Genomic DNA, 40852 nt, shown 5'->3' with positions numbered 1-40852 from the left:
AGTTGTCAAAGATGGTTTATTTAAAATATTGGTTTTGTAATCGTTTCCACTTTTTTTGCCACTGATATAAATTAAAAGCGCTACTAAGATTATAACAGCAACACTAACGAGGGGGCTCTTGATTATTTGTTTGACTTGCATTTGAATTTTGATTTGATGATGTGGAAGGATAAATTGCATTTGATGCAGCACCTGAAGATAAATATCCTGCTACACTACTCCAATAACCAGGTAAGAGATTAAGACCCGCTCTTACTGTAGAATTGCCTCCAGGTCTTAAACTTGCAGCAGAATATGGTATGCTCAGTTTCCCACCAATCGAACCAGTAACACCACTTAAAACGGTACCTGTTACTATATCAGTTCCACCTGATAAATGATAGCCCGTATTATCTCTAAAGGACAAGGAACCCGCAAATGATGCGGTCCATGGATTTCCAAAAGCTGCACTTGCACCTACATTGTACCAATTTACAGGGCCATCTGTATTAACCGTTTTTTGAGCTAATAAGTCAACGGTACCACCAACTAGTGCCTTTGTTAAACCAACACGTGTGAAAGGATTATTGATAGCCCATAATGAACCCCCCGTATATGCAGCCACAGGTAACGCTGTGCCAACTAACGCGGCACCGAAAGTAACTTTGCCAATATTATCAGCCATTTGCCAATTACCTTTCTGCTCTTTTATAATATCAGTTTCAAATCGCTGCCACCTGCCTACATCTTTCGCTGGCAGTTTAATTTTAGGGTCTTCATTATACCACGAGTAATCATTCGCTGTTGAAGAAATACCATCTACTGTTTCAACCCATTGATGATGAGTAACCCAATATTTAGCGCCTGTCTTATCTTTAACCAACTGCTGTTCTGCCCTGGTTAAGACAGTCTTTCCTTTCTCAGTTACATGTGACGCTGCATAAACGTTCACGCTTCCAGGCACAACTTCCCAATCACTTTGATTCCCGGCAGGCTCTAATCCATCCAAGTCTATATTTTTTATTGGGCTGTTACCCGCAAATTGATAAGGCGTGTACCAAGGATACTTTTGGGTGATTGGGTCAATGCTTAAAAACCTCACGGTCCTTGCATCGTATATTCTTGCACCGTAATCATAATCTTCGCTTGTAATATTTGGATCTTTTTCCTTACCATTAAACCCATACCTGTAAGACAAAGAACTTGTGGCCGTATATGTCCTCATTGGCATTTGCATACCGCCGGAATGCTATTCAAATAGCTTATGTAATCATAAACAATATAGGATTTTAAATCGAATTGTTTAGCCTTAAACTAAAAAGCCTGCGCAAGAAAAATAAAATGTCGCAGCTTGACCTGGAAGTGGCTACCGGAATCAATCACAGCGATATTAGCCGCATAGAAAACGGTAAGCTAAACATAGAGTTCTTTACGATGGTTAAACTGGCTGCCGCACTTAAAGCTGAACTTGTTGACTTCTTTAAATAAGTTGCTGTATAGAATAAAAACATCTACCCAACAACAATTGAGCTCTATGAACGCATGCTTAAGAAAAAATGAACCCATTGAGAACTGATGAAGGAATGTAATAGCCGTTGGCAACGAATATTAACGGCGATGAACCATACTAAAAACAATACGGTTATAAATAAAAGCCGAAAGCTATTTACGCTAACGGCCCTTTAACTCAATCAAAAGCGTTTTTAGATTTTAAAAAATCATTTAACTTTATTAATTCTTCTTCTTCAAAACCGTTACGGCTATCAATGGTATAAATTCTCCTTTTATTTTCTAAAACATCTAATACAAAATAGCCTGGGCTTCGAAAAGAAGCCTTTTTTAAGAGTTTAAATTCGACTTTATTTCTTTCGATAACGATTTCTTCTTTTGAAAAAAAATGATACTTTATAATCTTTACATTCAAAGCATCAATGCTGATACTTTGAGTAAAATTTTCAGAAATTAAAATTGCTTCTATAACTAAAAAAATAATTAGGGTCCCAAAGAAAAAAGAAGGATTTATCATCTGTATTATTAAAAAACCAACCACTATCCATAAACTAGATTTGATTAAAGACTTATAATAATCTTTTTTACTTTTTATTTCTATCACAACGCTAATTTAATAATTATCAGACGAGCCAGCACCACCAGATGTACCCTTTGCATAACCAGAAAACTTTAAACTTTGCCCTTCATTAATTTTATTAATATCTTTTATTCCATTGTCCTTAGCTATTGTTTCGACAGTAGTATGAAATTTATCAGCAATACTTGTAAGATTATCACCTTGTTGAACCGTATAAGAGAAAGCATAACTTAAGGATTGTTTCAGCTTTCCACCACTGGCATCATTGGCCAGATTAAACGACTCTAACACGAACCCTTTAGTGTCGCTAATTTGATCCAACAGAGCAATTGTGTTGGCTATAGTCGGAGTGTTATTAAGGGTTTTGGCTGCATCAATTATACCCAAACCACTATTAACTAATCCATTAAGCGAGCCTGCAGTAGATAAAGTAGGTGTAAACTGTCCAAGTGCATCAATAAAAGGTGCATATTTAGATCCTGTGCCATAAGCTATTAATCCAGGAATTGAACCTGAATTTTGTAATACATCATTTGTCTTTTTTGAAAAGAGAGCATCCATCATTTGTGCAGTTCCTATTGACATCTCTCCAAAAGAAAATTGCAATGCCACGACACCTCCGACCGCTGCGCCTGCCCCATCTGTCGCACTTATATAACTTACAGAAGCAAGCGCCCCAATTGTTCCAGTAGTAAAATTCCATGCGCCCCCTATGAATTTTCCGGTTCTTGATTCCGAAAATGCTTGTGCAGATTTACTAAACTGCTGAGACATCATTTGACCAGCAGTTCTTGCCTTAACGGGTGTAAGTATCGGAAAAAATGTCAACCCTTTATTTGTACTCGTTTTTTCTTCCAACCCATCTAAATCAATCGCCCAAATCGGCTTGTTGCCTGCAAACTGATAAGGTGTATACCAAGGGTAAGATTGGAATAACGGGTCAACACTCAAAAACCTGCCTGTCCTCGGATCATAAATCCTGAACCCATAATCATACTGGTTGCCTTCACCTTTAACCTCGTTGTCTTTTTCTTTCCCATTGAATCCGTACCTATAAGACAAAGAACTTGAAGCAGTATATGCCCTCATCGGCATTTGCATACCGCCGGGATAGTAGTCATTGGCCGATTCTATATACGCCTTGCAAAAACTTACCGTAACATTATCCGAACTAACCTGTATCTTCTTGTCGCTGATAACAGCCAGCACATTACCCAGATGGTTGGTAAGCTCATAATGCTTCTGCCCTCTTGTAAATGTAGCAAAATATCCCACTTCACCAAGTGTTGGTAAATCTTCCAGGGCTGGCGGAGTAACCGTCATATCCTTGTTGGGTGTAAACGTGCCCAGCCTGCTGCTGCCATATATGTCTGCCTCCGTCCAGGTAAGATGTCCGCTGTTCACCGATGCATCACCCGCTGTATATATGCTTAAGATATTGCCGCTGGCATCCCTTACATACCAGGTCTCAACATCTCCTACTGTCTTGCTTACCCGGTTGCCGGCAGCATCATACTTATAGGTTATTGTGGTGCCATCAGTTTTATTGATTGTTTTTATCTTTCCATACACCGTCCATTCAATGCTGCTTATGCCTTCTTTTACATCTGCAGTAAGGTTACCGATAGCATCGTAGCTGTAATTGTTGGCGCTTTGGTTATCAATATCGGTAGTGTAGGCATTCACGCCAATTTTATCCTTTATGTAATTCAGTTGGTTGGTGCCTGCATTGTATTTGTAGCTCAGGCTGTCCATCACCGTGGCACTTACCAGGTTCACATTCTTGCTGCCATAACGCCGGTACCTGGTAATATTACCGTTGGCATCATAAGCGGCATCTTCACCAAAATCATCCACCGCTACCGGCGCCCATATATTGCTTACATTGGTAAACCCGATGCTGCTCTTAAAGGCCCGCATCTGCACCAGCCGGTTAAGCTGGTCGTATTGATAGGCATACAATACAGGCTTAATGTTGGTACCGTTTACAGGCACATCATTAAAGTTCGTGCTCATGGCAGCTATGTTGCCATTGTACAACGGAGAGAAAGAGGCATTCAGCGGGTCGGCATTGGCAAACGGCTGCAACAGGGCGCTTCGCTTGATGGCGCTGTAATCAGACTGGCCATAATAGTATAATGCCAAACCAAACACATCCCGGCCAATCATGGCATTGGGTGCATATTCCGCCGCACGGCCGTCAGCGCCGATATCGAACTTGGTGCCCGGTGAGGTGGAGTTGACACCTTTCAGCCAGCCCTGCAACGTATAAGCGTAATCCATACCCTGCACCTGCTGCTCACCAACTACCATCCTTGCCAGCGGCCCGTGGGCATAATAGTTATAAAAAGCATCATTTTCCCAGGTAATGCTGTCGGTGCTGGTCTCTGCATTGGTGAGCTTATTGGCAAAATCGTACGTGTAGCGGTGATAGAATACATCCGGCTGGCCTTTCTGATAAGCAATGGAATTGACCTTGCCGCTGATGAGGTCATAATTATAAATTACCTTCTTAAAGTACCGGTTACCATTATTAAATGTAAAGTCCTGCACCAGTGTATCCACGTTGCCCATTATATCATAAGAATAATAGGTGGTGAAAAGAACATTACACATGCGCCAGCGCCGCTATGATGATAAGGCCCGGCACGCCAAGCTTTTTTCTTATAGCCTTTAGCCCGTTGAGCTTATGCTTCTTTACTGTATGGATGGAGATGTTCAGCGCTGCCGCCACGGCTTTGCTGTCCAGCCCTTCTGTAAACAAGAGCTGCATTACACGTCTTTGCTCCTTTGGCAGTTGCTGCAACGCCGCATATACTTCCCGCAATATCTCTGCGCGTATTATCTCATTTTGTATGCAACCTTCGCTTTCGTTTTGGGTGAAGTAAGCAAAGGCATATTGCCTGGCCGTGTTGCGTTTTTGCTGCTGCAAATAATTTAAGCAGGCATTTTTTACGGCTATGTACAATACGGCCTTGATGTTTTTATACTTACTGAAGTCGGGTTGTTTGTGCCACAGCTTTATAAACACTTCTTCGGTTATATCGGCGGCGGCTTCTTCATTGTTTACCAAACGCCCGGCAAACAGGCAAAGGGGTGGGTAGTATTGGTAAAACACTTCTTTTACACTGCTATGATTTAGCGGCTTATTCATAGGGCAGCGCTGTTTGTTGGCTTAATGTTTTTACCAGCTTTACCAGTTCTGTATTTTGCTGTATCAAAAGCTCGTTCTGCGTTTGCAGGGCTGTAAGGGTGGCGGTAAGCTGTGCGGTGCTGTTACCATCTTCTGCCTGTTTAAATACAATTACAGGCGTGCCTGCTGCCAGCAGGTGCTCTGCGCTTACGTTGTATAATGCTGCTAATTTTTGGGCATGTTCTGCGGTGAGCTTTAACGGGCTGGCCTCCAGCCTCGCATACGTGGCCTGGCTTATGCCCAGCACATCCTCCGCCACAAACGCCTGCGTATAATCATTTAACTCCCGCAATATCTTTAATGTGCCCGTTGCCATAATGGTGCATGAGTTTCTAAATTACCCTGCACCTTTGTTTAAGCAGCACGGCTTACCTTTGTATTGCACAAGCAAACCGCTTGTATTTTACAAGTTTAAAATATTGTAACATTGTACTTATGGCAGCAGCAAATAAAATACACGAAGGCCACAACGTGAAACGCATAAGGGAGATACTTGGCATTAAACAGGATGCATTGGCTATAGACCTGGAGATTACACAACAGGCCGTTTCCCTCCTTGAACAGAAAGAAACGATTGATGCACCTACGCTGGATAAAGTGGCTAAAGCACTCGGCGTTACAGCTGATGCTATCCGCAACTTTAATGAAGAAGCTACTTTTAATATTATCTCCAACAACTATCATGACCATTCTTCTTCAGTTAACTACCAGTTTAATTCCATTGAAAAAATCGTTGAACTCTACCAGCAAAAAATGGAACTCTATGAACGCATGCTAAAAGAAAAAAATGAACTTATTGATAAGCTAATGCAAAACAAATAAACACTTATATCATAATTCATCAATGAAAAAAACTTCAATTTTTTTTTCTGTTATTATATCCATTGCAATTACTTTTTTATTAATAAATTTTTTTACCCCTAAACCCGACATTGTAAAAAAGATAAAGGAATTAAAACAACAAACACAACCAAGCTTAGATACATTTCTAAATGGTATAAATAAAGAAACCAGTTTTTACGACAGCATTGAAAATTTAATACAAAAAGGAAGATTAATTGAAGCTGAAAATGTTTTAAACCAATTAGTTCCAAGATATCCCAATAACACACACTTACATGCTCTTAAAGGAATGTTCTATGATGCAAAAGGGCAATATGACAGCGCACTTATTGAATATAACTTTGCAGTTATAAAAAACAAAAATCCATATGTGCTTAATAAAAGAGCTATCACTTTTTTAAAATTAAATCATTTTGATGAAGCAATTGAAGACTTCAGAACAGCATATGCCATGAACATAGATTATAGTTTACCGTTAGCGCAAACATTTGAAAAAATTAATAAAAATGATAGCGCCATTAAATATTACAAACTATACTTAGAACAATATCCAAATGCAAAATCTATTCAGCAAAAAATAGCATCTATGCAATCTCATTGACTAATTCCCTGAACCAGCTACAGGTTTCTTTTCCGATTGTGAAGCTGAGTTATTAGTCTTACCATAGTTAGGGTCATAGATAGGATTTGGTTTGGGTATTGATTTAATAACCTGACCACTAACATCTCTCATTATGATTTGTCCATCATAAGGCATCCTCCTTTTTGATACTGTGTTATAGATTTGTCTTCCTATATTACTTATATCTTTATTATTAAGATTGCTAACCCCAGATAAAACAACATTTATTATATCTGAAATAAATTCATCCGTCAGATATTTTTGAGGTACTAACCCCTCATTTAACGCTGTTTGAACATCGTATGTTGCTTGCTTTAAAATTTCAATATGTTTCTTTGCTAAATTGATGTCATCATTAACTAAATAATTAGCTGAAATATTTGAGCCAACAATAATTGCATCTATTGCAATTGATGCCAATGCCAATCCTCTTGATCCAGCAGGAGTAGCGCTGCTAACTGTTCTGTCCTTATATCTTTTATCCGGTAATCCTGTACTTTTAGCAGTTGGGTTTTGTACCTGAGTCTGCCCAGGCTGAAAATCTGGTTCCGGCGCCCCCGGCGAGTTATCTGTTGCATTGTAGTCTGCTTCGCTATTGGGAGTATATTTTTGCAAATTAATACTACCTATCTCAGTACTTATTCCTATTCCTTTATGTCCAAATTGATCATAAGACCAATTATTGGGATCTGAATTTGCTTGTTTGAAGGCGTTTTGAGTAATATTATGCATGTTTTCAATTTTTAAAAAAACTCCTCCACGCATTACTTCTATTCTAGCTTCATTAAAATATAAATATTCTAACCCATCTAAGTCAACACCTGATACAGGGTTATTCATTGCAAAAGGATATGGGCTCCATGCAGGATAATGTTTTGTCAATGGATCAATACTCAAAAACCTTACGGCTCTTGGGTCATATATTCTAAATCCATAGTCATACTGATTACCCTCTCCTTTAACCTCGTTATCTTTTTCCTTCCCATTAAACCCATACCTGTAAGACAAAGAACTTGTGGCCGTATATGTCCTCATTGGCATTTGCATGCCGCCCGAATGCTATTCAAAGAACTTGTTTTGCTTATCTAAAATACAGAAAACAAGCGTATGTTTTGCCTGTTAACCATCAATTTAATCCGATTGAAAAAATAGTAGAGCTCTATCGGCAGAAGATTGAACTTTACGAACGTATGCTGAAAGAAAAAAATGAACTCATTGACAAGCTCATGAAGGAAAGAAAATAAAAAGCCGCTGATGGTTTCAATGACCTTAAAAACTGGCGCAATTTATCAGATTAATTTTTTTTCTTTTGCTGTTTTAACTAATTCATCATACATCTTTGATATGTCTTCCCATTTGCCTGTCAAGTCATTAGCAATATAATATCCACCTTTAAACCAATATTTTTCTCCTTCGCTAATCGTTCTGTTGCAGTAAACAGCAATTTCAAAAAGACATATTGCAATTTCAATAGAAAGTATATCTTGCCTTAGCACCTTATTTTGATATAAATCAGATTTTTTATAGGCTAATAAACGATCATGTAAAGTATCAATCAATATATTAATTTCCATTTGAATTAATTTTTTCAAAGGTGGCAATTCTTTAATTCAGGACTAGCTGCCCCCCACCTTGAACAGGGCTATTTCCATCACGCCAATATTTTGCATCTTCTATATGGGTACTTACTAATGTCTGACTTCTTTTTGTAACAGTTACTTTATATACATCTGTGTATTCAGAAGATAATAAACCTACTTGCTCCGGTGTAATATCTAAAGATTTTACATAATAAGCACCCGCTTCTGTGCCGGGTATTCGGTACTGGTAATATGTTGTATTCACATCAGCAGCCTGTGTAAATACTTGTTTTTCAAAATTTACATTTTCAACATGTATTCCCCAATTGGAAGCTAATTGTTTTCTTGCGCTAATTATATCCCCACTAAACGTTGCAGCACTTGCTGCAGAGCTTGATAATGTATGAGTAAGTACTATAGATGGTATTATTTCATAGTTCTTTAAATCAGTAGCTGCATCAGCAAAATCACTTAATTGTTGTTTAAATGGAGTTCTTGTATGATACCTAAACACATCATTTGTACTCTCCATAAAATCATGAACTGGGTCAGGCGCGCTGCTTTGTTCTTTATATCCACCAGCAATGTAATTATTTATGCCTTTACCACCCTCCATTAAAGCACCTAAAGTACCATTCCATATAAAGGCCAAAGTGTTGTGTGCTGCATTATTAGCGCCTGCTAAAACGTTTGGCGTGTTTAATACGGGTTTATAATTGATTGTGTATTGTGTGTTATCTTTTTTAAACCATTCCAATCCATCTAAATCTATCCCATCTATTGGCCTGTTTGAAGCAAATTGATAAGGCGTTAATTCAGGATACTTTGGAGCAAGTGGATCAACACTCAAAAACCTTACAGCTCTTGGATCATAAATTCTCATTCCATAATCATACTGATTACCCTCACCTTTAACCTCGTTGTCTTTTTCTTTTCCATTAAATCCATACCTGTAAGACAAAGAACTTGTAGCGATATATGTCCTCATTGGCATTGCCATACCGCCAGGGTAATAGTCGTTTGCTGATTCTATATACGCTTTGCAGAAGCTTACCGTAACATTATCCGAGCTCACCTGTATCTTCTTATCACTTATAACAGCCAGCACATTGCCCAAATGGTTCGTAAGCTCATAATGCTTCTGCCCTCTTGTAAATGTAGCAAAATATCCCACTTCACCAAGTGTTGGTAAATCTTCCTTCGCCGGTGGCGTAACCGTCATGTCCTTGTTGGGAGTGTATGTGCCTAACCGGCTGCTGCCATATATGTCCGCCTCCGACCACGTAAGATGTCCGCTGTTTACCGATGCATCACCCGCTGTATATATGCTTAAGATATTGCCACTGGCATCCCTTACATACCAGCTTTCAATGTTACCAACCGTTTTACTTACCCTGTTGCCCGCAGCATCATACTTATAGGTTATCGTGGTGCCATCAGTTTTATTGATTGTCTTAATCTTTCCATACACCGTCCATTCAATGCTGCTTATCCCTTCTTTTACATCAGCAGTAAGGTTACCAATAGCATCGTAGCTGTAATTGTTGGCGCTCTGGTTATCAATATCGGTTGTATAGGCATTCACGCCAATTTTATCTTTTATGTAATTCAGCTGGTTGGTGCCTGCAAAAAGCCGCTAATTTAAGCACGGCTTTAAACTACTTTACATATTGCAATACCCAATTTAAACTATCTGGAAAAGGAACATTATAATCTTTGAAGTCTTCAGGTAAAATTAATATCATATTATAGTTTGGATTGACAGAACTAAAGATTATCGGGAATTGTTTATTAATAATAAAATGTTGCAAGGAGACTATATCACCAAAACTGGTTTTAGAATGTATTTCACCATTATTGGCAGAAAAATAAAATTGCACTTCATATCCAACGCGGCTTTTAAATTCAACATTTGTAACAGTGCCTGTTGTTAGCTCTGGTTTGTTTAAAACCTTTTCCCGATAATCATCTTCACTATTCCTACCATTTATATAAATTATGCTAAATACTAATACAACAATGAAAATACTAGTAAGAGGGTTTTTGATTATTGGTTTGATTTTCATTTGAATTTTGATTTGATGAAGTTGTAGAAGAAAAGGCATTTACAGCAGCACTAGAAGACACATTACCTCCTATATTAGACCAATAACTTGGAAGAAGATTGACACTGCCTCTAACTGAAAGATTACCGATTGATCTATATGTGGCATCGGCTGGATATGAAAGCCCAGCCTTTCCACCTATCGAACCTGCAATACCACCTAATATGGTAGTCGTTGCAATGGCCTCGGCACTTGACCAACTATACTTTCCATTGATACTTCTAGTTTTTAAAGAACCAACTGCAGAACCAATCCAAGGGTTTCCAAAAAGACTACTTGCTCCCACACTATACCAATTAATTGGGTTATCCGAATTAACAGTTTTTTGCCCAGCTATATCGCTTAAACCTCCAACTAATGCCTTTGTTAAACCAACACGTGTCAACGGATTATTTAAAGCCCATAATGAACCGCCAGTATATGCAGCCACTGGTAAAGCTGTGCCAACTAACGCAGCACCGAACGTGACTTTACCAATATTATCAGCCATCTGCCAATTACCCTTTTGCTCTTTTATAATATCAGTTTCAAATCGCTGCCACCTGCCTACATCTTTCCCTGGCAGTTTAATTTTAGGGTCTTCATTATACCACGAGTAATCATTCGCTGTTGAAGAAATACCATCTACTGTTTCAACCCATTGATGATGAGTAACCCAATATTTAGCGCCTGTCTTATCTTTAACCAACTGCTGTTCTGCTCTGGTTAAGACAGTCTTTCCTTTCTCAGTTACATGTGACGCTGTATAAACATTCACGCTTCCAGGCACAACTTCCCAATCACTTTGATTCCCGGCAGGCTCTAATCCATCCAAGTCTATATTTTTTATTGGGCTGTTACCCGCAAATTGATAAGGCGTGTACCAAGGATACTTTTTGGTGATTGGGTCAACACTTAAAAACCTCACCACCCTCGGGTCATAAATCCTAAAGCCATAATCATACTGGTTGCCTTCACCTTTTACCTCATTGTCTTTTTCCTTTCCGTTAAAACCATACCTGTAAGACAAAGAACTTGTAGCTGTGTAAGTCCTCATTGGCATTTGCATACCGCCAGGATAATAATCATTTGCTGATTCTATATAAGCTTTGCAAAAGCTTACCGTAACATTATCCGAGCTCACCTGTATCTTCTTATCACTTATAACAGCCAGCACATTACCCAGGTGGTTCGTAAGCTCATAATGCTTCTGCCCTCTTGTAAATGTAGCAAAATATCCTACTTCACCAAGCGTTGGTAAATCTTCTTTCGCAGGCGGAGTAACCGTCATATCCTTGTTCGGTGTATAAGTGCCCAGCCTGCTGCTGCCATATATGTCTGCCTCCGACCATGTAAGATGTCCGTTGTTTACCGATGCATCTCCCGCTGTGTATATGCTTAAGATATTGCCACTGGCATCCCTTACATACCAGCTTTCAACGTTACCAACCGTTTTACTCACCCTGTTGCCCGCAGCATCATACTTGTAGGTTATTGTGGTGCCATCAGTTTTATTGATTGTCTTAATCTTTCCATACACCGTCCATTCAATACTGCTTATGCCTTCTTTTACATCAGCAGTAAGGTTACCGATAGCATCGTAGCTGTAATTGTCAGCACTCTGGTTATCAATATCAGTTGTGTAGGCATTCACGCCAATTTTATCTTTTATGTAATTCAGCTGGTTGGTGCCTGCATTGTATTTGTAGCTGAGGCTATCCATTACCGTGGCGCTAACCAGGTTCACACTCTTGCTGCCATAGCGCCTGTACCTGGTAATGTTGCCATTGGCATCATAGGCAGCATCTTCCCCAAAATCATCCACCGCTACCGGTGACCATATATTGCTAACATTGGTAAACCCGATGCTGTTTTTAAAGGCCCGCATCTGCACCAGCCGGTTCAACTGGTCGTATTGATAAGCATAGAGTAAAGGCTTGATGTTGGTGCCGTTTACAGGCACATCATTAAAGTTGGTGCTCATGGCAGCTATGTTGCCATTGTACAACGGAGAGAAAGAGGCATTCAGCGGGTCGGCATTGGCAAACGGCTGTTCGAGGTTGGTGCGTTTAATGGCGCTGTAATCAGACTGTCCATAATAGTATAACGCCAAACCAAACACATCCCGGCCTATCATGGCATTGGGTGCATATTCCGCTGCACGTCCGTCAGCGCCAATGTCAAACTTGGTGCCCGGCGAGGTGGAGTTAATGCCTTTCAGCCAGCCCTGCAACGTATAGGCATAATCCATACCCTGTACCTGCTGCTCACCAACTACCATCCTGGCAAGCGGCCCGTGTGCATAATAGTTATAAAACGCATCATTCTCCCAGGTAATGCTATCGTCACTGGTTTCTACATTGGTGAGCTTATTGGCAAAATCGTATGTGTAACGATGATAGAATACGTCCGGCTGGTCTTTCTGGTAAATAATGGAATTCACCTTGCCGCTGATAAGATCATAATTATAGATAACCTTCTTAAAGAACCGGTTGCCATTGCCGAAGGTAAAATCCTGCACCAGCGTATCCACGTTACCCATTATATCATAAGAATAATAGGTGGCTGCAGCATTCTTAAGCTGGGTTTGTTTGGTTGCCGTTTCATATACCGCTGAATAAGCCACCCTGTTGCGCAGGTTCTTCGCATTTAATACGGTGCCTTCAATAGGTGCATAAAGCAGGTCATATACCGTTTGGGTGATCTGTTCCCTTGTGTTTTTGGCATTATTCAGCCAGGTAGTCAACTGGGCCGGTTTTTTACTAACCGTCCTGTTCATGGTGGCCGATGATGTTAACTGGCCGGTTTCAGTAATACGTCCTATGGCGTCATAGCTGGTATAACTATAATTGTTGGCGGTGGCCTGTTTGGCATTCTTTGACAGGACCAGCCTTCCCAGCCGGTCATAGTAGAAGGATGAGGTACCGGCATCGGGTGTTTTTTGCATTACCACCTGGTTCAGCGAATTATAGCGGTAATTGGTAGCCAGCGTATATATGTGTGCCGGCGTAAGTGTGTCGCCTTCCGCTCTTTTTTGCTTCACCTGGTTTAAGAAGGTGACGCTCCTGTTTGGCACAACGGCATCAGGCGGGATGGTCTGCAGCAGGTTACCGGCCTGGTCGTAATAGTATAGCGTATAATGATACTCCTTAATGCTATGGCTTACGGTAAAGGTCTCATACTTATAGGCCTGCAAACATTTATTGCGGTAAGCGGTATCAAACACATTTTTCAAAGAATCTGTGTAGGCTATGTAGCGTTCGGTGGCGGTACTCACGGCAAAAAATTCATTATCGGAACAGTTATCAATTTCTTCAATCGTTGCCGGTGGATAAATCACCTCTTTACCACAAAGTTTCGGGCCGCTGGTTTGTGGGCAAACAGGCAGGAAAGCGCCGCACCTGCTAAAAGAAATATCCTGTATATCATCAAATGTATAGCTGGTACCCTTACGGCTATTATAGTAGGATGCAAAGCTGGTTTTGCAGTCAGGTTTCGGATTGGCAAGGCCTGCGTAAAATATTTTAAATGAATCCACAATGCTGTGCAGGCTGTCACAGAAGCCGGGCTGATCCGGAACACCGCAAACAAGCTGAGTTGAATCTGAGAAGGAAAAGACATTGGTAATTTCCAAACAATCTTCAGTTAATGTGCCTTCTGTCATCCTATCCGCCTGGGTAAAATTTCCTATATAAGCTTCGCTGTGCCCTGCCTGGATGGTGACTGTATCAAAATAGGTAATGGATGTACCTGAATAAGAACCACCTCCTGAAGGATTTAACAGCGTAGTCTTTTTTCTTTTAATCGGCACTTTTATCGTTGCCGGGACAGGTTCCCCGTTATGTACCAGGTAAGCATCGTACGTTTTTATGGAGCATTCATCAGGGTCAGAGCCAGTTTCTGTAAAATTGCGCTGTTCAAAATGAAAATCTGTTACCGGGTAGCAACCGGTTGAATCACCACCATTAGAAGTGGAATCACAAAGTGATGGTCCACATACAACAATATTCGAAAGACTGAACCCTGAAGGCAGGTAAGTAACGCAAATATCAGTATATCCAGTGTCTGCATAAATTCGTGCTGATTTTTTAAACTCGCCTGTAGTTGTTCCGGTTTTATAGTATACGCTTAAATAAACTATGCTGTCACCGGAGCAAATTTGTTTTCCGGCTTTAGGTTTAATTCTTATTTTCCTGGAAGTAGAGCTGCTTTGCCCGCTGCATGTTCCCAAGTCTATAAATTCATAATCTGAGGTTTCTGCTGTACAGGGTAGAGTTGTTTCACAAGAAGGCAGCGTTCCGCATACACCATACATGTTGTAGTCGTTAGCTGATCCTTCAAGGTCAAAATCCGAGCGTAAAACACATACCTTATCATTGGCAGGGCTGATATTAAACATGCCTTCACTTTTCAGGTCATGGTCCGAATACCTGTAAAACCAAAGTTCTACTGCAACACTTTGGGCCTCATAGCAAAATTTCTCGCCGCTTTTTGGCCTTATGACAAAGAGCATCCCTGAGCCTTGTGTGTTGTCGCCATATACACAATACCCCGAATCTTTCACAGAAAAACTAGTCGCAGTACCATTCCAGCATTCACCTGATTGAGGGGTATTGGGAATGGTGAACGAAGGAATTACATCCGTATTTATTTTATTAACATCAGGCAATTCCTGCTGTACAAGGTTTCCTACATTAATCGAACATTGCGCCATGAAGTCAAGATATTCAACTGTTGGCTTCCCAAGCCCCAGCCTGCTGTTCATATAATTGGTAAAGAGCGTGTTTATCTTGACCTGTGCTGTGTCATTTGCAGGTAATGCAGGAATTTTGCTGGGATATTTTTCTTTATATTGATTGTAAGCCACACTGAATTCCTCGCAACTTATACAAATATCCCCTTTATCACACTGAAGCGCAGCGGGCAATATTATCGGTTTGGACAAATAGTTACAGCTAAAACTGCCGTTGCACATGCTCCGGAGCGTGTCAAGAGCCCCTTGCGTTATATCATTATCTGTAGTGCGTTTTATATAGGCTGAAAAGGTTTCAGCGCCGCTTTTGAAAGCATTGTAGTCAGCATAAAGGCTGCTGATAGTTTCACATTCGCAATCTGAAGGCTTGCTCCATACCGGCTTTCGATAATATACCTGCTGCTGATTGTAAGGCTTGGGTTGCAATATCAGGTCAGCATTACAGTTGACGGTATTTGTAATACCATGTGCCTGGTTGTATGCCGTAAGTACCTCTTCAAAACTCTTGTATTCATATGAGCTGTCTGGCGAAATAGAACTTGAGCCATAAGGATGATCTACATCAGAACCCTTGGTACAAACAGCCACCAGTTTGGGTATGATCTCATCATAGGCTGCCTGGTTATATTCTACACAGGTTCTTAACTGTTGCATCCATGTAGTAGCATAAGCCTCGCAATTGCTTTGGTAAAATGAGCCGGTAGCGTTTTTAACGTCTTCACTTTCAGCTGAGGATACATTATAGTCAAGGTTATTTTGGCTAACTGCATCATTTACCTCATTGAAATTAGGATAGTGGCTGGCGGCAATAAGTGTGGCTGCAGACGGCGTTTGCGGGCAGTTTGCGTTTTTAATCCGGCCATCGATTATTTCGCGCTTAATATTCAGGTACATTTCCCTGAAATTCCGCCAGGCCATATTGAGGTCTCCCGTACACCAATTTGAATTGAAAGTGGAATCAATAGGATGCTGAATAAAATTTTCCATGCAGGACTGGCGTTGTGCATCATCTCCGGAAATACAGCGGGTAACCATGGACGCCATTGTCCACAAGCTCACCGTGTAAGTCGGTCCTGTGCCGTTTATCTGTACATGACGATAGTTATTCAGGCTATCATTTAACTGGTTAAGGTTTGCTGTGGACATCAGGGCAAAAGAGTCCTTTGCAGCGGTATTGGCGGTAGGTGTAAAATAACCGGAACCGGAAGCACTGCTATAGGTGTCTATGCTTTGCATCTTTTTATCCCACTGGTAGCTGCTATTGTACAACTCATACTGCAAAAGTTTGCAATATTCGGGATGATAAGACAGCAAGGCATTTGCCCAGGAAGGCTTGAAATTCTCAGAGAACTCTTCTGCCGACAATTCATTTGGCTTTACGTAAGTACCGGTCGCACTGTTATAAACCAGTTCCTGCCTGCCGTACTCATCAAGATAATTTACGCCAGGCCTTGCATATAGCGGAACGGCCTGCTCATCATCGGCGTCTTCGTCAGCATAAAATACAGAGTATTCATCAGTACTTTTTGCGAGATCGGCATATTGACCGGAGGGCGCTGTCATATCCAGCAGCATACTTTTGCGGATATCATTTTCCGTCGGGGCATTATAGTTACATAATACATTGCAATTTGATATTGCTTCCTGGTAAGCTGCAAGCGCTTCAGAACGGTATTTTGCGGTGTCGGTTACAGGTATGCCGGCACTTGTCATATAGGAACTGCGAAACTGTGCCCAGGTGCCAAGGCTTTGCATACAGGTCTCGCAGGTAGGTTTACAGGCAGCATTATTGATAAGCGAAAACTGGTAACTAATCATGGAATCAAGACTGACACAAGTATTCTTCTTCATAAAAACGCTATCCCTGTAATAATCTTTGGCACGCTTACTAATCCTCAGTGTTTTTGTTATTTCATAGTTTCCGATTTCCAGCGGTAACGTAAAGGTTACATTAAATGCAGATGGATTGTTGGTGCAGGTTGTATCCGGTACGGGCAATGAAAGATTACTGATAAGCGTATCGAAAGGCTGGCCATCAAAATTTTTGTTATTGCAATCGTCCGTTATGGTTATCTGAAGGTCGTACAGGCAATCATAACAAATGGGCACACCCTGGCAGTTTGCCAGGCCAAGGGACTGCGGGTCAAGCGCATAATTGAAAACATAATCCCCTTTGGCAGGCACCAGCAGGCTTTTCTTGCTCGTTACGGCGCCATCTTCAACCTGTACGCCAGACGGGTCTATAAGTGTTTCAATTATAGAGGAAGAATCAAAGTTCTCCAGCTTTTGTATGTTATCCGGGGCATTACCTGCTAATGCCGTAGCGATAGTCCTTCCATGCATATCGGTATAGCTTACACTGACCTGGCCATTGGCATCCTGCACCATGTTTTTAAAATAGTGGCTGCTATTGCCAACAGAAGTGCCAAAGAGTGCATCTAACTCTTCCTGGGAGGCGCTTCCGTAATAATAGCGGGTGTCATGGTTGCCTACCTGAAACTGCTGTCCGACTCCTCCCTGCCGGGATATTCTGCCAGTATTGTCCTGCGTATAAACGGTTTGGCTAAAAACGTAACCATTTGCCTTCGGTACGAAATCCATTGAACGTTCATATAAACTGTTGGGATTAGTGTAATAGAGGCTTTGAGAAGAATAATAATTAGCAGCTCCTATCAGTTCGCCCATTGCCGGGGCAGCAACGTCACACAGCGAGCCACCTGCGGCGGAATCATATACGCTTTTTTCGTATTCATTGTTATCTGTTGTTAAGTTGGGAACATGTTTGTAGTTCAACATAGCAGAAAGAAAATTCGGCGCGGGCATGACCTGTAATGAAGGGCGTCCCTGGTAATCATACTTCGTTTCTGCAACAATTGACAGCATGCCGCCATAATCCTTCGAAACAGCTTGCCTGCTCCTGAGGCTACCATCAAAATATTGTACCGTCACATTTTTTTTGCCGTCTTCTGCGAATGTGACCTCTGATTGCCAGTTCAAACGAGGTTCGTGACCGGAAAAATTATAGCGGCCTAACCCCAGCGTGGGATTTCTTTCAGAACTCCATTTTCCCGTAATCCGGCGGCCATTTATTATATGCACCGGCCTCACCCGGATAAACACCGAACCTGCACCTGAATAAATCAACGGGATACGTGTAGTAATTCCCGTGACAGTGGCACGTGTTGCATTATTCTCAAAGATGAGCTGTTTGTTCAACGGGCTACCATAAAGGTTATTGGCAAGCGCACTACTGTCAATATAGGTCCACTCCACATCATACTCATCTGCTCCGTTCACAACAGGCCAGCTTACGTATACGTGCTTAGTACTCGTGTTATCAAGGTCTGCCGGCCCGCTACCATCAACAGCAGTTGCTACAATAGCTACAAGATTGTGGCTAGAACAATTGAAGGTATATTCCGGAGACCGTGTTATTGAATTTTCAAGCAAAAGAGAGGAAAGTGTATTGTCGGCATCCGTACCAGCCAGGTCAGTTCCATTTCTTTTTAAGGAAATAGCCAGCACTCGTACACTCACACTATGTGCACCGGAAAACACAAAACTCCTGCTGTTGGCATAAATACTGCTGGTATCGTAATTTATAACGAGTGTTTTTTCAACAGAATCGTATTGAACCATATCCGAAGTATATACAATTCTAACTGTTACCGATGCGACAAATCCTGTGGTTAACTGATAAGTGGCAGCTTCATTAATCCGAAGTGTTACAGCGTTCCTGGAATAAGCGCCGGCTTCAATTTTACCGGCAGCGAGTGCACTCTGGTAGTCATCATTAACGGTTATAGAAGAATCTGTCTTTAACTGGCCCTGACTGCCATCAAGTACCTTGATAATAGGAACGTCTTCTGAGGCTCTTGCGCTAAAAACTGTAACATTTAAAATCAATATGATCAATAAACGTAGATGAATCTTTTCAGAAAACTTAAACATAGATTATTGCATTTTAGGATTGGCTAAAAAGATTGTAAAATCAGCATAGCGGGATGAAGGCATATAATGCCCCTCCGCATTTTTTTGTATATATTGACTGGCCTCGAACTCCGGAGAACTAGTTTTTGGCGCTAATGCATATTCCTGATAGAGTGCTGTAATAATCGAATAATCATCTTCGGAATGCGAAAGCATGTATTGGTTGGCTTCGTCATCTGCCGCATCTTTTCTTACAACCGTTTCAATTTTCACAATATAACTTGTATTGGTATCTATTTCAATCGCTACACTTTTGCAGATTGAAGTGTCTTTGAACTTTAATTGGATCTCGGCAATATTGCTATTTATAGCAATCTTTTTTTCGGCAGCATAATTGGCAGACAACAGCGTTTCAAGAACTGAACCTGGCTGGTATTCCTTAAGTTTATCCTGTATGGAGGATATATAAATCAATTTGTCTTCTTCGAAAACTGTTATAGCCAGGCTATCGTTTTTTACCGCTTTTGTTTTTCCAATATCAAAAAAAACTTTCTTCCCAGACATGGCGAATACCCCGGTAATTGAGTCTTGTATAAGAGAGGGTTCGTTGTAGTCTGCATAGTAGAATTTCACATGAAAGCTTAGAGCAGAATCGTTATGCTGATACATTTCAAGGCTCTTTTCTAATATATGCCGTAACTGCAAGTCCTGAGAGGAGCATACTATAACCGGGCAAGCCATTAGGGCAACCAGCCATACCTTACGATTTATCCATTTTTTCATATTAGTTTTCTTTATAAAGTGAGCTTCTTGTTTCTTTGATTGTTTGTATTCCTCTCTCTGTTTCCTTGTTTACCCGGATCAGTGTGCCATCATTATCATATTCATAGAAGGTAGCATAATTGTTTTCATCCAGTTCAGCCATGAGCCGCAGGCTGACAGCGTCGTAAACAAAAGATTTCATATTTGCATTGAAAGGTGTAATCCGGACATCATCAAAATACACAGGAATACTGCTGCTTGTTGCCTGTAATGAAAGTGTCATACTGTAGGCACCCGCCGGAATTGTAAGGGTGCTGTCATAGCGTTGCCAGCCTTCAATAATGTTTCCCGAAGGCGTCAGCACCACAGTTGCGATGGCACTACCGGATTGATTCGTGAACACAATAGTGACATTATTATTAGTATAGTCTATACAACTGCAATCCTGTTGTTCTTTTACCCAGGCACTGAACAATATGGAAGCACCATTATGGGGAGAAAAGGAAGGGACAACAGCTGAAGTATCTACTGAAATATTATTAAGCGTATTGCCGCTGAATGCCGGGCATACACTTGCTTTTGTAACCAGCCCGAGAACAGGTTCTTCCGCTACAGAACTTTTAACCCGCACGGTGTTGCTGATAGAAGTACCGCCGTTTACCAGCAGGCTTTTTCGCCCTGTATGGCTTTCAGTACTTACTATATTGCCCACGTTTGCGGAAAAATCCCAGTGAAGTGGTATCGCGCACACATTATCACATATCTGGGTTCCAAAGTCATAATCTTCAAAACCCTCATAAGCCGATTCTCTCAGGGGGCTGTTCTGAACAACACTTACCGGTAACGAATTGCCATAGCCGTACTGGCCGGAATTATACCGGCCCAACGGATCTTTGTTCTCTAACTCGAACCCTTTCCGGTTATACAGCGTTGATTCTGCATTCCAAACCCATTTTAAGGTATCTGCCTGTTTGATTAGTTTATTGGAAGAAAACTTCCAGAAAGGCGTGAAATTTATAATAGTTCCATATTGTTTAATATCCGGTGTTACAGCAGGGTCTGTTTCTTTGCGGTCATCGTAATAAACGTAAGATTTTTGAGGACGGAAATTGCCAAGCAACCCTAAATTATAAAAGTTGGATTCAGAAACAGGATTTACAACCGAGTCACAGGAGTAGGTGCCGTAAGTGGAATCCAGGGCAAAGCCCACGGAACATGCAAAATGACCGGAAGAAGGTTGTGATGTGCCTATCAGGTTTTTGGTGGAAAAGACAATATCCAGGCTGGTGTCACTCTGTGCAGCCCGCAATTCTGCTTCAGTATTGTTGTATATTTCCACACCAATGCTGGCAGGATTATAACTCTCGGACGTTACTTCGTTATAACCTTCCACCTGGATGCTGTGGACACCGGCGGTAAGGCTGACCGGATACAAATGCCAGATACTGAAGTTTGAGTTGTCTGTAGCCGGCTGAATTTTATCTTCAATCAGCAGCACATTATCTAATCTTAACCGCAGCAGATTATCTGCGGCAGCGCCCACATAATACGTTCCGGTAACAGGAGCGGTAAACTGACTTACAAAACCTTTCCATTCCCCCTGTGGCAACATTGCTGTATTACTGGGATCATCCTGGCATAACCATATACCCACACGGTTTAACGGGCCTTTATTTTCTACAATTGAAGTGTTTTGAAATGCCTGCAGGCTTCTTTCCGCAGCGCTGAATGATGCAACAGATGAATCTCTTAAAATAACACTCTCTGACCTGAACAGGGATTGCCCCTCCCCTTCGCTAGGTAAATGGCAATAACCGGACATACCAACATTGATCCAATAAAGATTTGACGGATCTATCGGGCTCCTTACAAATTCACTCTTATCCGTATTAAAACTTGAATAAATATAACTGCCGCACGAGCTGTACTCGTCTGCCTGAGAACTTGCATAACATACTGTATATTCTGAGCTATCATTAATAAAAACCGGTGCAATCGATTTTACACACTGACCATTCTTGCTGATACTGCCTTCAGGACAGGCGTTACAATCAATAGCGTTGGCTGTTTTCCATAGCTCTTTATACTCAATAGCGTTTGCATTTATGATTTGCGCCGCATTATTAATCGTCAACACATATTTTGACCCACTTTTTTTCATAGGATTAATCAGGGAGGTAACAGCACCGATTGATCCTTCTATGTTTCGCCGGCCGGAACGGATGATCTTAATGGACATGTTATATCCGGTAAAAGGCTTACCGTTTTTATCAACAAAGTAGATTTCAGGCGTACTACCATTCACTGAACTTGTATTAATGGTCCATAATTCAGTATAGGAAGGAAAAGAAGCTATGCCGGATGCATCGGGGCATGTAGCCGCAGAGGTTTTCTCCCTGCTGGCAACGAGCATTTCATCGCCCCCGGTGAAATAATCAAGTTCTGTCTTGCCTGCAGGGAGGCCCGCTGTTATCCTTCCATCGAGTATGTTTATATCATCTAGTACAACGTCAATATTTTTATAGGCAGGCCCCATGCCGTCATAATACCAATGTGATGGGTAAGTGAAATTAAATACAGGGTCTTCAAACTCATTTGTTGTTCTTGTAAGTAGAACTTCGCCAGTCTCCCTGTCGTACGCCAGGTTTTTGACAGCAACCACACTGCCTTTATCCATCTGTACGATGCTGTCCAGTATCCCGCTCCGGTTAACCACTTTTGTCAAGGCAACCGTCCGGAACAAATTCTCTTCCCGTTGGGCGAGACCGAAAAATGAGGGCAATACAAAAACCGGGGGAAAGGGAAAAGTGAAGAAGTCAGTGTTAATATTGAAGTTATTACCATTGGTGACTGAAAGCTGCTGGCGCATATCTGCCATAAGCTCGATGTCCTCCCCTATTAATACAGCCGTGTCGATTGTATTATCAGGCCCCATTACGGTGGCGTAATTATTCAGATGCTTATAAGAAGCATTTGCATCATCCACTTTATAAAAATACCGGGTAGAAGTAACCGGGGCTGATGTGTCTGCTTGAGAAAACGAGGCCTGATATTTCATTTTCCCGTTCATATCGTTCAGCTCAATCTTAAAGCCTTGTGAGATGCTTAAATAGTGCTTTGCATCAATCTTTAAAAAGTTAGCCAGGCCAGGTTTGTATCTTTTTTTCGAATCGCTATTAATGGTTGTTCTTTCAACGATTGTTGGAAAATCGTACGTTGTATAATACCCTACTTCTTCATACCCATTGGCGGACTTACTTTTCTTATTATTGATTGATTGAATTCTTACCTCACTATAGCCTACCGAAGGTGCAGGGAATAAAGATTCTCCAACCGGTTCTTCCACATATCCTAATGAAACTGGAGCCAGCGGAGCCACCTGCTCCAGGTATTCAATAGGTACATGAAAAGGATTTTCATCGCCTCCTATTGCAGGTTCCCAACTGGCAACGCCACTGCTTATTTTTATTTGCTGTCCATGAATATTTTTTATAGTCGTATAATCATATTCCTGTCCGTAAACAGCTTCACGCTCACCGGGCAACTGGGCCGTTTGGGTAAGTGAACTCCAGTTGTCATAAATCTTTATACGCTTTACTCTCAGGCCACCGCCATATTTTTTATAATCAGGATCATTCAGTCTTATAAAGGAACGTGATGTATCTATAACCTGAGCCCATGAATTGCCACGAGCTATTTTATCAAAAGAGGTGAAGGCATCTTTTATATTGCCCCACATAGTTCCGATCATTTTCACTGCCTGGCCCAAATCCAGGTCATCCGAAGTTTCAGCACCGGAATAAGCTTTTGAGGGAAGGTTCAATCTTAAGAATTGTATAGCTGCTTTGGCACAAGGGCTGTAGTCGCCTCCAGCTTTACCTTCATTATCTATGGCTTCCATTTTCAGCCATATAATGTTATGATTGGTTGTAACCCCATAACTCCCTGTTCCGCCAGCGAGCCGGAAATAGCAGGGAACAAATTCACTGCCCGAACCAAATTCATTTGCCGGCATTTTTACAAACAATTTGCAGTACAGTTTTGAAATACCTTCCAGGTATTTTTCAAAAACTTCATTCGTGTTACTTACCGGTGTTGGAACCTTAACCAGCATATATAATTTATCATCGTCATCATACATTTTATTATAACCTGAAGCGACAAAACTGCTGGTATGAGAGAAACCTGCAACCTTAAACATATCGGTTGCCCTCCTGTTCTGGACATACCCATAATCATCGCTTTCATAGGTGATTTCCATTCTTCCTTTTGAGGGCAGTAAAATTTCCGTAAGTGCCCATGCTGATGCATTCTTTGATGCCGTAGTACTGTCCTGTAATGCATAAGGATAGTCTGCATTGTTTATCATATTTCCGGCAGTAGAACCAGAGTTCTGTAAAGCACTTTTATAACTGCCCCACCTGTCAGACGAAGCAATATTATAGTCAGGATTAATACTGCTATATGTAAAAGTGTAGGGATTCCGTATTCCTTTATCATTGCCGTTGTAGGTAAACCATATTTTTTTAAGAGTTAGTTTTCCCGTAGATGTATTGACCGGTCGGTTTATGCCCTTACATAGTTCATAAGAATATTCGAAATGAACTGTTTTAATCGGTACTGCATTTGTTCCGTTCTTTATAAAATCCGCTTTCGAATAAAGATCGATCTTGTCTAACTTTTTAGCAGTATGACTGTTGGCAAGTTTCTCTCCATTTTCACCAATTGGCAGCATATCATCCCTGTCAAGCAGGGTGAAGGTTGCAATCATATTTTTAGAAACTATAGAATTTAAGTACCACAGTTCCTTCTGGCCATAGGTGTAGCTTGCCTTGTCGTCCCGGTTATATGTTTTCAATAGTTCCTGATAGCTGGCGCTGTCCTGCACGTATGGCGCCCGCCAGTTATACGGATTATCAACGCCGCTAACTTTGGAATAATTGAACTTAATAGCATCTCCTAGGTCATCATCTGTTATACCATCATGATTTACATCTACGTAGTCGGGTGATAAAATCTGTGTCAGCAGAAAAGAATGGGCATAAGCAGGCGTAAGCTCACTTGTATATAAGTTTTCCTGTCCCTGTCTATTCAGAAGAGAGTTATCAACATTCTTCGTGTATTTAACCAGGCCTTCATTACTGTTACCGCCGGCAGGGTCAACAGAAAAGCTAACGTCTTTTTGTTTGAGATTGTAAACAGGTATACCATAAACATATCTCCTGCCATCTGTATTTAATACACTTACCTCGGATATATGATTTGACTGCCGGAAACTGTTAACCCGCTTTTCAAGTGTTAAAGGTGTTCCCGGCACTTTAAACGTGGTGATTTTCTCCGGCTGATACAAATAATCCGGGCTTATTATCGTATCAGTTTTTCCAGGTCTCTCCCAGGACAGTTGAACATAATACCGGCCTTTGCCCTGAAAATATTCAATGCTGAGATCATAAAAATGATCCTTGACAAGATTTAATACATCGCTGGTATATTTAGTCGGGCTTTGCCTGTGATATTCATCGATAATTACCGAATCATTAAGGCGCACTCTCACGCCATCATCCGTTTTGAAAGATATCTTGTACGCACCGCTTTCAGGGGCATATAGTCTCCCTTTAAATCTTGCAGAGAAATTATTTCCAGTAGTGGTGATTGCAGCAGGCATTAATTTGCCGTTGCCATCTTTTTTCCGATAATAATCAATTGCTGGAATTATCTGCGTTATTCCGGTGCCAAGAAAATCAATATTATCAAAAAAAGTTGCTTCCAACCCGCCCCTGTTATCCATTTGCTGTAAAATGCCGTCATTACACGTGGCAAGGCCCCATTTGTTAAGATCGTACGTTTCAATGTATTTTGAAACACCAACAAGGGAAGCTTCTTCCGCAGTGAGATAAGAAATGACTTGTTTTCTTTTATCCCGCTGATCCTTATATGCTGTTGCAGGCGTTAAAAGGGTTCTGCCCTGGAAAACCTGGTTTTTAAACCTCCTTAAGTAATTGGTTGCTTTAATTGAACTGGAAAGGCCGTTTTGCGTTAGCTCAGCGGACACCAAGTCCTCGCCACCTATACGGTTATAAAAGCCTGCTGTGTTTACCGTTTTCTCGCCCGGATTTCTAAAATATATAGCTTCATAATCGCCTGACGATTTTGTGAAATCAATACTGCCGGATAACAGATTGTTTGTTCTCCAGGCTCCTGTTTCCGTGAAAGTTCTGTTCAGGTTAAGATCAACGCCTGCATGAAAAAGATTTCCAACACCAATATCTACATTGAACCGGTCGGAATTATCTTTACTTTTTATATAACTGTCATGCACAAATCCAATATCACCCCGGTAAGCCCTGAACATGCCGCCTGTGCCTTCTCCTGTAATAGAAAACACATCGGGTGTATAGTAAGGAAGTGCTATAATGGGAACAGCAGGCTTTTCGCGGTAGGGTATTTCTTTTTCACGGTTAAAATCGAGAATGCCCTTTGAATCCTTTGATCCGTCATATGCATGTAAAAAACCGTAAGCAGGAATACTGCGAACCTGGTCTTCTGCTGCAATTTCCTGCGTTGAAACATATCCTGTTAGGCTGCCGGAAGGATGCAGGGATGAATTCTCCAGACCTATCTGGGCGGTAAAGGTATAACCAGTGGATGTATAAATGTTTTCAACTCTCGGCAGAAAGGTAGGGTTTGCAAATGAAATATATGAGGAATAGTTGCTGCTCACCGATTTGTTTTGATTATCATTAGCCTTATTATATTGTGTTATCCCTAAGCCTAACTGCAATCCTTTTATCCCGGTCCTGCTGTTATAGGAAAGCCCGCTGGAAAGATATCCTCCTGCATTCAGGTCCTCCCGCATTTGTGTCAGTTGGTAAGAAAAAGATGGCGAAAGCGTCAGTCCTTCCTGGCTACTATTTTGAATGGAGAGGCCACCCGTAAGGGTACCTTTTGCTGAGTTGCCAACATTGATACTCGGGCTAAATGATGTTTCCATTCCCCATCCCCGGTATGTATTATGAAAGACACCGGTACTTGCTGATAAATTAAGACCTGCACCAAAGGCATTGGTTGGAAAACCCGCGATCTCCATGCTGGCACCAATGCTGGCACCAATGGTCTTATTCTCTTTTGTTTTTGTTGTTTTCTGAATGGTGTCAGCGCCACCGCTGAAGTCATCCGGCAAGCCCCGCATGTTTCTGGTGATGGTACCCGGATTGATATTCCATCCCAAGCCTACCCAGCTGGCTTCCTGGTCCATCATCGCCCCGCTGCTGTAAGAGATATTTACCGGATATCCACCGACATCCATTAAGGGAATATTATAGGAAAAATCACCCGTGAACAGATCAACCATGTTGGCATTGTTGACAGAACTAAAAGCCTGCATCTCGGGTTGAGTAGGCCCGCCTGTAAATTCTTTTGCTGCATAGTCTTTAATTGTGGGTTCCCGTTGTTCCGTTTCAAATTTTGGAACAGGGATATTTAATTTTTTCTGTGGTATGTCACGGATTACCGAATACCTGCCAGGTCTCATCCAAAAGCCACTACCAAAAACAAATTGACAATACAATACGGTGGCAAATAATAAGGCAATTGATTTGCGAAGCTTTACTAAATGGTTAATCATACTCTATAATAAGTTGGAATTAAAATCAATAATTATTTTTGTGGCGCCTGGAACTGAAATTTGACACTCCATACTTCATTTCTTGAATTGAAAAGCTGGAACAGATATATTCTTTCATTTTCCAGATTACCGGTTCCCGGTACCGATAAAAGATTAAGGCCAGGCCTCAATATCAGTTCACCGGACGAGATCACGGGCTGGTCACTTTCACGAACATCTTTAACGACATATGAAACAACCGAATCAACGCTGGCATTAGTATAAGCGACCCGTAATTGTGTTTTACACTGCGGTACCGTACCGTCAGAATAATTCTTCAGGCGCAGGTACAATTCATTGGCCACCAGCAACGTATCTTCATCATAATTATCAACAATACGGAAACTCCATATCTCGCTGGAAACAGAATAGGTGCTGTTATTATTGGCAATGACCTGCCAGGCATATAACTTACCCGTGTCCAGGCTCATTGCAGAAGAAGGATAATAAAGAAACGGGTCTGTTTGGTTAGTCAAGTAAACAGGAATGTTTTGCTGGATAGCATCTGCCGTGCTCTGACCAGGCTGAACCTCAACCAATTTGAAATCGTAATTTAAATTGCTGAAAAGTTCAACAGGCATAGGTGGAATCCATGAGAAATTGGGGATATAGGAAACCAGTTCCTCATTATCATAAGGTGTGTTCAATAGAGGAGGGCTGGTTGGTTCCACTACTATGGGAATACAGGTTTCAGTAACCTGTCCATGAATACTTTCTTTTACTGCATAGCAGGCAATATAACTTCCGGCAATCAAAAAACCATCGGGATCGCTGCCCATATCCGGACTCTGGTAATCATAGGTTATAGGAGAAAGCGCAGCGAAATCATATTGATTGTTTCCCGTCGTTATATTGATCATTTTACTAGCCCCGCTCAAAACCGTATTTCCGCCCGAGGCATCCTTCAGTATGAGTGAAATGCTCACAGATGCATAATCTCCGGTACTTACAACCATCATGTTCCATAGCTGGCTTTTGACGATGACCCCGGCCGGCGGTACCTGTGGTACAATGGTTATCTGGCCTTTGCTATAGGCTGCCATGCACAGCACCAGGAAAGAAAACAATAATTTTTTAATCATATGCTTAAAAATTTTGGTACAGGCTTACACGCCCAATGTTATCGGGAACCAGCGTGCGGTCCGGCCCCGGCATATAGGTTTTTTGAACACGCAATTGAATACTGGTATTTTTTAGTAATGACATTGCACCATACAGGGCAAAGCCTATTTGAGGATCAGGCAGTATGTCCTGTTTGTTATATTTCAAACTTCCGCCAACGGCATACTGTCTTTTAAATTTCTTCTGTAACCCCAGTTCGCAGGTGTGCAATGTGTAGTTGGTGCTTTGGGACTGACTGAGAGTTCCCTGTAATACGAATGTTTTTAGAAATACCGACTGGTTGAAAGAGATATTACCGGCATTATAATATACGAAATTACTATCAGCCTTCCTGTTATAAAATTTGGTGGCTGTTATTGAACTGCTCATCTGCAGTGCGCCTGCTTTATAATAATATTGAACACTTCCATATAAGTTATTGAACAGGTATTCCATATACTTTTCATCTGAAAATTTTACTATCTGCGTGGTTGGAAAATATCCTAGGGAAATAACCGGCAGTTTCTTTATTCTAAGTGTAGCCTGGAGTGTTTTAAACACCGTATTGGATACCAGTTGCTGGTCCAGGAAGGGGTTCAGGAAATCGTTTTTTCTTATAGCCGCATTAAGGGTCAATTGTTTTTGAAACAACGTCTGCTGCAAGTGTATTTGCCAGGCGGTCTGCCGGCTGTTTGTCCGAAACATGGTAAAGGATTGAAAATTTTCTCCGTAGCGCTTAAAATATCCATCTATCCTGCTGCTGGTCCCGGGAATATCAACATTTGCTTTAATGGAATAAGCCTCATTCGACCTATCATTGAGATTAAATGCCCCACTCGATAATTTGCTGTCCTGTGCCATCCTGTTGTAGTAAGGCATTGAGGACTTAGCCAACTCCGCGGTAATGCTGATGTTGTCTGTCACTGCAATTTTCTGTTCCAGTGCAATACCGGACAAGGCATTTTTTGCAGCTATACCCGAGTCCGCCGAAGTGCCATAGTTGTATAGATTTCTTTTCCCAAAATAATAGGTCAAGAATAAATGGCTTGTTTCCGGCTTGCCTTTACCAAACCTGATTATACCCAGATACTGATCGTGGTGGGTTCGGCTGTCATTCAACATATAATAATCACGGAACCTGTAATTGATAAATCCACCCGCTACCGCATAATACCATTTTGGATTTATCTCCACCTGCAAGCCAGTTACAGTAATGTTCTTAACCGACAGTTCAGAGTAATCTAATGTGGAAGTCCCGATGGACAATTTTCTCAGGGAAGCCAGTAATGAAAGTCCTTTAGGCAACACACTATCTGGCATTATCTTTTTCAAACTATCATTCAGCGTATTCAGATCGCGATAGCTATTGATCCGGGCCGACAGGGATTTTTGCGTACTATCCAGGCGCTTTTGCTTTGATAGAAGCTTTCCTTTCAGCTGGTCTATTTCGCGGGCAATGCTATCGGCCTTTATTCTTTGTTCATTATAAAACCGCTGGTAGCGCTTATATGCCGAATCCTCATTATTGTCTGCGTTTCTTCCTATTGATTTCGGACTATTAAGTCGGTAAGCGCTGTTTTTTAATTTCAGAGCACCAAGCTGAGTGTACCAATCTTCTGTAGTTGTGTCTGCAGGTGGCTGCGCTAACTGCGCCTGTTGCCGTGCAAGGTATCTTTCCCGGGCTTCCACCAGTTTTTGCGTGATGGAAGGATTATAAAGCCATTCCCTGATCTCTTTCAGCGCCCGGATTTTTTTATCCAAATCATCTGACAGCTGTTTGAATACATTACTGTCCTCCATGCTGTTTCTGATGAAGTTCTCCGCCCTGTTTTTGACAATCTGTGTAAATTTCCTTTGATCAAAGTCTAGGTTCGCCCCGAAGAAATTTCGCATATATGGGCTATTACCAAAAGTGCTGGACAGCGACACGTTAAACGGATACTGATCTTTCAGCAGGACAGAAAGGCGGGTCGTTATCGTATGCTGTTGCAAATCCTCACCAATAAAAGGTGTATCCAGACGCGATTGATAAAAATAATCATAGGCTATATTACCATGAATTACCATCAAAGGCGTTCTTGCCGGGATGGATACATAGCCATTGTCAGCGGCAAGTTCCGGCTTAACCGTTATTGCTGTGTCAACAAAGACAAATTCAACCAACTTGCATTTAGCAGGTTTTATTTCACGTAATACACAAGTTGGTGGTAACCTTTTAGCATCTTTGATATTTGAAACTATATATATCCTGCCTTTTCTTGCAGGCATTGAATCTATATGCGGATGTACTGTCGTATTGGATTTAACGCCACTCCTTTTATTGCTTTTTTTCGGTAAAGAATCCTTGAGTTGTGGTTGCGATATAAAACGACTTCCATGTATTATTGAATTCGCCTTTGCTGCAATTTCTCTTACAGGCACCTTAGTAATATTATTAAGTGCTTGTGCTTGTATCTTGCTCACGCAAAACAGCAAGCTTATATAAGTTATTGCATGCAGGGACAACCTCATATTACAGCTATAGTCATTACATGGCCGTATACCAGTTTAGACTTCAATTTTATGAAATGTAGCTTCGGTTATTTCGACTTTCTACAACGATTGCTTAAGCAGTTGTTAGGGTTCTGTTTAGGCTTTTTCTATGGCTTCTTCAAAATAGACCGATATATTTAAAGTAATAAATTCAAACATCAATATTTTTAAATTGCGACTAATCATTCATCGCGTTTTCAACAGGTACAAGATTGAGCAAGCAAATTAGAACGCGCTATCGTTTAAAACAAATTTTCAGGGCTTCAACAATTCAAGTTGTACTTGAAATTTCTAATAATTCTTTATTATAACAGCCTGTTCTGCGTGAATGTATCCATCCAAGTTGAACACGTACCATCAATATCAGGTTAATTTGCATGATTGGAATTACTACGGCTGATAGAAGATATAATTTCAACAACCTGAACTTCCAAAACATTTGCTATCTGCTCAAGCCGTGTTAAAGTTATATTGTTAGTCTTACCACGTTCAATATCGCTATAGGCTGTGACCGACATGCCTACAGCTGCAGCCACCGCGCTTTGTTTAAGTTGCTTTGAAATACGTATCTGCTTAATGGTTTTTCCGATTTGTGTTGATAACATTTTAAAGGCTTGTTGGATTTTAGCTTTGGTTTTAAAAATATATAATATATGCGTGATTTAGTATATAATTCAAGTACCACTTGAATTATATTAAGCAATTTTATCCAAAAACAACGCACTCGGGTTAGAATATGAATATTCATTCAATTATATAAATGCCATTTTGAATGGCAAAAATGGCAATCCCTGTATCGGATTTTGCTCCAATTTTCTTTTTGATCTTTTCTTTAATCCCTTCTACAGTCCTTTTGCTGAGGAATAATATTTTTGCCATTTCTTCAGCCGTCTTTTGTTGGCAAAACAATATAGACACCATCTTTTCCCTATCATTTAATAAATCTATTGACAGTCGTTTATATGGGTTAAACTCGCTTTTTGCAATTCTTTTTATCAAGTTCAGGTTTGTTGTTTTGCAGTAATAATGCTGATATCCATATACACATCTAACAGCATCAACTATTTCCTCATCATCAGAATTCTTTGTGATATAACCAAGAGCGCCGGCTTCCATTGCATCTACAATTAACTGATTTGAATTATACGTTGAAAGGATCAGGGATCGCGTTGCTAATCCGGCTGCTTTCATCTCCTGTATAGCTGTTATACCATCAATCCCAGGCATCTCAATATCCGTTATCACTACATCAGGTTTTAATTCTTTTGCGGCCTGGACCAAGGCTTTCCCGTTTGCAACGCTGGCTAAGATTACAATGTCTTTTACCTGTTCCAGCACCGAACTTAAACCACGACGAAACATATTGTGGTCGTCTGCAATTATGAGTTTTATTTTACTATCCATTATGTTCTGTATCAGGAATCTCGAACGAATAATGTACGCCTTTGTTTATTCCAGTTGATAAATAGGATTTACCTTTTAGTACCTCCACCCGGGACTTTATATTTTTTAATCCTCTTCCGATACTATTTTTTATTATCCTGTCTTTGTCGAATCCAATGCCGTTATCAGTTATATCAACCAGTATATATCTTTCATTCCTGCTGACCGAGATATTCACAGCAGTAGCTTTAGAATGTTTAACGATGTTATTTAAAACTTCCTGAATAATGCGGTAGAAATGTATTCTTCTGTCATTATCTCCTATATCAACTGTGCAATCACACTTAATTTTTATCGCAGTTGTGAGCTCAATCATTTCTGTTAGTTCCTTAATGGCATCCGAAAGCCCATTTCGCTGCAATATCAAGGGCATCATATTGAATGACACATAACTTAATTTCTGTATTGCTTCATCAATATATGATTTTGCTTCGTCAATAATAGCCGCATCATTCTGATTGTTGGTTTTCAAATGTTTAATCTGAAGCCTGATAGCAGCAAGTGATGATCCAAGATCGTCATGCAGATCTGCGGCGATCCTGGCCCTTTCTCTTTCAAGCGCCTTCAACTGCACGCTCAATTGAGCCAGTTTGAGCTGCGCGTTCTGCTTTTGATGATAAATGGCAGAAATGATAAAAACCCCTATCAAAAAAATAATGACTAAAACACCGGTTAATATAGCAAGGAAAATTCTTGTTTCGTTGGGATGCATAATATCGCATAAGCATAAATCACATTAGAAAATAAATTTGCAAAGTACAAAATCATAAAAATATTACGGTTAAAGGCATTGCTAAAGCCCAGATGAAAGGCATTAAAAATTTCTATAAAGGCCTTGCAACCGTAATAAATCAAAAATGCTATGCAAATTAAAAATATGGTGTTTTTCAATAGGCTCATGCGTTCATTAATAATAACCTTACTGATCTGATTAATGCTTAGAAAGATAATCGCAAACGAATAAAAAATCCTGAAAATTGAATTATTGGTCCAGACACTGTTTAGTATAACATTATCAATAATCCAAACAACTATTCCCAGCAATATCAAATAGCAGCATTTTTTTCGTTCTATACCGTTCCATTTATAAAATTGAAAAAGAAGCAAGGAATATTCAATCAATACGTAGATGTTAGAATTAATGGTGTTACTGTGTGTTGAAAAAATAAATATCGTACTAATGACCTCATTAAATAGCCCTATCCATATAAGAAGGATAAACGGAAGGTAATTCCATCGGACCTGATTTAATTTTATTAAACCTGTAATTGCAGGCAATATTATGGAAAAGCTAACAACAAGATCAAAAGCAAAACTATTCAACATTATTCTCCATTTAACGGCGATGGTGGTGGACATACCGGAGGACAGCGCAATGAATCCTCAACTATAACATTATCAGTTTCATCAGATGGTAACAGATCTTCATCATCCGCATTTGCTGCTACTAATATTGCATGAACTTCCATATCATCTTTCATCCCGTAATAAATTCTAAGGTATTTACAATTCTCAGGGGAAATCAATTTGTTGATTGCCTCCACATCAAACTTCTCACTTAAAGGAAAATTTGCAGGCCTATTAGCTTTATACCTTGTTATCATATCAATGGCCTGCTGCAAAGAAATTTCATAATTGCTCATAAGATATTCATTTTATGCGTGCAATGTAGGGAGTGTTTCTTTTTTTAGCCTGCGTATAAATACGCAAAAACAACGTATTTATACGCAATCTTTTGCATTTGATTACAGCTATATCATTGAAACAGTTACTATTGCATTGTTTCACCTATTAGGACGTATAAAACGAGCCGACATAGAAAATGAAATTTAAAATTAATGTGGGAGATTTTAAGAATCTCTCTATATCCAATGAAATTCCAAAACATCTTGAGGAATATCACATTCCCGGAAGCTATATAGAAAGCTACGTGGCAGCTTTCGGCAGTATTACACTGCAATATATTAAAGCCGGCGATTTTGATTTCACTTACTGTATATCAGATGCAGTAAGTGAGGACACCCTCCTCTACATTTCAACCCTTAACCCTTCTTTGTTGTGTTTTACTTCTTTAAAGGGAACCCATCAAGCTTATATAAACTCATTTGGTGATCTCGTCTTTGAAAAAAGCCAGTTTAATATTTTTTATACAACTACATTACAGGCAGACATTCTTTTAAAAAAAGATTACAGGCAGATTTTTATCATTATTGATTATCCGATTAACTTCTTTTTGTATTCATTAAAATTCTTTCCGGCGCTCGAATCACTGAAAGACCAAATTGAATCTCTACAATCGGTTTTAGTAGCCAGCAAAAACCTAAGACTAAACGCTCAATGCCTCGATCTAATAAGAAAATTGATTCATTCGCCATTTTCTGAAAGTACTAAAGACTTCCATATTGAAATCATTAAAGAGCTCATGACCCGGTTGCTCAATCTTGTTGTTGAAAACGGTAAATGGATAAATTCCCTTCAAATAAATGAGCTTGAAAGTATTTATACGGCGAAAGAGTTTATTGACAATAACCTCCCCTATCATCATTCCATTTCCTTCATAGCGCGAAAAGCAGGTATTAATGAGCAAAAGCTTAAACAAGGCTTTAAGGCAATCTTTGGAATGGGGCTATATGCATATTACCGCAACGAGATATTAAAGATTGCCAGCATGGAATTGGAACAAACCAATAAATCGATAAAACAAATAGCGTTACACAATGGATATAAAGATGCCAATAATTTCTCCGCAGCTTTTAAAAACAAATTTGGAATGACACCAAAGGAGTGGCGAAAAAAGAAAAGGAGATATTAATTTTAATAAATTCATTAATCCCATGCTCATACTTTTTTCTCCCATTAACATATTTTTTAAAAGGTAGCTTGCAGATAGAAATGCAAGAGGCTTATAGTTAATATGTTCAATGACCTTCAATAGTCTTTCATGAAAAAGCCAGCTATCTTAAAAGCTATTCAAAGTCTGCTTATCTTATTATTCACTTATGCTGCGGTAAGCAAGCTTTTTGATTTTAATACTTTTCGTGAGCAGTTAAGTGCAGTTCTATGGCTTTCAAAAATTAGTGGCCTTTTATCATTGGCAATACCGCTTACTGAATTATTAATTGTAGTGTTCCTGGCAGTTCCCAAAGCCATGAAATGTGGATTGTACAGTGCAGCAATAATGTTAGCCTCGTTTACACTATTTCTAATAATAATGATAAGCTTTAATGCCGCACTTCCATGTTCATGTGGAGGTGTTATATCATCACTTTCCTGGAGACAGCATATCGTGTTCAATTTTTTCTTTTTAGCATTGGCGATTGCCGGCATTTTTCTTGAAAAGAAGAACGAAGTGCGGCATTCTTTTAAATTCAATTGACAGGCAGATCGTTGGTAAGAATAAATTCAAACTTGTATTCCGTAATTCAAGGATAACTTATCCGGATACTTGTTGTAAGGTTAAACCTGCGACCCCAACAAGTTGATTAAACGCGCAGGCAATTTTCATCAACTCAAGTTTAGCTTTTTAAGATTATAAAAGCGCTTACAATCATGAAAAAGATTAAAGAGATTGCCATGCCTTCTTTGGCCATTATTCTTGCGGTGATTTTGGCCATTGGTACAAGTGCATTTAAATCCGAGAAATCATTTTTTGCTACTACAATGTACTATCACGGCCCGGCAACTTATAGTCAGGGTGATGTCCAAAACCCCTCCAATTGGAATACCACGAGCACTCCTTGTCAGCAAGGCAATGTCAAGGCTTGCCAGGTAGCCGTACCAAACGCAATCGTATCAGGTAGTTCTTTTATTTCTACAGTATCACTGCAAGCGAGTGCTACAACACCTTCTGTTTTACAGGATGTAAAAAACTCAGGCTCCAGTGTTGATAATACAATCAAGAACAGGAATTAAAAGAATAAGGAAGCTGGTGATACGCACACCAGCTTCTTTTGTTTTGATATTAGTACGTATTTTGAGACATACCCGAATTATCAATTACCTCCTTCGGTATGGGAAGAGCATATCTTGGATCGTTTGGATACAATATAAATGATTGACCGGCGATTAATCTTTTTTGAATGATGCCGGCACCTTCTTTATTTAATCTTTTTATATCCTGAAACCTCAGGCCACGATATAGCAACTCTTTTCTCCGCTCACTCAATATTACTTTTAAGGCTTCTTTATTGTCAGTAGCTGTAATTGGTTTAAAGCTGATTGACTTGTAACGTTTTATCAACAGCGCATTCAAATCACGCAATGCATTGGTTTTATCATTTTTCCTGGCATAGCATTCTGCCCTTATCAGATAAACTTCGTCTGTGGCAAGTCCGGTAAAAGGCGTCCACATATCTTGCGTATAACTGCCCTTAAATTGCAGATAGCCGGAATATGGCGCAAAGAATGCCTTTTTGCGCAGGTCATCATCTGCATAAAGCGCAAGTAAAATGGTATCAACTTTAGCATAAAAAGGACTGATAGGAGTTATATCATATCCCATCTCTGTATAAAATATGGTTTCTTTATTGAATAACTTAAAGGGGGATTCAGCATCATTAAATGAACCAATAATATCCGGATCGCCATTATAGTCCATGAGCTCATGCTGAATGTTTAAGCACAAATCTGCATACTTAAAAGCGCTGTCATACACGCGCATACTTAAATAGGTCCTTGCAAGCAGGCCATACGCTGCAGCCTTTGATGGTCTGTTAACGTGTACCGGCAAATCAGGTAAATAAGCAATAGATTCTTCGGCATCTTCTATTATCCTTTCATAAGTTTCAGAAATGTTCGCCCTCACAGATTTAACATTGATATCGGAGGTTTGCCGCAACGCAATTCCCGGATCAATAAATGCTGAATCAGTATCATAAGCCTTCGCAAACGTCCACGCAAGTTGAAGAAAATAATAGGCTCTGTAAAACAAAGCAGATCCCTTAACATTATTCCACGCCTGTTGATTCTGAAGAGTTGGTTGTATTTTTTGTATCTGTTCAAGGCAATAATTTGAATTATATACCGGGACGTAACAGGACGACCAATCATTTGGCCAGCCGTAATTTTCGTATGGTATCCACTTGTATACATTTTGATCCCTTTCTGTTTGTGTTTCATAGTCCGCCGGCAACAAGAAATAATCATCGGCAGAAGCTTCACCAAATGTTGGTGTTCTTTGCCTGTTCATATTAGTTGCGTTGTCGAGTAATGCCTGCATATCAGGCAGGGTGGTTGGCACAGTTATACCTGTACTTGATTTTTTATCCAGATATTTTTTGCAACCGAGGTTTGCAAGTGATGCAAGACATACCAGCATAAAAAGAAATATATTTTTCACTTTCAGATTATTTCGTTTATAAATTAGAAACTTGCCCTTAATCCAACAGTCAATGTTTTTTGGAGGGGCAATGAATAAGGATAGTCCGGATCAAGATGCTCCTTGTTGGCTCTCCATAAAATACACAAGTTGGCAGCATTTAAATAAATCTGCAATTGCTTAACCGGCAATTGATTTTTTTTATCATGCAAGACATATCCTACATCAATATACCGCAGGCGAATATTATCAGCCTTCAATACATTAACAGAGGAATAGCTGTAAAAAACATCCCTTGAATTAAATTGTGGGTAATCTGTATATACAAGCGCCGGCACATTTGTTTTTACTTCATCCCCGGGGTTCAGCCATCTTTTTTCGAAATCAGCAGTTGCAAATCCCCGGTTAATTAAGGCATCTGACGTAAATGTTGATTTTTGAAAGTAGTATTTGAAACCGTATGAGATATTGAAAGAAATAAACAAGCCTTTCCAATTAAACTCGTTTATCAAAGAGCCAAAAATGACCGGATTTGAGGGGCCTATATAAGTTATACTTGAACTGTCTCCAGGTTTTACGCCGGTTTGCGAAACAATGCTGTTATAATCAGTACTAAGCTTACCATTTAAGTATCCTTGCGGGTTACCTTCATTATCTAACCCTCCCCACTTATAAGCGGCAATAGAGTAGAGCGGATAATTTATAACTGGTGTTATTGATTTTCCGGTACTAACAAGGCGAGCTAATGACGTGGCTTCCGGTGCATAATACCTGGTAGTTTTACTTGAACTGTAATTGAATAAAAGCTGTGAATTCCATTTTAACCCTTTATCAATATTTTTTGAATTCAAAATAATTTCCAAGCCGTTTCCTTTCATATTAGCAACATTCTTCTCTACTGAAAGCGTTCTCGGAAAAACCGTATAATCAAAGGTTGTTGTACCATATAAATCTTTTCCTTTTTTAATGTAGTAGTCTATACTTCCCGTCAAAATGTTTTGCTTAAAAGAAAAGTCAATTCCGAAATTAGTCTGACCAGACTTTTCCCATTTGAGTTCCGGGTTATTGGGATTATTGATTATCTCAATGGGCAGATTTGAATAAAGATCTGTATAACCCGACGAGGATATAGGCAGCGGGGTTTTGGTTACATCAACGTTTCCGCTATACCCATAACTTACCCGTAGCTTTAAGTAGGACAACCATTGCAGGCTATAAAAAGACTCCTTGTAAATATTCCACCCGGCCCCGGCAGACCATAGCGGATTCCATTTATCATTTGTGCTTAAGCCAAAAACATTTGAAGCATCTTTTCTTAAACTTCCATACAAAATATATCGTTGTTTAAAAATATATGATGCATTACCAAAGAAGGAAGCAAACCTGTAGGTATTTGTTGGGGAAGTATAAGTTGCATTTGGAATATTTTGATAACCCCCTGAAATAAAAGTTGGATAATAGTTCCTATAATCTACCTGCCCCTGAAATAAAGGATCTTTAGTATATCCGTAAACACTCAACATGTCTCCATCCATTACAGAGCCTCTTATTTCACTTCCTGCAATAGCAGTTATAGAATGGTTTTTCCAGTTATGATTATAATTTATCTGGCCCCTGAGATTTTGGGAAGAAAGATTTGTGACATAGTTCGTGCGTATACCGCCTTTTGGTATGATGTAGTTAATGTTGCCGGAACTGTAATCCAGTTGAGAAAAAGTATTGATCAGATCCCTTGTATAAAAGCTTTGTATATCTGCAAGCCGTTCAGAAGCGGTTGTTTGCTTCTGATATTGATAATTTGCGCTTATTTGAAAATCGTGGAGAAATTGATATTGCAGACTGATATTGCCAATTATTTCCTGTTGACGGATTGTTGTTATATCATGCTTGTAATCATCCAAAGGATAATAATTCCAATCTAATAAATAACCGCCGCCAGCCGTGTCAATATAATCTTTCCTATACCGGTCAATTGCGATCCCGTTGCCGTTTTTGTCTGCAAATTTTAAATATGGAACACTTCTTCCGTTTATCCAGAAATCAGTTTGAATGCCACTTACAGATTTGCTGTTTGTAAAATAAGCCCCGAGCGCAACCTGAAAGTTTTTAAACGGATGGTATGTATTGCTGAAACGAAGGTTAACTTTATCAAACGTTGCTTTAAGGGAACCTTTACTCTTATCAAAATTGCCTGCAATTATCCATGCCACATCGTTACTTCCGCCACTAACCTGCAAATTATATTGCTGGGTTACTGCCGTTTGATAAAAATATTTATCATATTGATCGCGGCTGTCAATCTTTTTTAGTTCGTCAATCTGCGCGGCAGAATCCGTTGCAGATATCAGTCCCTCTCTCCTTTTAAGAAAAATCTCAACAGCCGGTGTTAAAGCAGGTCGTTGGTATATATTGTTTATGTCGTTATCAAAATAGCCCTTGTTAAAAATGTATTGTTCAACATCTATATAATCAGCAGATGAAATTTGCGACAGGTAATACAAATCTGGTTTCTGTGTCAGTATTACATCTGTATTAAAATCAACAGACAGCTTTTTATTAAAGCTGCCTTTCTTTGTTGTAATCACAATCACGCCGTTGCCAGCCCTTGCACCCCATATAGATGTTGCTGCTGCATCTTTCAATATGGTAACATTCTCAACATCATTTGGATTAATATTATTGATGTCACCTTCATAAATAAAATTGTCCAGTACTATTAACGGCGCCACCGGGCCATTGATGGTACTCAGCCCTCTTACTGAAATGGTGTTTGGTTTGCCCTGAGCATCCTGCTTGTTTATGTTAAACAACAGGCCGCTGGTTACATTATTTAACCGCTGTAAAACATTGGTACCTGTTTGCTGGTTAAACGTTTTATTATCCACTGTTGACACAGCGCCCACAATCCTTTCCCTTGGAATATCCTGGTAGCCTGTGCTTACTATCGTTACTTCATTTAAC

General features: G+C 40.1%; 27 protein-coding genes (1 of these 27 only partly in view). 7 read left to right on the top strand and 20 right to left on the bottom strand.

The window, feature by feature from the left end:
* Window positions 1-103: 103 nt before the first annotated feature.
* A complete protein-coding gene (locus BM015_RS14285; RefSeq protein WP_177191914.1) occupies window positions 104-1204 on the bottom strand; it encodes an RHS repeat-associated core domain-containing protein in 1101 nt (366 codons plus the stop codon).
* Window positions 1205-1278: 74 nt separating this feature from the next.
* On the opposite strand from BM015_RS14285, the gene BM015_RS14280 reads away from it, so the two are divergent.
* Entirely contained in the window at window positions 1279-1467 is a 189-nt protein-coding gene (locus BM015_RS14280; RefSeq protein WP_262497254.1) for a helix-turn-helix domain-containing protein, read from the top strand.
* Window positions 1468-1666: 199 nt separating this feature from the next.
* On the opposite strand, the gene BM015_RS14275 is transcribed toward BM015_RS14280, so the two are convergent.
* From BM015_RS14275 to BM015_RS14260, 4 genes are read right to left on the bottom strand one after another with little or no spacing between them, the layout of a single operon-like run.
* Window positions 1667-2092: a hypothetical protein gene (locus tag BM015_RS14275; RefSeq protein ID WP_090659742.1), complete on the bottom strand. Its 426-nt coding sequence runs from the start codon at window positions 2090-2092 to the stop codon at window positions 1667-1669.
* Window positions 2093-2101: 9 nt separating this feature from the next.
* Complete coding sequence (locus tag BM015_RS14270; RefSeq protein ID WP_090659738.1) at window positions 2102-4684, bottom strand: LysM peptidoglycan-binding domain-containing protein; 2583 nt, start codon at window positions 4682-4684, stop codon at window positions 2102-2104.
* On the bottom strand, window positions 4677-5222 hold the full coding sequence (locus tag BM015_RS14265; RefSeq protein ID WP_090659735.1) for an RNA polymerase sigma-70 factor: 546 nt from the start codon (window positions 5220-5222) through the stop codon (window positions 4677-4679). Before BM015_RS14265 ends, BM015_RS14270 begins: the two co-directional genes overlap by 8 nt.
* Window positions 5215-5577, bottom strand: coding sequence for a helix-turn-helix transcriptional regulator (locus BM015_RS14260; RefSeq protein WP_090659732.1), 363 nt, complete (start codon window positions 5575-5577; stop codon window positions 5215-5217). The genes BM015_RS14265 and BM015_RS14260 overlap by 8 nt, the downstream gene beginning before the upstream one ends.
* Before the next feature lie 119 nt (window positions 5578-5696).
* Here BM015_RS14260 and BM015_RS14255 point away from each other — a divergent pair, with 119 nt between their 5' ends.
* Together BM015_RS14255 and BM015_RS14250 are read left to right on the top strand one after the other, a co-directional pair.
* The gene (locus BM015_RS14255; RefSeq protein ID WP_090659778.1) at window positions 5697-6083 is read left to right on the top strand and encodes a helix-turn-helix domain-containing protein; all 387 of its coding nucleotides are present in this window, start codon (window positions 5697-5699) and stop codon (window positions 6081-6083) included.
* Between the two features lie 22 nt (window positions 6084-6105).
* Complete coding sequence (locus tag BM015_RS14250; protein ID WP_090659729.1) at window positions 6106-6705, top strand: tetratricopeptide repeat protein; 600 nt, start codon at window positions 6106-6108, stop codon at window positions 6703-6705.
* Here BM015_RS14250 and BM015_RS14245 read toward each other — a convergent pair whose 3' ends face one another.
* Window positions 6706-7734: an RHS repeat domain-containing protein gene (locus tag BM015_RS14245; protein ID WP_177191913.1), complete on the bottom strand. Its 1029-nt coding sequence runs from the start codon at window positions 7732-7734 to the stop codon at window positions 6706-6708.
* Window positions 7735-7751: 17 nt separating this feature from the next.
* On the opposite strand from BM015_RS14245, the gene BM015_RS21605 reads away from it, so the two are divergent.
* Complete coding sequence (locus BM015_RS21605; RefSeq protein ID WP_177191912.1) at window positions 7752-7970, top strand: hypothetical protein; 219 nt, start codon at window positions 7752-7754, stop codon at window positions 7968-7970.
* A gap of 45 nt (window positions 7971-8015) precedes the next feature.
* Here BM015_RS21605 and BM015_RS14235 read toward each other — a convergent pair whose 3' ends face one another.
* The 12 genes from BM015_RS14235 to BM015_RS14175 all read right to left on the bottom strand — a co-directional run bounded on the left by BM015_RS14235 (window position 8016) and on the right by BM015_RS14175 (window position 34217).
* Window positions 8016-8300, bottom strand: coding sequence for a hypothetical protein (locus tag BM015_RS14235; protein WP_090659719.1), 285 nt, complete (start codon window positions 8298-8300; stop codon window positions 8016-8018).
* A 31-nt stretch (window positions 8301-8331) separates the two neighbouring features.
* Window positions 8332-9891 carry an RHS repeat domain-containing protein gene (locus BM015_RS14230; RefSeq protein WP_090659715.1) on the bottom strand — a complete coding sequence of 520 codons (1560 nt, stop codon included), beginning with the start codon at window positions 9889-9891 and terminating at the stop codon, window positions 8332-8334.
* A gap of 73 nt (window positions 9892-9964) precedes the next feature.
* Window positions 9965-10372, bottom strand: coding sequence for a hypothetical protein (locus BM015_RS14225; RefSeq protein ID WP_090659709.1), 408 nt, complete (start codon window positions 10370-10372; stop codon window positions 9965-9967).
* On the bottom strand, window positions 10335-19094 hold the full coding sequence (locus BM015_RS14220; protein WP_090659706.1) for an RHS repeat domain-containing protein: 8760 nt from the start codon (window positions 19092-19094) through the stop codon (window positions 10335-10337). Before BM015_RS14220 ends, BM015_RS14225 begins: the two co-directional genes overlap by 38 nt.
* A 3-nt stretch (window positions 19095-19097) precedes the next feature.
* A complete protein-coding gene (locus BM015_RS14215; protein ID WP_143075876.1) occupies window positions 19098-19856 on the bottom strand; it encodes a LolA3 family protein in 759 nt (252 codons plus the stop codon).
* A 1-nt stretch (window position 19857) separates the two neighbouring features.
* A complete protein-coding gene (locus tag BM015_RS14210) occupies window positions 19858-27459 on the bottom strand; it encodes a PA14 domain-containing protein (protein ID WP_090659700.1) in 7602 nt (2533 codons plus the stop codon).
* Between the two features lie 32 nt (window positions 27460-27491).
* On the bottom strand, window positions 27492-28580 hold the full coding sequence (locus BM015_RS14205; RefSeq protein ID WP_090659697.1) for a hypothetical protein: 1089 nt from the start codon (window positions 28578-28580) through the stop codon (window positions 27492-27494).
* Between the two features lie 4 nt (window positions 28581-28584).
* Window positions 28585-31062, bottom strand: coding sequence for a hypothetical protein (locus BM015_RS14200; RefSeq protein WP_143075875.1), 2478 nt, complete (start codon window positions 31060-31062; stop codon window positions 28585-28587).
* Window positions 31063-31499: 437 nt separating this feature from the next.
* Window positions 31500-31736 carry a helix-turn-helix domain-containing protein gene (locus tag BM015_RS14195; RefSeq protein ID WP_090659692.1) on the bottom strand — a complete coding sequence of 79 codons (237 nt, stop codon included), beginning with the start codon at window positions 31734-31736 and terminating at the stop codon, window positions 31500-31502.
* Window positions 31737-31875: 139 nt separating this feature from the next.
* Window positions 31876-32535: a response regulator transcription factor gene (locus BM015_RS14190; protein WP_090659689.1), complete on the bottom strand. Its 660-nt coding sequence runs from the start codon at window positions 32533-32535 to the stop codon at window positions 31876-31878.
* Window positions 32528-33286 carry a sensor histidine kinase gene (locus BM015_RS14185; protein WP_090659686.1) on the bottom strand — a complete coding sequence of 253 codons (759 nt, stop codon included), beginning with the start codon at window positions 33284-33286 and terminating at the stop codon, window positions 32528-32530. Before BM015_RS14185 ends, BM015_RS14190 begins: the two co-directional genes overlap by 8 nt.
* Window positions 33287-33899: 613 nt before the next feature.
* Window positions 33900-34217: a hypothetical protein gene (locus BM015_RS14175; protein ID WP_090659679.1), complete on the bottom strand. Its 318-nt coding sequence runs from the start codon at window positions 34215-34217 to the stop codon at window positions 33900-33902.
* A gap of 179 nt (window positions 34218-34396) precedes the next feature.
* Between BM015_RS14175 and BM015_RS14165 the strand changes: the two genes are divergently transcribed.
* The 3 genes from BM015_RS14165 to BM015_RS14155 all read left to right on the top strand — a co-directional run bounded on the left by BM015_RS14165 (window position 34397) and on the right by BM015_RS14155 (window position 36486).
* Window positions 34397-35386 carry a helix-turn-helix transcriptional regulator gene (locus BM015_RS14165; protein ID WP_090659673.1) on the top strand — a complete coding sequence of 330 codons (990 nt, stop codon included), beginning with the start codon at window positions 34397-34399 and terminating at the stop codon, window positions 35384-35386.
* Between the two features lie 129 nt (window positions 35387-35515).
* Entirely contained in the window at window positions 35516-35950 is a 435-nt protein-coding gene (locus BM015_RS21415) for a MauE/DoxX family redox-associated membrane protein (protein WP_143075874.1), read from the top strand.
* A 173-nt stretch (window positions 35951-36123) separates the two neighbouring features.
* Entirely contained in the window at window positions 36124-36486 is a 363-nt protein-coding gene (locus BM015_RS14155; RefSeq protein WP_090659667.1) for a DUF6520 family protein, read from the top strand.
* Between the two features lie 49 nt (window positions 36487-36535).
* On the opposite strand, the gene BM015_RS14150 is transcribed toward BM015_RS14155, so the two are convergent.
* Window positions 36536-37912: a RagB/SusD family nutrient uptake outer membrane protein gene (locus BM015_RS14150; protein ID WP_090659664.1), complete on the bottom strand. Its 1377-nt coding sequence runs from the start codon at window positions 37910-37912 to the stop codon at window positions 36536-36538.
* 23 nt (window positions 37913-37935) lie between these two features.
* Window positions 37936-40852, bottom strand: partial view of a SusC/RagA family TonB-linked outer membrane protein gene (locus BM015_RS14145; protein WP_090659661.1) — the 3' portion only. It continues 656 nt past the right edge of the window; 2917 of the gene's 3573 nt are visible here — the last part of the coding sequence; its start codon lies beyond the right edge, outside the window; its stop codon occupies window positions 37936-37938.

Source organism: Parafilimonas terrae (genome assembly GCF_900115755.1).
Taxonomy (GTDB): domain Bacteria; phylum Bacteroidota; class Bacteroidia; order Chitinophagales; family Chitinophagaceae; genus Parafilimonas; species Parafilimonas terrae.
Note: the sequence above shows the minus strand (reverse complement) of the source record. Positions and strands in the feature narration are given on the sequence as shown.

Bases quoted from the DNA above. Each gene is read 5' to 3' on its own strand.
- BM015_RS14285 (WP_177191914.1), bottom strand. From the start codon at position 1,204: ATGAGGACATATACGGCCACAAGTTCTTTGTCTTACAGGTATGGGTTT.
- BM015_RS14270 (WP_090659738.1), bottom strand. From the start codon at position 4,684: ATGTGTAATGTTCTTTTCACCACCTATTATTCTTATGATATAATGGGC.
- BM015_RS14265 (WP_090659735.1), bottom strand. From the start codon at position 5,222: ATGAATAAGCCGCTAAATCATAGCAGTGTAAAAGAAGTGTTTTACCAA.
- BM015_RS14260 (WP_090659732.1), bottom strand. From the start codon at position 5,577: ATGGCAACGGGCACATTAAAGATATTGCGGGAGTTAAATGATTATACG.
- BM015_RS14255 (WP_090659778.1), top strand. From the start codon at position 5,697: ATGGCAGCAGCAAATAAAATACACGAAGGCCACAACGTGAAACGCATA.
- BM015_RS14250 (WP_090659729.1), top strand. From the start codon at position 6,106: ATGAAAAAAACTTCAATTTTTTTTTCTGTTATTATATCCATTGCAATT.
- BM015_RS21605 (WP_177191912.1), top strand. From the start codon at position 7,752: ATGTCCTCATTGGCATTTGCATGCCGCCCGAATGCTATTCAAAGAACT.
- BM015_RS14235 (WP_090659719.1), bottom strand. From the start codon at position 8,300: ATGGAAATTAATATATTGATTGATACTTTACATGATCGTTTATTAGCC.
- BM015_RS14225 (WP_090659709.1), bottom strand. From the start codon at position 10,372: ATGAAAATCAAACCAATAATCAAAAACCCTCTTACTAGTATTTTCATT.
- BM015_RS14220 (WP_090659706.1), bottom strand. From the start codon at position 19,094: ATGTTTAAGTTTTCTGAAAAGATTCATCTACGTTTATTGATCATATTG.
- BM015_RS14215 (WP_143075876.1), bottom strand. From the start codon at position 19,856: ATGAAAAAATGGATAAATCGTAAGGTATGGCTGGTTGCCCTAATGGCT.
- BM015_RS14210 (WP_090659700.1), bottom strand. From the start codon at position 27,459: ATGATTAACCATTTAGTAAAGCTTCGCAAATCAATTGCCTTATTATTT.
- BM015_RS14205 (WP_090659697.1), bottom strand. From the start codon at position 28,580: ATGATTAAAAAATTATTGTTTTCTTTCCTGGTGCTGTGCATGGCAGCC.
- BM015_RS14195 (WP_090659692.1), bottom strand. From the start codon at position 31,736: ATGTTATCAACACAAATCGGAAAAACCATTAAGCAGATACGTATTTCA.
- BM015_RS14190 (WP_090659689.1), bottom strand. From the start codon at position 32,535: ATGGATAGTAAAATAAAACTCATAATTGCAGACGACCACAATATGTTT.
- BM015_RS14185 (WP_090659686.1), bottom strand. From the start codon at position 33,286: ATGCATCCCAACGAAACAAGAATTTTCCTTGCTATATTAACCGGTGTT.
- BM015_RS14175 (WP_090659679.1), bottom strand. From the start codon at position 34,217: ATGAGCAATTATGAAATTTCTTTGCAGCAGGCCATTGATATGATAACA.
- BM015_RS14165 (WP_090659673.1), top strand. From the start codon at position 34,397: ATGAAATTTAAAATTAATGTGGGAGATTTTAAGAATCTCTCTATATCC.
- BM015_RS21415 (WP_143075874.1), top strand. From the start codon at position 35,516: ATGAAAAAGCCAGCTATCTTAAAAGCTATTCAAAGTCTGCTTATCTTA.
- BM015_RS14155 (WP_090659667.1), top strand. From the start codon at position 36,124: ATGAAAAAGATTAAAGAGATTGCCATGCCTTCTTTGGCCATTATTCTT.